The sequence below is a fragment of the Halomonas litopenaei genome (assembly GCF_017303055.1).
GTDB lineage: Bacteria > Pseudomonadota > Gammaproteobacteria > Pseudomonadales > Halomonadaceae > Halomonas > Halomonas litopenaei_A.
Map to the genome: position 1 here is coordinate 1 of NZ_JAEKJT010000009.1, position 57,671 is coordinate 57,671.

Below are 57,671 nucleotides of genomic sequence, written 5' to 3' on the forward strand. Positions count from 1 at the left end.
GTCTCGTTTGACGAGTCGCTTGCCTTGATATTTCAGTGACATTGTCACTGACTCATCGGCAAGCGCCCACATGAATTACCTGATCAATTTTTAAAGAGCGTGCTCTTGACTCTAGTGAGCTCAAAGAGCGTCTCGCTTTGCTGCACCGCAGCTCGAATCATCAACCCGAGCGCTTTGCTCAGCGCCCTGCGAGGAAGGCGTATTCTACAGAATCGAAGCGTTTCGTCAAGCGCTTTCTTTTGCGTCCCGCAAGCGATGCTCACAGACTTCAAAAGAGAGCGAAGCGTGCCTCAGCGCATCTTTCGATGCCCTGTCGGCGACCCCGATCAAGTGGCGAGCATTTTACCGATTTCTCGTTGCTCGTCAAGCAGTGATTTTTCCGAGAAGCTTCAGAAAGCCTTTTCAAATCAACTACTTTTACCACTCTTCACCGCCTGTGACGTTTGCTCGTCGCCGGCAGCGGATGCGTACTTTACGGATCTCGAGGCAGCTTGGCAATAGCCTGACGTAAAAAAAGTGCGCACCGGCACATCGCCCTTATCCACACCCCTCTCCTCATGACACCTCAGTGGATAACCGTGCGCCCGAGCGGGGAGCACGATGGGCAAGCTGCAGGGCGTTCAAGTCCAGGAACCAAGCGCCGAAGGATAGGGAGAACAGCAGAGAGGGGGAAAAGCAGAGAGGGAGAGCCGAAGGCGAAGGAAGGGAGCGGAAGAAGAAGAAAAGAGCGAGAACCGCTGATCGCGAGCAGAAAGCGGCTACGCCAGCCAGGCCGCGAGCTGGCAGAAATCCGCCAGCTCGCTTAATCGACGGGAACTCAGGATTTCAGCTTGCGCATCAACGCCAATGCAGGACCGGATGCGACATAGGTTCCAAACAGCAACAACAGCATGACCGAAGGCTCGATGGAGATCACCACAAAGCCAAGCACGATGGCCAGCAGCACCACAAAGGGTACGGGCCCTTTCAAGTCCACGTCCTTGAAGCTGTAATAGCGAATATTGCTGACCATCAAGATGCCGGCAGCACCCACCACCAGCAGCATCAGCAGCTTGAACCCGAGTGCAGTGGCATCGAAGCTGTGGAAGGTCCAGACGCTGGCAGCCACCAGTGCCGCCGCCGAGGGGCTGGGCAACCCGATAAACCATTTCTTGTCGACACTGCCGATCTGGACATTGAATCGCGCCAGCCTCAAGGCCGCGCAAGCGACATAAAGAAAGGCCACCACCCAACCCGTCTTGCCGATGTCCTGAAGAATCCAGGTGAAGGCGACAAGCCCGGGCGCCATGCCGAAGGAAATCATGTCCGCCAGACTGTCATACTCCGCACCGAACTCACTTTGGGTATTGGTCAAACGCGCCACGCGCCCATCCAGCCCATCGAGCACCATGGCAATGAAGATCGCTACCGACGCTGCAGTAAAGTCACCATTGAGAGCCGCCACCACAGCAAAGAAGCCGGAAAACAGCGCTGAGGTCGTAAACAGGTTGGGCAACAGGTAGATCCCCCGCCGGCGCACCTTCTTGCCGTCCTCCACTGCCTCCTCCACAACTTCGGACTCCCGCATGAAGGCGCTTGCCAGATCTTCTTCCTGCGACTCCCGCGGGGTCGGCTCACGCTTGCCTGCGTCTTCGCTCATCTCTGTCATCCATTGGCTTCGGGTATGAAAGGCATTCTACACCACTCAACCTTCACCGCCCTGCCGACGTCAAGGCAACTCTTGTCTTACCCCAGACTCGTGATAGGACTCCCCACCTCAGGCGCGCTAACAGCGCGATGCCAGCAAACGCAAAAGGGAGAAGCCTCGGCTTCTCCCTTTTGCTATACGCCGGCAGTCTGGACGACCTGACGGTCGCCCAGACAGGGCTGCATCAGTTCTTGGTCTTGTCGACCAGCTGATTGGCGGCGATCCACGGCATCATGCCACGCAGCTTCTCGCCAACCTGCTCAATCTCGTGCTCCGCATTCAGGCGACGACGCGCCGTCATGGACGGATAGTTGGTGTTGCCTTCGTTGATGAACATCTTGGCATATTCACCCGTCTGGATACGCTTGAGCGCATTGCGCATCGCCGCGCGAGACTCGTCGTTGATGACCTCAGGGCCGGTCACGTACTCGCCATACTCCGCGTTGTTGGAGATGGAGTAGTTCATGTTGGCGATACCGCCTTCGTACATCAGATCGACGATCAGCTTCAGCTCGTGCAGACACTCGAAGTAGGCCATCTCAGGCGCGTAGCCTGCTTCCGTCAGCGTCTCGAAGCCGGCCTTGACCAGTTCTACTGCACCACCACACAGCACCGCCTGCTCACCAAAGAGGTCAGTCTCGGTCTCATCCTTGAAGGTGGTCTCGATAATCCCGCTACGGCCGCCACCAATGGCTGCCGCATAGGACAGACACAGCTCCTTGGCTTGGCCAGTCGCGTCCTGATGGATAGCGATCAGGTCCGGGATGCCGCCGCCGCGAGTGAACTCGGAGCGCACGGTGTGACCAGGTGCCTTCGGAGCAATCATCACCACGTCCAGATCCTTGCGCGGCTCGATCTGGTTGTAGTGGATGTTGAAACCATGAGCGAATGCCAGCGTCGCACCTTCCTTGAGGTTCGGCTCGATATCCTGCTCATAGATGGCCTTCTGATTCTCGTCAGGTGCCAGCACCATGACGACGTCAGCAGACTGGCATGCCTCAGCGACGGAGGCCACCTTGAGACCTGCCGCTTCGGCCTTGGCCGCCGAGGAAGACCCAGGACGCAGGGCAACGGTCACGGAAACGCCAGACTCTTTCAGGTTGTTGGCATGGGCATGGCCCTGAGAACCGTAACCCACGATGGTGACCTGCTTGCTCTGGATCAGCTGAAGGTCACAGTCCTTGTCGTAATAAACGCGCATCTGGTGCTCCTGGATTCGTTTGCCTGCTCGGCGTTAATAGGTCTTGTGGTGTTCAGCGTTGATGGCCACCCGCGCCGTCTTGTGCGGCGCTGGGCGAGTGTCGACCGGCCATGACCAGGTCGCCCATCCATGCAGCCACCTTACCCGCGCACCTGTATTGCGTAAAACGCTATATTTGCAATACTACATCCCAATATGTGAAACGCAGACATTCCCTCTCTTTCTTGCTCGGTGCGATATGGACCTACGCCTGCTGAAACACTTTCTCGCCCTGGCGGACACCCTGCACTTTGGCCGCGCCAGCGAATCGTGCCATGTCAGCCCATCAACGCTTAGTCGCTCGATTCAACAGCTGGAGGACCAGCTCGGAGTGAGTCTGTTCCAACGCGACAACCGCCACGTCGTCATGACCCCTCAGGGGCATCACTTCCAGCGCTACGCCAAGGAAGCGCTGGAACAGTGGGAGCAGGTACGGCTGTCGCTCCAGTCGACGGCGATGCGCTTGAGCGGTGAAATCAGCATCTATTGCTCCGTGACGGCCAGCTACAGCTTCCTCTACAGCCTGCTGGCGGAGTTCCGTCAGCGCTATCCTGATATCGAGCTGAAGCTGCATACCGGCGATCCGGCTCGGGCCATCCAGCGAGTCCTTAACGGCGAAGAGGACATGGCGATCACCTCGCGTCCCAGGCGAATGCCGGAAGGGCTCGCCTTCAAGTCACTGACCCGCTCGGCCCTCGTGTTCATTGCTCCCCAGGAGTCGCAGCCGTGGATTCCGCAGCAGCCGATGAGCCCCAGCCAACCACAGTGGCAGGGTGTTCCCATGATTCTGTCGGAGGGTGGGCTGTCGCGAGAGCTGGCTGACACCTGGTTCAAGGCGCTGGGGGTAAATCCGACGATCTACGCTCAGGTTGCCGGGCACGAGGCCATCGTCAGCATGGTCGGACTGGGCTTCGGGATCGGAGTCGTACCCCGTATCGTGCTGGAGGCAAGCCCTCTGGCTGAACGGGTCAGGATGCTGCCGGTGAAGCCGGAACTGCCCTACTACGATGTGGGTCTATGCGTACTGGAGCGTCGCCTGAAGAGCCCGTTGATCGATGCCCTGTGGCAGGAAGTCGTGGAACGCTGACACCACCCATGAAAACGCCGCCCCGAAGGGCGGCGCAAGGCGTGTGCAGTGAGCGCGAAAGCCAAGTGCTGGCCACACGATCACGACCGCCGCTACAGGCTAAGCACCTTGTCACCACGGGCAATACCGGACACCCCGGTACGCGCCACTTCAAGGACGCCGACCGGCCCCATGGCCTGCAGAAAGGCATCGAGCTTTTCTGCATCTCCGGTGATCTGCACGGTATACAGACTCGGAGTCACATCGACAATCTGAGCCCGGAAGATATCCACCGTGCGCTTGACCTCGTCGCGGGCGGCACCCAGCGCTTTCACCTTCACCAGCATCAACTCTCGCTCGATGTGGTTGCCTTCGGTGAGATCCACCAGTTTGACCACATCAATCAACTTGTTGAGATGCTTGGTGATCTGCTCGATCACCCGGTCATCGCCAACGGTGGTCACCGTCAGACGCGACAGTGTCGGGTCGTCTGTCGGCGCCACATTGAGGGTTTCAATGTTGAAGTTGCGCTGAGAAAACAGTCCCACGACCCGCGACAGCGCACCCGGTTCGTTTTCCATCAGAATCGAGATGATATGTCGCATCAGGTCCGCTCCGTCTTGGAAAGCAGCATGTCACGCATGGAGCCCAGGGGCACCTGCATCGGATAGACGTGCTCGTGCGGGTCCACCGCGACATCGAGGAACACCAGCTCATGGGTGTCTGCAAAGGTTCTTGCCAAGGCTTCCTCGAGATCTTCCTTCTTCTCGACCCTCAACGCCGTGAAGCCGTAGGACTGGATCAGCATCTGGAAGTCCGGCAGCGACTCCATGTAAGAGTGCGCGTGACGCGACTTGTAGTTGAGGTCCTGCCACTGCCTCACCATCCCCAGGGAACCGTTGTTCAGATTGATGATCTTGACCCCACCACCAAACTGCTTACAGGTGGAAAGCTCCTGCATCATCATCTGGAAGCTGCCTTCGCCGGTGACGCAGACGACTTCTTCCTCGGGGAAGTTCTGCTTGACGCCCATGGCCGCCGGAAACCCGAACCCCATCGTGCCCAGGCCACCAGACGTGATCAGGCGGTTGGGCTTGTCAAACTTGTAGTACTGAGCCGCAAACATCTGGTGCTGACCAACATCGGTGGTAACGAAGGCTTCACCCCGCGTTACCCGGCAGATGGCCTCGATGACTTCCTGGGGCTTGAGCACTTCTCCCGGCTTGGAGGGCTCGTAGAGCTTGCCCTTGCGGTCCTCGCGCCAACCATCGATTGTCTTCCACCAGTCCTTGAGTGCCTCCGGATTGGCAATCTCATGACCTTGCACCAGGCTGATCATCTCGTTGATCACACTGGCGGCCGGGCCCACGATCGGCACGTCTGCACGCACCGTCTTTGACACCGAGCTTGGGTCGATGTCGACGTGGATGATCTTCGCCGTAGGGCAAAACTTGGACGTGTTGTTGGTAACGCGATCGTCGAAGCGCGCACCGATGGCGATCACCAGATCCGCATGGTGCATGGCCATGTTGGATTCGTAGCTACCGTGCATCCCCAGCCAGCCAAGGCACTGACTGTCACTCTGGGGATAAGCACCGATGCCCATCAACGTGGTGGTGATAGGAAAGCCAAGCTGCTTGACCAGATCGGTGAGCCCTTCGCTGGCACGCCCCTGTACGACACCGCCACCCGTATAGAAGACCGGACGGCGCGCCTTCAGCATCAACTCCACCGCCTTCTTGATCTGACCGGTGTGGCCGCGGCTCACCGGGTTGTACGAGCGAATCTTTACCTTTTTCGGGTAGACGTACTCGTAACGCTCGGTGGGGGCCGTCATATCTTTCGGGATATCGACCAGAACAGGACCAGGACGGCCCGTCGCTGCCAGGTAAAATGCCTTCTTCAGCACCTCGGGAATTTCGCTGGGGTGCTTGATCGAGAAGCTATGTTTCACGATCGGGCGGGTCACACCGACGATATCGGTTTCCTGGAAGGCATCGTCACCAATCAGGTGACTCATGACCTGACCGCAAAGCACGACCATCGGAATCGAGTCCATGTAAGCGGTCGCGATGCCGGTCACCGCGTTGGTGGCACCTGGACCAGACGTCACCAGCACGACGCCAGGATTGCCCGAAGCACGCGCATAGCCGTCGGCGGCATGGGTGGCAGCCTGTTCGTGGCGCACGAGGATGTGCTTGACCTTGTCCTGACGGAACAAGGCGTCGTAGATGTGTAGCGCGGCGCCGCCTGGATAGCCGTAGATGTATTCCACGCCCTCATCCTGGAGGAAGCGGGCGATCATGTCCGCGCCTGAAAGCAATTCCACAGATGTATCTCCCCTGGAGGTCTCGAGTGCGATTCGTACCGGTTATCGGCACGAAGTCGAGTGCAGCGATATGCTGCTGCCGGCGCACCGGCACCTGATGCCAAACCCTGGCGTCCGTCGGCCCGGTTGGGGCCTGCACTCTCATCACGGCGGGTCACCGCGTCGGGGCGTTGGCCAGGCGGGGCGGTTAACCCTCACCTGGAAGTCCTTCGGCGGGTAGAGGCACGCAGGCCTACCCTTCACGCGGCGTTGGGGGGTCTCCCATGGTGCCGCGCCCGCAGTCAGGAACCCACAAGATTCCAATAGCGCCCAGTGACTGTCAACCGCCGTTCTTGACCCGCACGCTCCCTGCACCGTGCAGGCCATCCCGTTATCGCTGTGATGGATCACCTGCAGTGGCCATGCCCACGACCAATGTCTAAGCCCTGGAGCTCGAAGTATTCCTGCTTGGCTGCTGTAATGAGATGGACAGGTGACACGATTCACTCTTTCACATCCAGCTCATCGTCACCACACGAACCAAGCCTGTAACGCGCGAGTGCGCTCTTGGGCAACACCTTCGCGGGCACTTGGCCGAGAGCACAAGACGCCGCATTAGTGAATCGATTCATCTTTTCATCATGCTCTCTTTGACGACAATCACAACAGCTCAACGAGGACTCGCCATGTCCAGAATCGTCCAATGGTCCATCACCGTCGCCCTTGCGGGCTTTCTCTTCGGCTTCGACACGGCGGTCATTTCCGGCGCCGACAAGCCGATTCAATCCCTGTGGGGGCTAAGCGACCTGCAGCATGGCCTGCTGATCATGTCGATGGCGCTGTGGGGCACAGTCATCGGTGCCATTTTCGGCAACTGGCCCACCGATACGCTCGGCCGGCGCGCCACCCTATTGATGATCGGCGTCTTGTATCTGGTCTCTGCGGTGGGGTCGGCCATCGTGTCCGATCCTTGGCTATTTGCCTTCTTCCGTCTGATCGGAGGGATTGGCGTGGGGATTTCTTCCGTCGCCGCGCCAACCTACATTTCGGAAATCGCCCCACCGCGCCAGCGTGGCTTTCTCGTTGCCCTTTATCAGTTCAACATCGTGTTTGGCATCCTGATGGCGTTCGTGTCGAACTATGTGATCGGCAGCGTGATCGGTGATGACGCCTGGCGCTGGATGCTCGGCATTGAGGCCGTTCCTGCGCTGATCTACACCCTGATGATCACCCGTGTGCCACGCAGTCCACGCTGGCTGATCCTGAACAAGAACGCTATCGAGGAAGCGGCAAGCGTGCTGCGCTTGATCAATCCCGCAGCAGACGTGGATGCCGACATCGCCGCCATCCGTGACGCAGAAGCGCAAGAGCAGTCTGCCAAAGCCCCCTTCTTTTCACGACGCTATCGCCTACCGCTTCTTCTGGCCTTTCTGATTGCCTTCTTCAACCAACTCTCAGGCATCAACTTCATCATCTACTATGCTCCGCGAGTGCTCGAGGCAGCCGAGCTGGGCAGCCAAGCTGCCTTGCTGTCCACCGCTGGCATCGGATTGGTCAATCTCATCTTTACCATGATCGGCATGTCGCTGATTGATCGCTTCGGGCGACGCACGCTGCTGTTTATAGGATCGGCGGGATACCTGGTCTCTCTGGTCATGATCTCACGAGCCTTCTTTGCAGAGGCGCTAGGCGGCATCGAGGTTCCCATGCTGCTGGCACTGTTTATCGCGGCCCACGCCATCAGCCAGGGTGCCGTTATCTGGGTCTTTATCTCGGAGGTGTTTCCCAACCACGTGCGCGCCCGAGGACAATCGTTTGGCGCCTCCATTCACTGGGTATTTGCGGCGCTGATTACCTTGGTCATGCCCTGGATTCTCAGCACCTTCAATGGTGGCCCGGTGTTTGCTTTCTTCGCCCTCATGATGCTGCTGCAACTGCTTTTCGTGATGTTCCTGATGCCTGAAACCAAGAACGTCAGTCTGGAAGAGCTGCAACGACATCTGGTAGGCGACAACGTCAGGCTGCGTCGCGTCCGCCTTTCCGGGGCACGTGTCCTGCGCTGAACGATGGGCCAGCGAGAGACCTGGCACCGCTATCAACATTGCCCGGCCCTGCTGTCACAATAGCCCGGCCCAGCTATCACAATAGCCCGGCCCAGCTGTCACAATAGCCCGCCCCTGCTATCAAAAAGCCCGCCGGGTGGGGAACCGGGCGGGCAAGGGGGTCACAGGACGCAACCTGAACTTCAGTATAGCGAGAGGCATGAAATCTGCCTGATAACGCTTACCGATACTTCATAACAGCAAAGACTGTAAGTGAACTCATCCCCTTCATGAGGAAGGGGATGACACCCAAGGGCTTAAACAGACGGACGACCGGGCACACGTCAGTGGGCAAAACGTAGCTGACCGTCATCCGCCACCACGCGAATCACCTCTCCGGGGGTGAACTTGCCCGCCAGCAAGTCCTGGGCCAGCGGATTCTCGATACGGCTTTGCACCGCTCGCTTCAAGGGACGCGCGCCATAGACGGGGTCGAAGCCGACCACCGCCAACAAAGCCAGCGCTTCGTCACTGACCTCCAACCCCAGTTCGTGTTCAGCCAGACGCGAACGCAAGCGCTCAAGCTGGATGCCGGCGATCTCTTGAATCTGCTCTTGCCCAAGCGCGTGGAAGACCACCACCTCGTCGATTCGGTTGATCAACTCTGGGCGGAAGTGGGTGCCCACTACCTCCATCACTGCCTGGCGCATGCTGTCATAGTCCGCGTCATCCCCACCAAAATGCTGAATGATGTCGGAGCCCAGATTCGACGTCATGACGATGACCGTATTACGGAAATCCACGGTGCGCCCCTGCCCATCGGTCAGGCGCCCGTCCTCCAGCACCTGCAGCAGAATGTTGAAGACGTCTGGGTGGGCTTTTTCCACCTCATCCAGCAACAACACCGAATACGGCTTGCGACGTACCGCCTCGGTCAGGTACCCACCTTCTTCATAGCCGACGTATCCGGGGGGAGCGCCGATCAAGCGTGCAACGGAATGCTTCTCCATGAATTCAGACATGTCGATGCGAACCATGGCTTCCTCGGTATCGAACAGGAAGTTGGCCAACGACTTGCACAATTCGGTCTTGCCCACGCCGGTGGGGCCAAGGAACAGGAAAGAGCCATTGGGACGCTGAGGATCTGCCAATCCCGCGCGTGAACGGCGCACCGCATTGGACACCGCTGTGACCGCCTCTTCCTGGCCGATGACGCGCTCGTGCAGCGCCTCTTCCATACGCAATAACTTGTCGCGCTCGCCCTCCAGCATCTTGGCCACCGGAATGCCGGTCCACCGGGATACGACCTCGGCAATTTCCTCCTCGGTGACGTTGGAGCGCAGCAGGGTGTGATGGCGCGTATCGGTTTCCGCGTCCCCGCTCTCGGCAATCTTCTTCTCAAGCTCCGGAATCACCCCGTACTGAAGCTCCGACATGCGCCCGAGGTCACCCTGGCGTCGTGCCTGCTCCAGATCTACCCGCGCGCGATCAAGCTCATCCTTGAATTGGGCAGCTCCCTGAATGCTGGCTTTCTCGGCCTTCCAGATCTCGTCGAGATCAGCGTATTCACGCTCCAGCTCCTCGATCTGCTCAACGAGGGTTTCCAGTCGCTTGCGCGAGGCTTCATCAGTTTCCTTCTTGAGGTGCTCCCGCTCCATCTTGAGCTGAATCAGGCGACGATCCAGACGGTCCATCTCCTCAGGCTTGGAATCCAGCTCCATGCGAATACGTGACGACGCCTCGTCGATCAGGTCGATGGCCTTGTCCGGCAACTGCCGATCGGTAATGTAGCGGGTCGACAGCTTGGCGGCAGCGATGATCGCCCCGTCTGTGATATCCACACCGTGATGAACTTCGTAGCGCTCCTTGAGCCCGCGCAGAATCGCAACGGTATCCTCTTCGCTCGGCTCATCCACCAACACCTTCTGGAAGCGACGTTCGAGCGCGGCATCTTTCTCGATGTACTGACGATACTCGTCAAGGGTGGTGGCACCGACACAGTGCAACTCACCGCGAGCCAGCGCCGGCTTTAGCATATTGCCGGCGTCCATCGCCCCCTCGGCCTTGCCTGCGCCCACCATGGTGTGCAATTCGTCAATAAACAGGATGACCCGGCCCTCTTCCTGAGCCAGCTCATTCAACACCGACTTCAGGCGCTCCTCGAACTCACCACGAAACTTGGCGCCAGCCAACAGGGCTCCCATATCCAGCGACAGCACGCGCTTGTCCTTCAGCCCTTCTGGCACTTCACCATTGATGATGCGGCTCGCCAGGCCCTCGACGATAGCCGTCTTGCCGACCCCTGGCTCGCCGATCAATACCGGGTTGTTCTTGGTGCGCCGCTGCAGTACTTGAATGGTGCGACGGATTTCATCATCGCGACCAATGACCGGATCCAGCTTGCCATCCGCAGCCCGCTGGGTCAGATCCAGGGTGTACTTCTCCAGCGCCTCCCGACTGTCCTCGGCGTTGGCATCATCCACCTTCTGGCCACCTCGAACGCTATCAATCGCCGTCTGCAGAGACGCCTGGGTGACCCCTGCCTGGGTAAGGACCTTTGACACCGCGTGCTTCATGGCCAGCGCGGCCAGTAGCACCAACTCGCTGGCGATATACTGATCGCCGCGTTTCTGGGCCTCTGCATCGGTTAAGTTGAACAGCTTTATCAAATCGCGAGAGGGCTGCACCTCGCCATCAAAGTGGGCAACCTTTGGCATATCGTCGAGCAGACCTGCGAGTCCATCTCGCATCCTTGCGGCATCGCCGCCGGCCTTCTGTACCAGAGCCTTGATGCCGGTATCGCGATTGTCGAGCAGTGCCAGCAGCAGGTGTGCGGGCTCCATCTGATTGTGTCCACGGCCCACGGCCAACGACTGGGCATCGGCAATGGCTTGCTGAAGCTTTGCAGTAAACTTGTCGAAACGCATCGATATCTCCTTGGGGATGGCGATGCGATCGGACGCACCGCGTGACCCTGTCAATGTGACTTGACAGAGATATGGCGGTGCTTTAGCAAGGTTTCAAGTCGGGTTAGCGCTGCTGCAGCGGGCGTGCTGCAACGCCAGGGGCTTAGACTCCAGGCGCAGGCTGGCAGGTGACATATCGACACTAGGTCCTGTCGCAGAGCTGCGAATCACGGTCTCGCTGACGACTCGACACCCCCTGCCCCAGCCCTTCGGCAATCCGTCCAAGCTGCATGACGACCTTGGCCCCCACATCCTCGTCTCCCCCCGCCTGCTGACGCCGACGGTACTCTGCACACACCGAGGCCCAGCGCGCTGCATCGTCGGGGTCCAGCGTGCCCCTCAAGGCACGCAGCTTGAGCAGGTTTTCTTCCGCACCGCTGGTCAGCAGTTGCGCCTCACCCAGGTAGTGATCGTCGATCAGTGCATCGATATCGCCGTCGGTCATCGCAGGAGACAGCTTCTCCACCAACTTGGCCATGTTGCGATAGCTGCCTTGAAGCAGAAATGGGGGCTCTTCCCGGTAGCTATCGGCTTGGGCACTGGACGCGATATAAGCGCCATTGACCTTGAGAATGACGTCGCGTATCCGGTGCATTCTGGTCAGCAGGGCGACGATCTCATCTCTTTCTGCCCCACTGTAGTCATGTTCCAGCTCACTGACCGGCACCTCCCTGCCAGCGGCCATGTCGATGAACCGGTAAACGTCCTCCATACCCCGGGTCAACAGGGGGGCCAGCACCGGGTGAGCGCTCAAGCTATTCTCGATGTACGACTGGGCAAAGATGGTCGCTGTGCCGGAGAGAATATCGCCGAGATTGTAGATATCAGCACGGTTGGCAAGCATGTCAGGCACACGAAACGCCTTGCCCTCCTCGGTATAGGGATTGCCGGCCATCACAATGCAGAAGCGTTTTCCCCGCAACTGATAGGTACGCGAGGTGCCGCGCCAGACACCATCGATGGTGCGTGTGGCGTCGCTCAGCGAGATGAACTTCTGCAGGAACTCTGGATCCGTGTGCTGGATGTCATCAAGATAGAGCATGACGTTGTTGCCCATTTCCAGCGCCAGGTTGACCTTCTCCAGTTCGGCTCGTGCCGTGGCATGAGGCGCCTTCTGTGGATCGAGCGATGTCACCTCTCGCCCCAGACTCGGGCAGTTGATCTTCATGAAGATAAGGCCCAGACGATGGGCGACATACTCCATCAGCGTGGTCTTGCCATAGCCGGGGGGTGAAATCAGCATCAACAGCCCCATCAGGTCGCTGCGTCGCTTCGCTCCCACGGTACCCAGTTGTTTGGCCATGTTGTCGCCAATCAACGGCAAATAGCTCTCGCTGATCAATCGGTTGCGTACAAAGGACGTCAGCGGGCGAGGCCTGAACGCAGTGACATCAAGACGCCTGCCTTGTTCTTCCAGCACGCTCTTGCGCAGGTCCTGCAGCTGCTCCCACGCAGGCTCCACCCGTGCCAGATGGTGTTCGAGACGATGCTCGAAGTCATCAAGGCGAAGCATCAACCTGCGTGATTCGATCAGGCCATGATCGCCGAGCAATCCCTCGACGGGAACGCTCAACTCAGCCTCCCGCGGCGTCCAGGACAGCTGGTCGCCAGCGTCGATCATCGCCACTACCTCGTCCAGATAGTAGCGCTCCAACTCATCGATACCCGCCGCGTGACTCCAGGCACTCAGCCAGCGTCGGGTCGCCATCCAGCGGTCTTCCGCACGCCGGGTCAGGGCCTGTCGCATGGCCTCGAAGGCAGCTCTCTGCTGGCCACGATCTAGCGCCTCGCGAAAGGCGTTGGCCAACCGGTCCGCATGCTGAGACACCTCGATGCCCTGCTGATCGGCTGCCAGCCATTCGACCAGATACGTCGCGGCTTCGTGACAGCGCTCCTCCGCCCCCAGCGCCACCACCAACTCATAGGTGGAAAGCAGCGGTGCGAGTTCTGCCACCAGGTCGCGTTTCAGCTCGTCGCTTCCGTATTCCCGCAGTATCTGTCCTGCGCCCACACAGTGGGCAATCAATTCCTGGGCCTCGGCGGTCGGCAACCCCAGCCAGTAGTGAAGACCCACTGCGCGTGCCAAGGGCGAGAAGCGCAACAGCCCCGCCTGACGTCTGGCCGGCTCGAGCACCGCGATAATGCGAGCCGCATCATGGTCATGCACCCCTTGCTCGTATCCTTCACGGAAGCGGGGAGCCGCAAACTGCCGAACGGACGCCTCGAGGGCATCCATGTCCGCCGTGTCCACGACAGCATCGACATGCTGCAGGTAACGATACGCCAGATATTCACCACGATAGACCTGTGGCGACTCGGAGGGCAGGTGCTGCGTCCATAGCGGTGACAGGGCCTGGAGCTCAGCACAGGTCAGCGCCTCGTAAAACTGGGTACCGGTGATATGGAGAGTGAGCTGGTCGTCTCTGGGTACCAGCGTCAGCGAGACCTCCTGGCGATTGACGGAGAAGCGATGACGCGGCCCCAGCCGGATAACCTGCCCCCCGTCTTCAAATAGGTCGGCACGATCCCTGACGCTGCGCAACGCCGCATCACGGACAGCCACCAGCCGCGCCTCCAGATCATCCGCCTCCATGGTGGCGCCCAGCTCACGCAGGCTCGCGACCGAGTCGGTGACCTTCTCGATCATCGGGTCGGCGGCGAGAAAGGCCTGCAGAGCCGCCTCTTCCTCGAAGCGCTCCGCCCGACGAGGCACACCGTCGAGGATCCGCTCAGCCGCCTGAGACATCGCCATCACCCGCCCACGGCGCTGCTGAGCCAGCTGTTCACGCTTGGTCTCGATGGCCTCCTGGCAATGCTCTCGCTGCTGAACAATCGAGGTGAGAAACGCCGCCTGCTCGCCAAATTCGGCCTCCAGTTCCTGCAGCAGGTCCAACATGCGGGTCAACAGCTCAGTGGCGTCATCCGGCGCGGAAATGGCCGCGATACCCGATGCCAGGCTCTGTTCGAACAGTCGCAAGCGCGCTCCAAAGCGAGCCTTCTGTTCGACAACCGTGAGCTCCTCGAGGCGCCGTTCCGCTGACGTGCGCTCGCGATTGAGCGAGGCAAACACGGTCGCCAGCATCTGATTGACGTTGACCTCAAGCTCTGGATTCTTGCCACCCAGGGTAGCCAGCATGGCCTGAACCAGGTCCAACCCTTCGGCGATCTCGCGATAGTCCGCCACGCAATCCGCCAGCGCCTGACGAGCCGTGGCCTGCTGACTTCTGTCCACCAGCGCCGCAAGGCTATCGCGGTAGCCCTGCAAGGCGTCTGGGGTGGCGAGAAAGGCAAGGGTCCTGTCAATCAGGCGCTGCTCGATCTCCGCCACGGTCTGGTCCATGCTGTCGACCGCTTCAACATCCACATAACGACGCTGCGCCAGGGTACGCACGTCACCGCGAAACTGCCGAACGGCCTTCAGCTGTCGCAGAAATGGCTCTGGATGGTGCCAGCTATCCGGTGTGATACCTCGCTTCAGTGTGCTCAGCTGTGCCGACGCTCGGGTGACCGCCTCGGCGGATTGGCGACGGATCTCTTCGACTTTTTCAAACTCGTCGCCGATCGTCTCTGCCGTTTCCCGAATACACTGAATCTGTTCAGGCAGGTGCTGGACATCCGTCTCGCCGTCTTCTCCCGGCAGGGGGATTTCATCGATCCAGTAGTACTGCTCGAGCAAGCGATCGCAGCCCTTGATCAACTGCGCCAGGTACGCATCGTAGGGTTGCAGTCCTCGCACCAGCCCTGCCAGGTCGTTGAGCTCGGCCAGTCCCCGAACCAGCTCCGCGTTACCGATACGGCCTAGCTGGCTGTCATTGTCAGCGGCGTGGCGAGCATGCTGGATATCAGACAGAAAGGGGGTAATCCATATCTGCAAGGGGTGCACCAACGAGGGTTCACGCTCCGCATTGAACAGCACCAGATGGCCGTTATCGAACAGCGCTGCACCGTGTCCCAGCAATGGCGCATCGGCCTGCTTGGTGACCAGGTTGTAGCGATAGAACACCACCCTCCCGCTGCTGCCGGCATAGAAGTGGTACAGCACATCTTCGCCGTTGGGCGAGCGAACGGATCGCAACAGACGCATGGGCTCGGCCGGTACGTCAAAGGTCTTGAGCTGACCATTGCTGAGCAGATACCCAGACGCAAACATCAGCCCGTGGTTGTCTGGCAGCAGCACAATGCCGCTATCCATCGCATCACAGCGCTGAATACCTCGCGTCGGCCGGTGGAAGGCGTAGTAGCGCATCACCTTTTCGGCGAAAGGGCGAATCCTGACGAGCAGCAGCTCGCCCAGGTCGGCGTACTCGACACTGGCGTCATCCAACGACTGCGAGTCAGACTCCACCCTGTCGGTATAGATCCCCTCGCCGCTGTCGGTATTGTTCTCGACCTTGAAGGTCACCGAGCCGCCGAGGTTATCGACGAACAGCGTATCGGCAATATTGATGTGCGGAGAACGCCCCTGAACATGGTCGTCTCTGCTGACTCGCCGCCAGGCAAAGTCAAAGCGGTCAGGCAGACTCAGGTCACGGTCGCCGCGGTTGTCGATGTAGCGACTGACGTTGCCAAGGGCGTCCAGCTCCCAACGGAAGACTCGACGATCCTCGAGCTTCTCGCCAATCTGGAAGTCCATCAGCAGCATGCCCTTGAGGATCACCAACTGGGACAGCGTGGCATGACTGTAGTACTGCTGGAGTTCCTGGAAATCGGTATTGAAGCGCTCGTCGTTCAGAAAGCTCTCCGACACCCCCAACTCAGCAACACTAAACGCATGCTCCTGGTCATCGACCCGATAGAGACGAAAAACATCCTCCACGCGCAGCGCCCGCTTGAGGCCTAGCTGAACGTGAAAGCCAAACAGCATTTGGTCGCCAATACGGACGGCATCACGGGCAATCGACTTCAACTCGGTGCGCACTCGACCTCGCCCCAGCAACACCATCGAGGTAGCGCCAAAGGTCTGTTCACGCAGGGTGTTGAGGGAAGCGCTCAGTCGTTCGAGTTGCTGCCCTTGTGTGGCCAGGCGGCGAGCAAGCAGTGCATAGGAAGAACCATCTTCGTGAAGCTTGACGTGTTGGGGATTGGAGTCAGCCATGGTGCCGGAATGCCTATTGCAGAAGTGGAAGCAGCATCGTTGCGATAGCCCGGACACGGCCGAGCTATCGCTGGATGTGTGAGCGTCTTACTGCTGATGATCCTTGGCAGAAGCACGGCTCATTGCATTGCCGGCCAGACCAGCCATGAGGGTTTGCAGCGCGGGTGCCTTGTCCATGACGCCCTGCACCCCCTTGCCGATCCCTAACCCCTTGGAGAAGGTATCGAAGATGCCTCCGTCACCGCCGATCAGCTCAAACTTGGCGCCTTTCAGTGCTTCCGCCATCACTCGTCCATTTTCCTGCACCGCTACACGCTGCATATCGATGCTGGCCAGCGTCTCCTTCTCAAGCAGCTCAAGGTTCATGCGGAACTGCTCGAACTCACGAGCATCGGCGGACATGGCGTCGTACGCCTTCAACTTCTCGACCAGACCATTGGCTTCGGCCCGGGCCAGGGCCTCTCGAGCAGACGCCTTCGCCAGCCCCATTTTTTCCTCACCAGACGCTTCTGCCTCGAGGCGCTGTTCAAGCACTCGAACATCCGCAAGACCCGCATCTTCGTCGGCCTTGGCCTTGACCGAAATGACCTCTGCCTCAACCAAGCCTTCCGCACGCAGGGCCTTGGCGCGAGTTTCCTGTACCTGCGCCTGCGCCAATCCCTCGGCAGCCGCCAATGCCTGCTGGCCGCGAGCCTGCTTTTCATCTGCGACCGCACGCTTCTCCGCCGCCTCTGCCTCGGCCTGGGCACGCACCAGCACTTCGTCGGCCTCCAGCTTGGCACGTTCGAAGGCAGCCTCGGCCAGGCGCAGTTCCTTGATCTTGGTCTCTTCTGCCTCAGCCTCGGCGGCCACCACGCTGGTGACCTTGCGGCGATCGGCCTCGGCACGGTTTCGCACATCCCGAATATGCTCTTCTTCCTCTGCCACGTTGCGCTCCACCGAGATGCGCTCGCTGGTGATCACCGCGATCTCCTTGCGCTCGACTTCCAGGGTCTTCTCCATGCCGATACGCTCGACCTCGACGCTGCGCTGACGGTTGACGTCCTCGAGTTCACGCGCCTGCTGGATACGCACTTCCTCGATCTGTACCGCGCGCTCCCGCGCCTTTTCGGCCATCTCGACCTGACGGCGCATGTTCTCGCTGGCGACGGCGAGCTCTTCGTCGGTCTTGATACGCGCCGCTTCAGCCTTGGCCCGCTCCTGCTCCTTCACCTGCTCTGTTTCGGCTTCCTCACGGGCTCGAATCGTCTCGATTTCCCGAGTCTGGCGGGCCTCGGCGTCAGCCTGCGACTTGTCCAGCTCAAGCGAGGCCTCACGGGCCGCGACGTTCTTGCGCTTGATTTCCAGCTCCTGGTCGCGCTCGAGCCGGTTGGTATCCACGTTGTGGGCCGCCGTGATTTCGGTAATGCGGCGAATGCCTTCAGAGTCGAGGATGTTATTGGGATCCAGGGCGGACTTGGGCGTCTGCTCCAGATAATCGATGGCGACATCTTCCAGCACATAGCCGTTGAGATCTTCGCCGATGGTCTGGATGATCATGTCGCGAAAACGCTGCCGCTCCTCGAACAGCTGCATGAACTCGAGTTTCTTGCCGACGGTTTTGAGTGCCTCACTGAACTTGGCATTGAACAGTTCATTCACCGCGTTTCTATCGGAAGCACGGTCGACGCCAACGGACTTGGCAACCCTCAGGACATCCTGCGCGGTCTCGTTGACACGCAGATAGAACGCGACTGAGATATCTGCTCGCAGGTTATCCTTGCAGATCAGACCTTCTTTCCCTTGGCGGTTCAATTCCAGGGTAATCACCGAGATCTTCATCGTTTCATCACGATGAATAACGGGCAGCACCATGGCCCCGGTAAAGTAGACCTTGGGGGTCTTGGACATATCATTGACGATCAACGCCTGCCCTTGATCAATCTTCTTGTAGAACGCCTTGATCAACAACATGATTGATACAATGACCAGCACGATGACGCCTACCACTACCAAGGCGGGCATCACCCACGAAAAGTCCATTTCAAACGGCATAATATCTTCCATTGATTGCACCCCATTCCCTGTCGTATATCGTTATGTTTCGGCGCCTACGTTGCATATCTACGTTGGCTTGCGAAGCACTATTGAGACCCTCGCGAAGCATGATCTACATCGACCCAGCAAGACCTACCCCGGCGTGACATCTTCCACCCAGTAATAAAGCCCCCGTTCTTCCCGAACCAGCAGTACTCTCATCCCATGCTTGAGTGGCGCTACGGCCCTGACATTCACGGTCAAATCGACACCTTCCCGGCTGACCCTGGCCCGCCCTCGACAGCTATCCCTGGCCAGTCCTGTCACCACAGCGCTCAAGCCTTCCATGCAGTGTTCTTGATGGTGCTGATACAAGGTCGCAAATACGGGGCGCAGCCATCGCGCCAGCATGACGGCAAGCAGATAACCGGCCACGACGGAAATGACCAGGATTCCCAGCGAGATCATCATCCACCCGCCTGAGGACCACTGATAGGAGATAGCTGACAGCTGAAGCACGTAGCTACTTAGCCAGGAAAACAGGGACAGCAGTGTCACCGTCATGGGCAACGGGACGCCATGCAGACCTAACGTCGCCAACAGGCCGGACAGATCAAACGCCCCTTCCGCATCGATGTCGACCAGGTCCGTCATGTCCCCATCCATAAAACCCAATAGAGTAATCAGCCAATACAGCACTGACACCATCAGAAGTATCGTGAACAGCAATGTAGGGAAATTAAATGCAACAATAAAAAAACGAAACACTCCGGACATTACGGATACCCAGCTGCGGTGTACGTCGATCCCACTTTCACAAGAAGATGACGCTAACACCTCCCTCTTAGGGACGGCATAGCCATAGTCCTACAAGCTTCTCGATTTCAAAAATTCATAAAAAAGGCACGGAGATACACCCGCGCCCGAGTGACACATCACGGGAACAACCTAAACAAATGAACTCTGAAACATCAGGCAGCCTGTCGTTGCCTTCTCTCGTTACAGGGCAACGCCCGTGCCAGGCCTTCCAAGCACACACCTTGGCGTCGAGATACCCGGGCCACATAGCGCCTGTACCAGGCCATGAACAAGAGAAGCAGCGGAGAGCACACGAAAAGAAGGGAAAGACGTACAACAGGCAGAGCAGCGCACGGCGGCCAACAGCACTATCTGGGTCACACCTTGGCAGGCAGCGTCGCCTTCATCGGGCCGCAGCGCATCGTCCACAGGACTACAGAGCCACAGGGAGATCCTACGCCACCGCCCGTCGCCGATGGCGTGGGACAAGACCATAGCGCTGTGGCTATCGCAGCCAGATGACGCTGGCCATGCGCCCCGTCACGCCGTCATCGCGGCGGTGAGAGTAGAAACGGGATTCACAGGCAGTGCAGAAGTGCCCTCCACTGACGTGAGCGACACCCAGGCGCTCCAGTCGCAACCTCGCCAGCCGGTAAAGATCCGCCATGTAGTGACCCAGTCGATACGGGCTGGGCTCAAACGCACTGGAGGCTTCGGGATGCACACCACAGAACGCCTCCCGTACTTCAGGACCCACCTCGAACTGGGCGTTCGAGATGGCGGGTCCCAGCCATGCCAGCAGTTCGCCGGCGGGGCTCCCCAGCGAGGCGACAGTAGCTTCCAGCACGCCGCCTGCCAGGCTGCGCCATCCAGCGTGGGCGACCGCGACGCGCTCGCCACTCCGGTCGCAGAAGAAGACGGGCAGGCAGTCGGCCGTCATTACCACACAGGCATAGTCCCGAGTCGTCGCCACCGCCGCATCGGCCTTGGGCGTCTCATCGCACCAACCGTGCTGCACACTGGCGCCATGAACCTGGTCCAGCCACAGCAGGGGCCGCTCATCGCCAATTTCCTTGCCCAGCTGGCGTCGGCAGAGACTGACGTGCTCCGGTTTGTCGCCTACATGACTGGCGGTGTTGAAAGCGGCATAGGGACCCTGGCTGGGCCCGCTCTCGCGAGTAGTGACAAAGGCGCCCACATTCGCCGGTGCCGGCCAGTCTGGCAGGATAACGCTGGGGCGAAGATCAAGGGCATCCGTCATTGCATGGTCTCCGCATCAACGCGCAGATAATCCAGCAGCATCAGCAAGTCATCCGGCAGCGCGGCGTGGAAACTGACCTCCTCGCCATGACGGGGATGCACAAAGGCCAAGCGGCGAGCGTGCAATGCCTGGCGAGGAAACTCACGCAGAATTTCCTTCAATGTCTGGCCCGCCCCCGGTGGCAGCTTGAGTCGACCACCGTAAACCGGATCACCGATCAGCGGAAAGCGCCGGTGGGCCATATGCACCCGAATCTGGTGGGTACGGCCGGTCTCCAGCTTGCAGCGCACATGACTGTGGGCGCGGAAGCGCTCGACGACCCGATAGTGGGTCACCGCCGGTTTGCCCGATGCGGTGACCGCCTGGCGCTTACGATCCTTGGGATGACGTCCGATCGGGGCATCAACCGTTCCTCCGGAGGTCATCTTGCCCACCACGATGGCGTCGTACTCCCGCGATACCGTGCGGGCCTGCAGCTGCGCCACCAGGTCCGCGTGGGCGGCCAGGGTCTTGGCCACCACCATCAATCCGCTGGTGTCCTTGTCGAGGCGATGCACGATACCCGCCCGGGGCAATGTCGCGGCATCAGGAAAGTGATGCAGCAGTGCGTTCAGCAGGGTGCCGTCAGGGTTCCCCGCAGCCGGATGAACCACCAGTCCCGGCGGCTTGTTGACCACCAGTACATCATCGTCCTCGAAGACCACATCCAGCGGGATGTCTTCGGCCTCAAAGCGCGTATCGTCGGCGATATGCGCCGTCAACGACAGTCTTTCGCCGCCGTGCACCTTATCCTTTGGCCTGGCAGTCGCGCCATCCAGGGTCAAGGAGCCATCCTTGATCCAGCCCTTGAGGCGCTCCCGGGAAAAGTCGGAGAACAGCTCAGCCGCGGCCTGGTCGAGGCGAAAGCCTGCCATCTCAAGGGGAATGCGGTGGTGAACATCGAGGGTCTGGGACATAGGTGCGGACGACGTCTCTTGGCATGAAAGTCAATGGAACCAGTGGTTCGCCTGCGCCCAAAGCGTGTTCCGAAGTGCAGGAGGACTGCGTTTCAGGACAAGGTGCTTTATAGTGGGCGGATCGCGGCCGATTCTACCACGGCCGACCCGGGTTGTTTGACACGAGGACCAAGATGCGCGTTTTCACTATTTCCGCTACTCGCCTGGGCGCCCTGGTGTTGATGGGCGCGGTGCTCGGCGGCTGCGCCAGCAACGACGTCGAAGAAGAGCGCTACGACGGCGCTACCGAGCGCCAGCTCTATCAGGAGGGCCGCGAGGCGTTGGAAAATGGCAGTTTCACCACCGCCATGAACCGCCTGGAGGCGATCGATACCCGCTTCCCCTTCGGCGACTATGCCGAGCAGGCCCAGCTTGAGCTGATCTACACGTACTACGAAACGGACGATTGGGAGGGCACTCGTGCCGCCGCCAGTCGCTTCATTCGTCTGCACCCCAATCACCCCCAGGTCGACTATGCCTACTACATGCGAGGCCTGGCCGCCTGGCAGGCAGGTCGTTTCAGTCTTGAGTCGCTGAAAGTCATCGACATCTCCGAGCGTGACCTTGGGGCTACCCGAGATGCCTATACCGATTTCACTGACCTGACCAACCGCTACCCCGACAGCCAGTACGCACCCGATGCTCGTCAACGCATCATCTATTTGCGTAACCTGCTGGCCCAGCACGAGCTCCACGTGGCCGACTTCTATCTGCGCAAGAAGGCTTACATGGCGGCAGTCCAGCGCGGCCGCTGGGTCATCGAGAACTACCCCCAGGCAGAAGCGACCCGTGACGCCCTGGCGGTCATGGTCGAAGGCTACCTGGGCATGGGTATGCGCGATCGCGCCAGCGAGACCCTGCAGGTGCTGCTCGAGAACGACCCCGACAACGAGCGCCTCGATGGTCGCCGCTTCGAACCCAAGTACGTGGACGAAGCACCGCTCAGCGCCTGATCACGATACAAGCGCGGATTACGATGGAAAAAGGGGCTGCTGACGCAGCCCCTTTTCTTGATGGTGACGTCTTGCGGTCACAGCGCAGCCTCTGGCCAGCGCCCTCTTCTGGCCAGAGCACCCTCTACGGAACAGCGCCGCTATCGTGACCGACCGCTACCCGGCGGCCTCTGGTGTGTGGGCCGCGACGCCACCACGCTTGAACCGCTTGCGCCGTTGAAGGCCCCAGTAGGCGAACGTGAAGTACACCAGCGTGCACCAGATGGTCACGTCGTAGAACAGCTCGCGATTCACGTAGTATTCGTAGAGATCCGGGCTATCGAACATGACTCGCCAGGCCAAGACGGCGGGCACGATCAAACCTACCCCGCACCAGATGACGACAATGCCCTTGGACAGCCAGGTCTTGTCCTCGATCCTCTGGCGATGCTTCTCCGCCGCCTTGCGTTCATGGCGTTCAGCCACCCGCTGATGGAAGTCTTCCAGCGCGCGCTGCTGCTCTGGATAGGCCTCACAGGCCCCTGCCCGCCGCGCGAGAACGACATAGATCAGGATGGAGACACACCAGGTAGGGAGAAACAGATAGTAGAACGGCATGATATCCAGCACGTTCAGTCCCACACCAAAGGCCAGCGAAAGAAGCCAACTGGCAATGGCTGGACGATTGTCTGCCAGCCCCTTGAAGCTGGCCCAGTATGACGTCATGCCAAGCCGCGGGAACAGCTGGTACTCGGCAAAGGCAATCCCGCCTACGGGCACCAGTATCAGGCCCGCATAGGTCAGCAAGGGCAGCATGCTGCGGTAGACGAACGGGAAACAGCTCGCCCCCATGACGCCTAAGCCTACCAGCATGGTCACTTTCCAGCGCTTGACCTCAGGCATCAAGGCTTGAGCTGCCAGGCCTGCTCGGTACAAGTTCGAATTGGCGGTCGTCCATCCTGCCACGACCACGATGACGAAACCGGAAAGTCCGAGCGCATAGAAAGCCACATCGCCGGGGTCCACCACCATGATGCTGAGCTTCATGGTAGCCGCGGTCGCCGCCCCCATGAGCCCGGCCGAGATCCAGGCAACGTAGTGACCAAACATCATGCCTGTACAGGTGGCCAGACCGTAGCGCACCTTGCGTGCATAACGCAGAAGCGCCATATCGATCAGTCCGAAGTGCGCAAAGGTATTGGCCGCCCATGCAAAACCGATGACCTCCCAGAGACCGATACCTGGCTCGCCTTCAGCGTTGACGCCGGTGAACACGCTGGCACTGGCAATGGCAATGAAATCAGAGACACTGGTGAGTGTCGTGAAGCCCGTCACCGACTCCGCCAGCGCTGGAATCAGTACCATGCCCCCGGCGGTAAACATGACCATCAACCAGGGGGCACAGATACTGGCAAACTCGCTTAGCGCGTTGAAGCCAAACGCTGCCACCAGCACCACGATCGCCCCTACGGCAAAGGCAATCAGCACAAAAGCCACGTCCGTAGGGTAGGGAGCCACTTGCGGAGGCACATCGAACAGCACGCGTACTGCGGTCGCTGACACCGTGATCATGGCCGCCGAGATGGCCGAGAAGATCACCACATTGGCGCCATTGTAGAGCTTGGCCATGACATTACCGGCGATCCGCTCCAGATAGGCAAACAGGCTCAATCGCGTGCCTACCGCGATCGGGGCCGTAATCAGCGTGAAGCTCAACACCGCCAACGTATTGCCGATGATCAAGCCGATCAGGATGTCCCATATTCCCGCCCCCAGGCCGACAAAGGTGGCGCCTATCACGAACTCCGTCGCGGCGACGTGTTCCGCCGCATAGAGCCCGAGAAAGTGTCTGGCACCATGCTGCTTGTGAGGCGACACCGGCAGCTGCTCATCGTCGATGCGCTCCAGCGGCTGATGGGGGTTGAATCCGGATGAAGCCATGGCAATCTCCTTGTCCCGGCGCAGGACACTACGCCTGGTATCACGAGGCAGTGGGCGGCCTGGCGCTAGCTTCACGTCGGCAAATGACGCCCACAGCCGATGCATCATTGATCGGCAAAGCGGGCCTGCTCGGCCACCTTCTGGGTCACCCACTGCGCGTTTTCCAGCGCCTCATCGACCGTTATCTCGCCAGCCAGCGCCTTCGCGAAGCGATTGCCTACCGCCGTGGCGATACCAGGAAAGGCAGCAATCGCCACGTACTGGATGCCACGATACGGCACTGGATCCACCGTCGGGTTCCCAGGATCTGCGGCTGTCAGCGATTCCAGCACCATGTCACTGTATGGCGCTGCGGCCTGATAGTGGGGATTGTCATAGAGGGAGCGGCGAGTACCGGGAGGGACCTGAGCCCACCCTTCATCCTCGGCGACCTGACGTTGGAAGTCTGCCGAGGTGGCCCAGGCGATGAAACGCTTTGCCGCGTCGCTACTAGTGGAGCTCGACGGTATCGCTAGCGCCCATGCCCACAGCCAGTTGGCTCGCTTGCCCAACCCCTGCTGTGGCGCCAGTGCAAACCCCACCCGATCGGCCACCATTGACTCTCGTGGGTTGGTGACGGCGGACGCCGCGACCGTAGCATCCACCCAGATCGCGCACTTGCCCTGCTGAAACAGCGCCAGGTTGTCATTGAAGCCCAGTTGCTCCGGGTTCGGTGGGCCATACTTCCACAGCAACGATAGGTATTGGTCCAGGGCGTCACGCCAGGCGGCCGTCGCCAACTGCGGGACCCACTGCATGTCGAACCAGCGGCCACCATAGGCGTTCGCCATCGCCGTCAACAGCGCCATGTTTTCGCCCCAGCCCGGCTTGCCCCTGAGGCATATGCCGTAGTGCTCATCAGGGTCATGCAACGCAGCGGCAGCCCGGGCGATGAACTCCCAGCTCGGTGACTCGACCATGCTCAACCCGGCTTCGGCGAAAAGATCCTCGCGATACAGGGTAAATGCCGACTCCGCATAGAATGGAGCAGCATAAAGCTGCCCCTGGAACGACAGCGCTTCACGCACTGTGGGCAGTAGATCATCCACCTGGTAGCTGGCTGGCAGGTCGTCAAGGGGAAGCAGCCACCCTCGCTCGGCCCAGATCGCTGCCTCGTAGGTACCAATGGTCACGATGTCAAAGCGCCCCCCCGCAGTGGCGATATCCGTCGTCACATGCTGACGCAGAGTGTTTTCATCCAGCGCCACCCACTGCAACTCGATATCTGGATTCGCGGCGGTAAAGCCCTCACTGAGCTGTTGCATGCGGACCATGTCACGGTTGCCCACCGTGGCGATGGTCAAGGCACTGATCGGCGACGATTCAGCGAGCGCCGCCCCCGTGCTTAACACGCATGTCAGGCTGCCTGTTACCAACACGGTTCTGAGCAACATGGCACCTCCTAAAGTTGCCTTTAACAAACACCTATTAAGCAAACTTAGCAGGCTCCGCCGGATACACACTCCGTAACTGTGCAGCTATGCACACAACCAACAACGCCCTGCAATGGTCCGAAGCGACCGTCGCAGGGCGTGCGGGTAACGACTAGAGGGGAGAAGGATCAGCTGCCAGGTTGCCAGCCGTTGACAATGGGATAGCGGCGGTCGCGGCCAAATCCGCGCTGGGTCACGCGTACTCCGACCGGTGCCTGTCGGCGCTTGTACTCACAGCGGTCCACCAGCTTGACCACCTTGTACACATCCTCGGCACTGTACCCTGCCGCGATGATGGCTTCGGCACTCATGTCACCCTCGATATAGCGCACCAGAATGGCATCCAGGGTGTCGTAGTCAGGCAGCGAGTCACTGTCCTGCTGGTCCGGCGCCAGCTCCGCGGAGGGCGGACGATCGATCACGCGCTCGGGGATGACCAGGTTTTCGGTGTTGCGCCAGCGTGCCAGGCGATACACCCACGTCTTGTAGACGTCCTTGATCGCGTTGTAGCCCCCCACCATGTCGCCGTAGAGAGTGGCGTAACCCACCGCCATTTCACTCTTGTTGCCGGTCGTCAGGACCATCAGTCCCTTCTTGTTCGACAGTGCCATCAACAGCACGCCGCGACAGCGTGACTGCAGGTTTTCCTCGGTGGTATCCCGCTCGGTCCCTTCGAAGCTCTCGGCCAGAGTGTCCATGAAGGCTTCAACCATGGGCGCGATGGGCATGACCTCGTAGCTGACACCGAGAAGTCGGGCCTGTTCGGCGGCATCTTCCTTGGAGATATCGGCGGTGTAGTGATACGGCATCATCACCGCGTGCACCCGCTGAGGCCCCAGTGCATCAACCGCGATGGCCAACGACAGCGCCGAATCGATACCACCGGAGAGGCCCAGTACCACCCCCTGGAAACCGCTCTTGTTGACGTAGTCTCTCAGCCCGGTGACCAGCGCACTGTAAAGGTCTTCTTCTGGCGCCACGTCGAGGTCTACCTCCCCCTGGCGCGGTGTCCAGCGACCCTTTTCGTGCGAAAAATGAACAGGGCTCAGCCAGATGTCCCAGTGGGGAGCCTGGACGGCGAGGCTGCCATCGGCGTCGACGCAGCAAGAGCCACCGTCAAACACCAGCTCATCCTGGCCGCCGATCTGGTTGACGTACACCAGCGGCAGTCCCGCATCACGTGCGCGCTGCTCGAGCAGTGCCAGGCGCTCCGCAGGCTTGTTCTGGTGATAGGGTGAAGCATTCAACGTCACCAGGATGTCAGCACCGGCAGCACGAGTCGCCTGGATCGGCGCTTCCTGCCAGATGTCCTCACAGATCAGGACCCCCAGCTTCGCCCCTTTATGCTCGATCACCAAGGGGCTCGTACCGGCAGTAAAGTAGCGCTGCTCGTCGAAGACCTGGTAGTTGGGCAGCGCCTGCTTGGCGTATTCATCCAGCCACTGTCCGTTGTAGAGGACGCCCGCCATATTGTAGAGCGCGCCTTCGCGACGTCCGGGATAGCCAACGATGACCATCACGTCGCGCACCATCTTGGCGGCCATGCGTGCGCGAGCTTCACGCAATCGCGTCTCCATGGAGGGGCGCAGCAAGAGGTCTTCGGGGGGATAGCCGGTCAGAAAAAGTTCCGGCAGAACAACCACGTCAGCGCCGTGCTCGAGGTAGGCCTCCCGCACGGTCTCGATCGCCCGGTCGGCATTGCCGGGGATGTCGCCCACCAGGGGATCGAGCTGCGCCATCACCAGAGTCAGGTCTTGCATGAGCGAAGAAATCTCTCGAAAATCGATAGGGTCAACCCATTGTCCCGCAAGGGCCGCCAAGTGGCAAAGGCCGCCGCTCATCGAGGGCCGCCTCCCCACCGGGAGTAAGGATGAACCTATTGATTATCCGTCTGCTGATCTTTGCCGTGGTGTTTTTCGCCGGGCTCAAGCTGTATCGCATGTACCGCGAATGGAAGCTCGAGCAACAAGACCACGGCCCGAGCACACAGCAGGGCGGAAAAATGGTCCGCTGCAGCTGGTGCAACGTGCATCTGCCGGAACAGGACGCCCTGCGTGCGCAGGGAAAGTGGTTCTGCTGTGGCGACCATCGTGACAAGTCCCTGGCAGAGCACGAGGACAAGGACAGCGACAACTAGGCCTCGGGGGCCGAGCCTGTCATTACTCCAGCCGGCCCTCCAGGGCATAGGCGGAGGGCTCGATAATGGGCCGGCGTCCCAGCATCTGGTCGACCAGCAGCCGCGTAGACGCCGGAGCCAGCACCAGGCCATTACGATAATGCCCGGCATTGACGTGCAGGTTGTCCCAGCCGGGGGCTCTGCCGATGAAGGGCACCCCATCGGGCGACCCCGGGCGCAGCCCCGCCCACTGGTGTTCTACCTCGCAGCTTGCCAGCGCAGGGATGATCCCGGTGGCAGACTGCCACAATGATTGCCGGGCCTGCTCATCGACTCCCTTGTCGAACCCGGCTTCCTCCAGCGTCGAGCCTGCCAGCACGCGACCATCACCCCGGGGAATCACGTAGCGCCCGTCCATCAACACCACCCGCTCCACCATGCCAGGCGGCGCCTTGAACAGCAGCATCTGGCCCTTGACCGGCCGCACCGGCAGGCTGAGATCCGCCAGCTTGGCCAGCTGGGCGGACCATGCACCCGCACAGATCACTACCTGGTCAGCGCCGACGTCTCCCTGGTCCGTGGCTACCGAGATGACGCGCTGGCCCTGCCGGTTGAGCCCTGTGACCGACGTCTGCTCGGCAAAGGTCACGCCAGGCATGCTTGAAAGCCTCGTCTTGAGCGAACGCATCAAGCGCGGGTTGCGAATACTGCCCAGCGTTGGCATCCACAGGGCGTCCTCGACATCCTGACGCACCTGAGGCTCCTTGGCGCGAATCACCTCCGCCCCTACCCGAGACAGCGGCTTGCCGACTCCCCTGGCCCACGCCAAGGCGCGTGTTTCATCTTCGACACGCAGGTAGAGAAGCCCCTTCTGACGGTATTCTGGATCTATCCCTGTCTCTTCGAGCAGGCGCAGCGACAGCTCGGGATAGGCGCCCTCGGACCAGCTCGCCAACTGGGAAACAGGGTCGCTATAGCGCCATGGGTAAAGCGGCGAGACGATCCCTCCTCCCGCCCAGGAGGCTTCTCTTCCACATTGCCCGCGGTCGATCACCGTGATGCTGTGGCCAGCATCTGCCAACTGCAGGGCCGTCATCAGCCCAATCACGCCACCGCCGATCACCACAAACTCGCTCAAAACACGCCTCCCACCTGTCTACCCCACTATCGAGAACTACACTCGGAACAACACCAGCACGACCAGCACCGCTTCAACGCCATCATCACCTTTGTCGTCAGCCCCAGGGGCATGACGCCGGGCGCGACGGAGGTCTGCCCGTTCATTTCGCCAGCATTGGCGGCAGCGAAGGGAGATTGCCATGGACGACGACCGATCTGCTGCGCACCGTCCTTGCCCCCAAAGGCCTCAGTCGGGTGCGACCCTGCTGGAATTGCTGCTGGTCATCGCCATTATCGGCATGCTGAGCGCGGTGGCCGTGCCGGGCTATCGCGCGATGATCGCTCGCCAGCATATCGCCAGCGACGTTGCGCGGCTACAGGACGCCCTGGCGCTGACCCGCAGTACCGCGATTGTGCGTGCCTCCGAGGTCACCCTGTGTCCTAGTGCTGATGGCGTACACTGCGGTACTGACTGGACAGGAAAGCTGTTGATCAAGGCAGGAGCTCCGAACTGGGGTGGCGCCACACTGCGAGTGTTCCCTCCAAGCCTGCTGCCGCGCATTCGCTTTCGCGAGGACCACAAGCCCGTCAGGTTCTTGGCCAATGGACGGGCCAGCGGGCACAACGGGACCTTCGAGCTGTGCACAAACGACCGGCGTCATGTGCGCCTGGTACTCAGCAATTTCGGCCGCCTGCGCAGCGAGACTCGCTCAACAACGACGCCCTGCCTCGAAGGCTGGGCTTTGTCCGAAAAGTCGACGAGTGAAGGTTAGACAAGGCAAAAATCGGTGAGAAAGCGCAGTTTACGAGGTGTAAATGAGCATTTTGACCGGGCTGGCGTACCAGACGATTTTTAACGCCGTATCACCAAGCGCAGGCACTTTTCGTACAAGCCCTAGGCGGATCGATCCAGCCACAGGGCACCATCGGCACTATCACCACCACCGAGCTCCGGCTCTACCCTCACGTTGTGATCGACAATCACAGTCCCCGCCGACACCAACGCCCCTTGCACCTCGAACGTCGCATTGTCCACATCACCGTGAATGGAAATACCGTTCGCCCAGACGCTGCCGTCCAGGATAACGCCACCCTGACCATTCAGCGTGACCTGCCCCGTCGCCACCACATCACAGCCATAGCTGCCGGAAGGCAGCGTCATGGTCACCGCCCCATCCACGATCACCGCATCCAGGTCAGCGTGGGCGGACAGGTCCATGGTGCCGTCAAAGCCCCTGTCGCTATCGCACAGCACGGTGTGATTCTGATACGCACAGCCACTCGCATCAAACGGCACCCCCTCAAAGGCCGCGAACACTTCATCCATGTAGGGTCTCGGGTCGAGCGACGGAGCGGACTGCCCTGGCGACGGCGCAGTGTTCCAGCACATCTGCACATCGTTCGGACCATAGTTGACGAAGGGGCCCGCCGACACGGTGTCACAGCCATCCGGGAGCGCGGGAACGGGACTTGCGCCACCGTCCCCTTTCGATGCGGCAATAATGACACCGTGCAATGCCAGATGATGAGACCCATCCTCGACGTAGCCCACGACAAGACGAGCCGCACTTCCCTCATGATCGCAAGGGGACCACCGGTAGCCAACGCCAGGCTGATTCGGCAGGGTACCCGCCTCTCGCCAGGAGGGCCCCCACCCTCCTGCCATCACCTGCTGCTCCAACACCTGGCAGGTTTCCTCGGTGGCCGACAGGGTCATATCGAGATCTTGCATCACCTCGGCAGCGCCCCAGTCGGCGGCCATCTGTGCTTGAGCCATGGCTCGCATATTGCCGGCAAGACGTTCGTCGACCACGGAGGACTGGACCGCTGCCATGGCAATCACCGAGGCGATGGCCACCAGCGACAGCACCACCAGAAGCACCGCCCCACGCTGTCTGTCGCACCTCGAACATCTGTTCATGGCGAGCCCTCCAGCGACGCCATGGCGGTCTGGCGATTTACCACGTGCAACGACAAGGGCACGGGACTGTGAGGCAGGCTCAGCGTGATGCGATAGAGCCCCTCACCAAGCGACTCCAGCACGGGATCCTGGTCACAGTGACCGCTATCGGCCAGGCCATCGACCAAGGGCTCACCACTCAGCGCATCGTGCAGGGTGCAGCCTTCGCCATCGAGCGAAGGCCGGAGCACGTAGCTGTCTACGTCAGCCGCCCCGCGCCGCACCGCGGCGGTCACGGTATCCAACGCATAGCTGATCACTGCCTGACGATCGGCGAGTCGCAAGACCGTATTGGCGCTGACATTGGCCTCATGAAACAGGTTCCCCGCGGCAAGGATGACCAGGCTCCCCACCAGCATGGCCACCATCAGCTCGACCAGTGACACGCCACGCTGCGCGCCCAGGCGGATAGCGACGTGCCCGCGCCCCAGCCCGCTCATATGTGATCCCTGACCGGCAACTTGACCCAGTACTCGAACACGCTGGGATCGGAGAAGCGTTCGTCCTGCCAGCGAATCGATATCTTGAAGGCGCAGTCTTCGGCAGGCTCGATCGACTGATCGGCGTCGGCAAGACCCGGTAGAAAGGGCGCCCAATGCAGGTGCCACTGATGTGAGCGAAGGCTTTGCGCAGCATCGGGAGGACACTCGCCGTCTAGCGCCGTCATGCTCGCCCACAGCAGCTCCCTGGCATCCTGGGCGGCCAGGTCGGCGAGAGACCGCTGAATGCTGGAGTGCGCCCCCTGGAGGCTGCGCAGCTGCAGCCCTGCAATACCCAGCAAGCCAACTGACAGCAGCAGCAGGGCCACCAGTGCCTCAAGCAGGGAAAAGCCACGCTGCCTCGCTGGCGTGCTCATACGGCCCCCTCTCCCGCCCCCGAGCGTACGATGCCGCTGGGCTCCACGCGGATCCAGCGGCGCTCGCCTGCAGGCGAGCTCAGCCACAGCCGGCATGGTGGCTCGAAATGACACTGGTCAAGCCGCCCCATGAGGTCAAAGGTGACGTCACCGGCGGTCAGGGTCGTACCATCGGTACGTGAGCTTTGCTCGATCATCAGCGCTGGTTCGCCGTGACTGGCGGACACGGGACAACCCTCAGCAGCGCTGTTGCCTGCCAGCACCTCCAGTCGCCAGTGACCGCTGCATTCCTGCACTCGTACTGTCACATTCTGACGGCGAGTCAGGGCCGTCGTCCGTGCCAGGGTCAAGGCGCCCACCAGCTGGTTGGCATCGGCGACCAGACGCTCATGCCGCAACCACTGGTGCAGATTGGGCACCGCCACCGTCGCCATCAGCGCGACCACCGCCAAGCCCAGGACCAGCTCCATCAAGGTCATCCCTCGCTGGCGGCGACTACCAGCACTCATTCGGTGCACGCTCCCCGGTCTGGTCCATGGTCAGGCTGTCGCATCCGCCCTTGACCGAGTGGGCATCCACCGCCCGGGCCTCAAGAAAGAAGCGACCCGGATAACGCTCCACGGTCAGCAGATAGAAACCTGACGCCGAGGGCGTGGCCAGGCCATCGCAGGCGGGCGCATCATACGCCTGGTCACGGGTGTAGCAGCGCTCCAATGAAGAGGCCGCGGTCAACAGCAGCGCGCGGCCATCGGCGACCCGGCTCTCCCGCAGGTGTTCGGTGTACATCGGGTATGCCACCGATGCCAACAGGCCCAGGATGGCGACACACAGCAGCAATTCCAGCAGCGTAAAGCCCGCCTGGCCTCGCCGCCCCCCTGCTGCCGTCTGCCGTCCTGACGAAGGCCGGGAGCCAGCGCAACGGCGGCTACCTGCTGTGCGCCTTTGGCGATCCCCCACGCATGCACCACGCCTGGCTGGCGGCTGCAGTCTTACCATCATCAGGCATCTCCGGCTCGTTTTCGCCCCAAGTATGTCCCAGAGGGACGGCCAAAGGCAGGCGCTGGATCAAGGATCTGTCACAGAGCAACGAATAGGCACAGAAATCTGGTCACCCTGAGCCTTGAATGCAAAAACGCCGCCCTGTGACAGGCGGCGCTTTCGTATCGGTGCTTTCTTATCGACGCATTCTTGTCGGCGTGAAGCTCAACGCTCGCAAGGGGTCTTGCTCGAAGACTAGTCGCTGACGATAACCCGGTCACGCAGCTCTCGGGGCATCGAGAAGGTAATCGTTTCTTCACGTCCTGCCAGTTCCTCGGGCGCTTCGGCTCCCAGTTCGATCAGCCGGTCGATCACACCCTTGACCAGCACTTCGGGGGCACTGGCCCCGGCCGTAACGCCGACGGAAGTCACGCCGTCGACCCACGCCGGATCAATTTGCTCGGCATTGTCGATAAGGTAGGCGGCGGTGCCCACACGTTCGGAAAGCTCCCGCAGTCGATTGGAATTGGAGCTGTTCGGGCTACCCACCACCAACACCAGATCTGTTGCCGCGGCCAGTTCCCTCACCGCATCCTGACGATTCTGGGTGGCGTAGCAGATATCGTCCTTGCGCGGGCCTTGTATCTCGGGGAAGGTCGCACGCAAGGCGTCAATCACGCGAGCGGTGTCATCCATGGAGAGGGTCGTCTGGGTGACGAAGGCGAGCCGACTGGGATCCTTGACCTCCAGCCGAGCGACGTCATCCTCATCCTCCACCAGGTAGATCTGGCCACCATAGGAAACATCATAACGTCCCATGGTCCCTTCCACTTCAGGGTGGCCCTCGTGGCCGATCAAGATGCACTCTTGCCCACGGCGGGCATAGCGAAGCACCTCCATATGCACCTTGGTCACCAATGGGCAGGTGGCATCAAACACCTTCAACCCGCGCTGCTCGGCTTCCTCTTGCACCGCTCGCGATACACCGTGGGCGGAAAAGATCACGATGACATCATCGGGCACTTCATGCAGCTCTTCGACGAAGACCGCGCCGCGCTCACGCAGGCTATCGACCACAAAGCGGTTGTGGACCACTTCATGACGCACATAGATCGGCGGTCCGAACACATCCAGCGCGCTGTTGACGATATCGATGGCCCGGTCGACGCCGGCACAGAAGCCGCGGGGATTGGCCAACTTGATTTGCATGGTCTGCCTTGCCTTGGCGCCTTCTAGGCGTCTGATTGAGCGGTGGTTTAGCAAATGAATACACTGCTGGTGGATCAGGCTCTCACCCGCTGGGCCTCGCCTGACACACCCAGAGACGCAGGCCTGTCAGTGCGTCGTGGCGGGTTTGACGCCCAGTACCTCGACCTCAAAGGTCAGGGTGCGTCCTGCCAGCGGATGGTTGAAGTCCACTTCCACCATGTCTCCATCCAGCTCGGTGATGACACCGGGAAGCTCGTCACCGTTGACGTCGGCAAACGACATCACGGTGCCCACTTCGGGCTCATCGCCGTTGAACACATCGCGCTTCATGCGCTGAATATTCTGCGGATTGTGCTGGCCAAAGGCATGCTCGGGGCTGACCTCGAAGCTGCCGCTGTCGCCATCTGTCATGCCCTTCAGCGGTTGCTCGAAACCGGGTGGCAGGTTGCCGTCGCCCAGCTGAAAGGTAGCTGGACTCTTGTCGCGGGTGCTGTCCACCACGGTGCCATCTTCCAGCTTGAGGGTGAAGTGCAGAGTGACTTCCATGCCCTCGTCGATACGGTAGTCGCTCATGGGATCTCCAAAAGAGTGACAGACCGGCGGGGGTCGGTAACGCCCCCGCCGGCAAAGGAGGGGGTTAGCCGCGCCGGGCGCGTCGACGTTCGCCGAAGATGGACTCCCAGATCAGGCCGATGGCCCCCAGGGTAATACCGATATCGGCCACGTTGAAGGCCGGGTAGTACCAGCCCGCCACATGGAACGACAGAAAGTCGACCACGTAGCCATGCACCAGCCGATCGTAAAGGTTGCCCAGGGCGCCCCCGATGATCAGCGCCAGGCAAGCTCCCAGCAGCTTTTCATCCTGGCGCAGCCGCTTCATCCAGATGGTCAGGCCGACGGTGGCCGCCACCGCAATGGCGGCAAACAGCCAGCGCTGCCAGCCTGGGTGGTCAGCCAGGAAGCTGAAGGCGGCACCAGTGTTGTGCAGCAACGTCAGGTTGAAGAACGGCAGCACTTCAACCGGCGTAGCGTAGCTCAGGGACTGGCTCATCAGCGCCTTGGTTCCAAGGTCGAGCACGATCCAGACCAACGCCAGCCACCACCAGCGCAGCGGCTGCTTCATCGGTTGCACCTGAGAACTCATCGCGTCCTTTGCCTCCTTGGCAGTCGACTCGGCCGAATCAGGCATAGTAACGCACCTCGCCCGAGCCATCGGGCAGGTTGCTGACACAGCGCGAGCACAGGTCGGGGTGCTCGGGCAGCGAGCCTACCTCAGGACGATGATGCCAGCAGCGCTCACACTTGGCGTGGTCACTGGCACTCACTGCCACCTTGAGACCTTCGACATCGGTATCCGCGGCATCGCTGGCCTCGGCCAGCGGCGCCAGGCGCACGTCGCTGGTGAGCATGACAAAGCGCAGCTCATCGCCCAGCCGCGACAGTAGCTCGCTGAGTTCATCGCTGACGTACAGCGTCACCTCGGCGGCCAGGCTGCCCTTGATGGTCTTGGCGTTACGGGCGTCTTCCAGGCACTTGTTGACCGCTTGCTTGACGGTCAGCACCTGCTCCCAGAAGTCACGGCCCATGCTGGCGTCGCCACTGAGGGTGGACAGACCGGTGTAGTAGGTCTCCAGCAGTACGCTGCGGCCCTGCTCCAGACCTTGCTCACCAGGAATATTCTCGAAGATTTCCTCGGCGGTGAACGACAGGATCGGCGCGACCCAGCGCACCAGCGCCTGAACCACGTGATACAGCGCGGTCTGGGCGCTGCGGCGGGCCTGGGAGTCCGCCTGGGTGGTGTACTGGCGATCCTTGATCACATCCAGGTAGAAGCCACCCAGCTCCCGCGCACAGAAACCATGCACCTGCTGATAGACGTCGAGGAAGCGATACTCGGCATAGGCCGTCTCGATGCGCTCCTGCAGCTGGGCCGCGCGGTCCACCACCCACTGGTCCAATGCCAGCATGTCATCGAAGGCCAGCGCATCGCGCTCGGGGTTGAAGCCGTTGAGGTTGGCCAGCAGGAAGCGTGCGGTATTACGAATGCGCCGGTAGACGTCAGCGGTGCGCTTCAAGATCTCGTCCGACACCGCCATCTCGCCTGAGTAGTCGGTAGACGCCACCCACAGGCGGAGGATGTCGGCCCCCAACTTGTCCATCACCTCCTGCGGAGCCACCACATTGCCCATGGACTTGGACATCTTGCGGCCTTGCGCGTCAACGGTGAAGCCGTGGGTCAGGAGACCGCGATAAGGTGGATGACCATCGATGGCGCAGCCGGTCAACAGCGATGAGTGGAACCAGCCACGATGCTGGTCGGAGCCCTCCAGGTAGAGGTCCGCTCGCGGCCCGCTCTGGTGCCCATGGGGGTGCGAGCCACGCAGCACATGGCGATGGGTAGTACCAGAGTCGAACCACACATCCAGCGTGTCGGTGACCTTGTCATACTGACCGGCCTCGTCGCCAAGCAGCTCTGCCGGATCAAGGCTGAACCAGGCGTCGATGCCGGCCTGGTCGACCAGGTCTGCCACTTGCTCGGTCAACTCTACCGTGCGCGGGTGCAGCTCGCCGGTCTCCTTGTGCAGGAAGAACGGGATCGGAACCCCCCAGTTACGCTGGCGGGAGATACACCAGTCCGGGCGGTTGGCGATCATGCTATGCAGGCGAGCCTTGCCCCAGGCCGGCACGAACTGGGTCGCTTCGATGCCCTCAAGTGCACTCTCGCGCAGGGTGCGGCCATCGTGCCCCGGAATGTCCATACCGACGAACCACTGGGCGGTAGCACGGTAGATGACCGGCGTCTTGTGGCGCCAGCAGTGCATGTAGCTGTGAGTGATGGTCTTGTGGGCCATCAGCGCACCTGTCTCGGACAGGGCCTCGACGATCTTCGGATTGGCCTTCCAGATCAGCATGCCACCGAACAGGGGCAGATCATCGACATAGCAACCGTCGCCCTTGACCACGCTGATGAAGTCGCTGAAGTCCATGCCGTAGCGACGGCAGGAGTCGAAGTCATCGACCCCGTGCACCGGTGCCGAGTGAACGATGCCGGTGCTGCCTTCATCGCAGGTCACGTAGTCGGCCAGATACATCGGCGCGGTGCGCTCATACAGCGGGTGCTGGAACTCGATCAGCTCCAGGCGCTCACCGCGAGCGGTAGCGACCACGTCACCGCTGAGACCGAAGCGTTCCAGGCAGCTCTCTACCAGGTCCTCGGCCAACAGCAGCAGGCGCTCGCCCGTGTCGACCAGCGCATAGTTGAATTCGGGATGGACGTTGAGCGCCTGGTTGGCCGGAATGGTCCAGGGCGTCGTGGTCCAGATCACCACGGCGGCAGGCTTCGTCAGGCTGTCCAGGCCGAACGCGGCGGCGAGCTTGTCCGCATCGGCACAGGTGAAGGCCACATCGATGGCATCGGACTTCTTGTCGGCGTACTCGACCTCGGCCTCGGCCAGGGCAGAACCGCAATCGAAGCACCAGTTGACCGGCTTGAGTCCCTTGAACACGTAGCCGCCCTTGACCATATCGGCCAGCGCGCGAATCTCACCGCCCTCATTGGCGTAATCCATGGAGCGATACGGGTTGTCCCAGTCGCCCACCACGCCCAGACGCACAAAGTCCTGAAGCTGGCCCTGGACCTGCTCGGCGGCGTAGTCACGACACAGGGCCCGCGCCTTTTCGGGCTCCAGGTGCTTGCCGTGGGTTGTCTCGACCTTGTGCTCGATGGGCAGGCCGTGACAATCCCAGCCCGGCACGTAGGGTGCATCGAAGCCCGCCAGGTTCTTCGACTTGACGATAATGTCCTTGAGAATCTTGTTGACGGCATGACCGATGTGAATGCTGCCATTGGCGTAGGGAGGGCCGTCGTGCAGCACGAACACCTCCTGGCCCTGGCGTGCTTCACGCAAGCGCTGGTAAATGTCCAGCTTCTGCCACTGTTCAATCCGGGCCGGCTCGCGCTTGGGCAGCATGCCGCGCATCGGGAATTCGGTTTCTGGCAGATTCAGAGTGTGCTTGTAGTCGCTCATAGTCCTGGGGTCAGCCGTCATCATGATCGGCGGGGCCCTGCCCCGCCGGGGAATCCTGGGTTACGGCCTCGCGCGCACGGGGCGCCGACGCCAGAGGATACTCTTCAAAAAAGGGTCGTCTACCGCTGTCGTACCGGGCAAACACCTCGCGGGCCCGGTCGATATCGGCATAGATCTGTGTCTTCAGCGCGGCAAAGTCGGCAAAGGTCTCCTCCCCCCGCAGCTTGGCACAGGGCACTACTGTCAGCCGTCGACCGTAGAGATCACGCTCAACGTCCAGCAGGTGTGCCTCGAGCACAGGGCGTACCGACCCCACCGTGGGGCGCCAGCCAATGTTCACCACGGCCGGATAGCGCGTGCCGCTATCGCCTTCCACCTCCACCATGGCCGCATAGACACCTCGCAGCACCAGCGGTCCTGGCAGCAACGGAAGGTTAGCCGTCGGGACACCGATGGTGCGGCCACGCTGCTGGTCAGGCACCACCCGCCCGCGAAAGCAGTAAGGGCGCCCAAGCAGTTGAGCCGCTGCCTTGAAATTGCCGCAGGCCAGCAGGGTTCGCACCCGCGTGCTCGACACCCTGTCATCATCGACACGGAAGGTCAGGGTATGTTCTACCGTGAACCCCTGACATTTCCCTGCTTCGGTCAACAGGGCGAAATCCCCACGGCGGTCGCAGCCAAAGCGGAAGTCGTCTCCCACCACCAGATGCTGAACATCCAGGCCCTCGACCAGTACCCGGTCGATGAACTGCGCTGCCGTCAGCTGGCGCAGCGATTCGTTGAACGGCAGACACAGCACCCGATCAACGCCGCACTCGCCCAGCAACTTTACCTTGTCACGCAAGCGCGTCAGCCGCGGTGGCGCCTGGTCACCGGCAAAATACTCCCTGGGCTGGGGTTCGAACACCACCGCAGTGACCGCGAGGTCGCGCCTGGCCGCCTCAGCGTGACACTGGTCGAGAATGGCACGATGACCCAGGTGGACCCCATCGAAGTTGCCGATGGTGGCGACCGTGCCTCTGTGCCTCTCGCGCAGATTGTGCAAGCCTCGGATTACTTCCATGAGCCGGATCACACCGAACCTAAAGGGTGACGAGTATAACGAAGTGCAGGGGGCCACGTCTTCCCGCTGACCCATTGCACGTCCATGGGCTAGCCCTTGAGCCGGAAGTGCCTGACGCGCACACCGGTGATCCCAAGCCAGGCAAAATAGGTCGCCCCGCCAGCGGCCACCAGCCCAAGCATCCACAGCGCCCGCGCGACAAGCGACCAGGTCAGCCACTGGTGCCAGTCAGGCGCCAGCAGTATCAGCACGCCCGCCATGGCGACGCAGCCGCCCCCCAGCTGCACCCCAAAACGCCCCCAGCCAGGCTGAAAGTTCAGCACTCCTTGACGACGCAGCAGCCACGCCAGCATGCCGGCGTTCAGGAAAGCCGACAGCGCGGTCGCCAAGGCCAGGCCAGCGTGGGCCAGTGGCCAGATCAGGATCAGGTTGAAGACCATGTTGGCCACCATGGCGACGATCCCTACCTTGACCGGCGTCTTGGTGTCATGGCGGGCAAAGAAGCCTGGCGCCAGCACCTTGATCAGCATGAACGCCACCAGCCCAAGGGCATAGGCACGCAGGCTCATCGCCGCCATCACGATGTCATTGTCGGTCATGGCGCCATAGTGGAAGAGCGTGATCAGCAGCGGCTCGGCCAGCAGTGCTAGCGCCAGCGCCGCCGGCAGCCCGAGCAGCAGGACAGCACGCAGCGCCCAGTCCAGCATCTGACTGAAATGCTCGGTGGAGGCTTCCGCATGACGGCGTGACAGGGCAGGCAGGATGACCGTCCCGATGGCGACACCAAAGACGCCCAGCGGCAGCTCCACCAAGCGGTCCGAGTAGTACAGCCAGGATACACTGCCGGCCGCCAGCAACGACGCCAGGATGGTATCCAGCAGCAGGTTGATCTGGGATACCGATACGCCGAACAGCGCGGGTGCCATCAGCTTGAGGATGCGGCGCACGCCTTCATGAGCGAAGTTTGGCCAGGGCCGTGGCATAAGCCCCAGGCGGACCAGAAAAGGCACCTGAAACAATAGCTGCGCCGCCCCCGCAATCAGCACGCCCCAGGCCAGCGCCATGGACGGCTCGCTCATCAAGGGAGTCAGCAGCAGGGCAGCTCCGATCAGCGACAGGTTGAGCAGCACCGGGGTGAAGGCGGGCACGGCAAACCGATTCCAGGTGTTGAGCACACTGCCCGCGAATGCGGTCAGCGAAATCAACAGCAGATAGGGAAAGGTCAGCCTGAGCATATCAGCCGTCAGCGCCAGCTTTTCGGGGTCGCGAGCAAAGCCGGGGGCAAACAGCCAGGTCAGCCAGGGCGCCGCCACGATCGCCAGCGCGGTGATCAGTGCCAGCACCGCAGCCAGGCTGCCACACACGGCGTTGAGCAGCTCACGCACCTCATCGCGGGTGCGGGTGGTCGAATACTCAGACAGCACAGGCACGAAGGCCTGATTGAAGGCGCCCTCGGCAAACAGCCGGCGCATGAAGTTGGGGATCTTGAACGCCACGAAGAAGGCGTCAGCACCTTGCCCAGCCCCCAGCAACGTGGCAATCACCACGTCGCGCACCAACCCCAGCACTCTCGACACCATGGTCATGCTGCTGACCACCAGGCCAGAGCGCATCAAGCCACGCCGCGCGGGGGGACGCGCAGCGCCATCCTCCGCCGCGCCAGCAGGAGTTCCACTGCCTTGTTCCAGCGAGCGGCTCAGATCGCTCGCCTCGTGCTCAGGGCGATCATTGCTCGCCTGTGGCTGTCGACGCTCGTCACTCACGTCATCTCACCCTTTATCGCAGGACCCTTTGTGTCGGGACCATCGTTGCAGGACCATCGTCATGGAAGCCAACCTGGCGGTGGTGGCCAGAGCCAATCAGCAGACACAAAAAAACCGGCCGAAGCCGGTTTTTCGTCAGCATGACTCGGGCTCGCCGCGTCACACCGAGAGCGCAGTACCGGCTTACGCAGCCAGTGCCTTAATGCGCTTGTTCAGACGGCTCTTGATACGAGCGGCCTTCTTCTTGGACAGCGTGTCCTTGTCGGCAATGCGGTCGATGACCGGCTGGGCTGCCTTGAAGGCGTCCATTGCCTGGGCGTGATCGCCAGAGTTGATTGCCTTGATCACGCGCTTGACGTAAGTGCGGACCATGCTGCGCTGGCCTGCCTTCAGGACACGACGAGTTTCTGCCTGACGGGCGCGCTTACGGGCTTGCTTGCTGTTAGCCACTGACTGTCTCCTTGGAGAAAGTTGTCGTCACCGTCATACGATGACTTGATAACATTTTGATCCAACAGGGGAAAATAAAAAATCCCCGTCGGCCTGGCCATCTGGCCGACCGCCAACGCAACCTATGTTGCAAGGCAATCGTTACGGGCCGTGTCTGAGAGGATGGCGCATCCTATCATGTCAAGCCCCGGGGTGCCAGCTTTTCGGCACGTGTTGCCAGACGCCCCTGACAAGGCGGGTACAGGATGTGGCCTTGTCAAAACACCACCAGGTTGTCGCGGTGAATCAACTCGGGCGCCTCCATGTAGCCCAGTAGCTCGCAGATGCGTCCGCTGGGCTGCCCAAGGATCTTGCTCGCGTCATCCACGTGGTAATTGATCAACCCCTTGGCAACACGCTCTCCCTGCTCATCTACACAAAGCACCATGTCACCGCGGGCAAACCTGCCTTGAACGCCTTTTACGCCCACAGGCAGCAACGACGACCCCTTGTCACGCAGGACGCGCACTGCCCCGCTGTCCAGCGTCAAGGTGCCACGCACCTGCAGCTGACCGGCGAGCCAGCGCTTGCGAGCGGCCATGGGAGCACGATCGGGAGTCAGCAGAGTACCCAGACGCTCGCCATCCGCGAGACGCTCCAGCACCCGCGGCTGGCGACCGCTGGCGATGACCGTGACCGCGCCCGAGCGGGCAGCCAGCCTGGCGGCGCGCACCTTGGTCGTCATGCCCCCGCGCCCAAGCGCACCGCCGCCGCCGGCCACCGCTGAAAGCCGCGGATCATCGGCACGGCCTTCCTGAATCAGGTTGGCATCCGGGTCATGGCGGGGGTCCGCATCGAACAGGCCTTCCTGGTCGGTCAGGATCACCAGCGCGTCCGCTTCCAGCAAGTTCGCCACCAACGCGCCCAGGGTGTCATTGTCACCGAAGCGAATTTCGTCGGTCACCACCGTGTCGTTCTCGTTGATCACGGGAACAACCTTGAGGTCGACCAACGTCCTGAGGGCGGATCGCGCATTCAGGTAGCGCTTGCGATTGGACAGGTCATCGTGGGTCAGCAGGATCTGCGCGGTAAGCAGCTCATGACGGCCAAAATGGCTTTCATAGGTTTCCGTCAGCACATTCTGCCCTACGGCCGCCGCCGCCTGGAGCTGATGAACTGACGACGGGCGAGATGCCCACCCCAGGCGCACCATGCCGGCAGCCACCGCCCCCGACGACACCAGGACCACTTCGACCCCGCGGGACGCCAGGGCGGCAATCTGGTCCACCCAGCCGCCAATGGCGTCGTCATCGAGGCCACGGCCATCGTTGGTCAACAGGGCGCTGCCGATCTTGACCACCACCCGCCGCGCGCTGCTCAGGGCGTCTCGCCCCGGAACCTGCTCTACGCTGTGCATCCTTTCCTCGACCTGTTCACGCTACCGACCGCGCCTGCTGCTGACAGCCCGGCAGCCCTATTGAACGTATTCGACCTCGACGTCGTGATCATCGTCGTCCAGATCATCATCGTCGTCGTCATCAACATGCTTGCGACGCCGCCCGAGACGAGCCTCGGTGCGCGCCACGGCCTCATCTTCCATCCGCTGGCGCATGTCCTGCTCGCGCTCCATGGCCTCTTCATCTTCGTTCTCGAGGGTGCGCTGTTCGGTCAACCAGCGATGAGCCGCCTGCACCAGCGCATCGGTGCCATCATTGGAGATGGCCGAGATACGGAAGACCGGCCCCTGCCAGTCAAGCCGACGCACGATCTCTGCCGCCACCGACTCACGCTCGTCTTCCGGCAGCAGATCCAGCTTGTTGAGCACCAGCCAGCGCGGACGCTCCGCCAGCGTCGGTGAAAACTGCCCAAGCTCATGCATGATGGCGGCCGCAGCATCCACCGGATCAGACTCATCGAAGGGTGCCACATCCACCACATGGAAGAGCAGCCGGGTACGGGTCAGGTGCTTGAGAAAGCGCAGTCCCAGGCCGGCGCCGTCGGAGGCACCTTCAATCAGCCCGGGCACGTCCGCCATGACAAAGTGCTCGTGCATCCCCAGCTTGACCACGCCAAGGTTGGGCACAAGGGTGGTAAACGGGTAGTTGGCCACCTTGGGCTTGGCCGCTGAGACGGAGCGAATCAGCGTCGACTTGCCGGCATTGGGCAGCCCCAACAGCCCGACATCGGCCATCACCTTCATTTCCAGGCGCAAGTTGCGGCGCTCACCCTCTGTACCAGGCGTGGTCCGACGCGGCGCGCGATTGGTAGACGACTTGAAGTGGATATTACCAAGCCCGCGACGACCACCCTGGGCCACCTGCACGACCTGGCCGACCTCCGTCACGTCAGCGATCACCTCAAGGGTATCTTCATCAATGACGGTGGTTCCCACCGGGACCTTCACGTGGAGGTCCTCGCCAGCCTTGCCACTCATCTGACGGCCCTGCCCGGGCTGCCCGTTCTGCGCCTTGTAGAAGCGCTGGTACTTGAAGTCGATCAGCGTATTGAGGGCGTCGTCACCAATCAGGTAAACACACCCACCATGACCGCCATCTCCACCATCCGGGCCGCCCTTGGGCACGTACTTCTCACGACGGAAGCTGAGACAACCGTTACCCCCGTTGCCCGCCTCCACGATGATCGAGGCTTCATCGACGAACTGCATCTGTCACTCTCCTGGCGGAAGCTTTCCACCATGATACAAGAAGGCCCCGCGCTTGGCGGGGCCTTCCGGGGCCTGACAGCAGACGAACTTCACGGCCGCTGCCTACCCATGGCGCTCGGGGCGGTCTCAGGCAGAGACAACGCTCACGAACTTACGGTTCTTCGGACCCTTGGTCTCGAACTTGACCACACCTTCGTCCAGTGCGAAGAGAGTGTGATCCTTGCCGATGCCAACACCGGTGCCGGCGTGGAACTTGGTGCCACGCTGACGCACGATGATGTTGCCCGGGGTCACTGCCTGGCCGCCGAACAGCTTGACGCCAAGGCGTTTGCTTTCACTGTCGCGACCGTTACGTGTGGAGCCGGCTGCCTTCTTATGAGCCATTGCAAAGTCCTCGCTCGTTGAGGGAATAGTCCGCTACGCATTCGCCGTGAGGCGAGGCGTTCTTAGGCAGAAATTCCGGTGATTTTAACTTCAGTGAACCACTGACGGTGGCCCTGACGCTTCATGTGGTGCTTACGACGACGGAACTTGATGATGGTGACCTTTTCGCCACGGCCGTGGGAAACGATCTCAGCGCTCACCTTGGCGCCGGCTACCAGCGGGGCACCGACGGTGACGTCGTCGTCATTACCAACCAGCAGGACTTCGTCGAATTCGACGGTATCGCCAGTCGGAATTTCCAGCTTCTCGAGCTTGAGAGTCTGGCCTTCCTGAACGCGGTACTGCTTGCCACCGCTTTTGATCACTGCGTACATGCTGTTTCTCCAGATACTCATCGGGGTTGGCTCTTGATCGACCTGCTTCGAGTGGCGCCCCTTTTGGCAGCCATCTGACAGGGAGCATGGATGAGTGGGCCGCGAATTATAACGATGCCCGCGCGACAACACAACCCGACGACTGCCGTCAAGCCACATTGCCGGCAAAAACCTCTTCACGGGCCCTGCCAGGGTGCTTATCGTCTTGACGGCCCCATAGGGGGCCCATAGCATGACCGGCAACCTGGCCCCTGGCCTCCCATCTCTATAAGCCGAAGCCGCCTTCATGCCTGTCAACGCCACCACGCCTTCATCTGCAGCTCCTTCGCCGATTCATGCGGTGGTCGCCGACGACTTCGCCGCCGTCAACCAGACCATCCTGGACCAGCTTGCCTCCCGCATCCCGCTGGTCGAAACCATTGGGCAATACATCATCGAAAGCGGTGGCAAACGTCTGCGCCCGCTGCTGGTGCTGCTGGCGGCAAGGGCGTTGAACTACCAAGGCGAGCGTCACATTACCCTGGCCACGCTGATCGAGTTCATGCATACCTCGACGCTGCTCCATGATGACGTCGTCGATGAGTCACACATGCGCCGCGGCAAGGCCACCGCCAACGACGCCTGGGGCAATGCGCCATCGGTGCTGGTGGGTGACTTTCTCTACTCGCGTTCGTTCCAGATGATGGTCGACGTCGGCTCGATGCGGATCATGGAAGTGCTGTCCGCCGCCACCTGCACCATCGCCGAGGGCGAGGTCCAGCAGCTCACCAACGTGGGCAATCCGGACACCGACGAAGCGGCCTACTTCGACACCATTCTTGGCAAGACAGCCATGCTGTTCGAGGCGGCGTCCCATAGCGGCGCCATTCTCGCCGGCGCCGATGAGCAGCAGGAACAGGCGCTGGCGAACTACGGGCGCTATCTCGGCCTGGCGTTCCAGCTTATTGACGACCTGCTCGACTACGAAGGCGACGCCAAGGCCATGGGCAAGAATGTCGGTGACGACCTGGCGGAAGGCAAGCCGACCCTGCCGCTGATTCAGGCCATGGCCGCCGGCACGCCGGAACAGACCCGCATCATACGTCGCGCCATCCGCAAGGGCGGACTCGACCATCTCGATGAGGTGCTGTCCATCGTTACCGCTACAGGGGCCCTGGATTACACTCGCCAGAAAGCGGAAGAGATGGTCTCGAAGGCGCTGACAGAACTCGATCAGCTGCCGCCCTCTCCCTACCGTGACAGCATGGCCGAGCTGGCCCGCCTGGCGGTGGAGCGCAAGACCTGACAATCGCCAGGCCTGAAAGGCAGCAGGAAAGTGCCCTCAAGTGTCGGGCAAGCTGGAAAAAAGTACCGAATCGGGCTCGCAAGAGTTGCATCAATCACAAGGATCCGTATACTACGCATCCGTTGAGGGGCACACCTCACGCGTCGGAGTATAGCTCAGCTTGGTAGAGCGCTGCCTTCGGGAGGCAGAGGTCGTAGGTTCGAATCCTGCTACTCCGACCAAAGAATTTCACAGAAAAAGGCTCCTACGAACATTTCGCAGGAGCCTTTTTCGTTTCTGATACCCCATGTCGAGCTGGCGCTTAAGCAGCATCATTAGACCGCGGACCTTTTCGACCCCACCTGCACGTCGCTCCTGCCAACGCTACCGTCCAAAAGACCCCGCGGCGTCACTCAGGTCGCCCTGCCTTGCGCCGGACGATACTGTGCGTCACATCCTCTGTTCTGTCTAAGCTCAACTCCCTGAGCTCATCTTCCTATGCTGAACCCAACTCAGCTCAACAGTGATATAAGCATCAATGACAGCGCTGGTACGTAGGCAATCACCAGCAGCGTCAGGACCATAGCCGTCACGAAAGGCACGATCCCCTTGATGACCGTACCCAAGGGCGCGTTACCAATCCGAGCTGCGACGAACAGGTTGATCCCCAGCGGCGGGGTAATAAAGCCAATCGCCAGGCTGACCACCATCACGATGCCAAAGTGCACGGCATCAATCCCCATGGAGGTGGCCACCGGATAGAGAATCGGTGACAGCACCAGAATGGCGGGGGTGGTATCCATCACGCAGCCAACCACCAGCAAAAGCACCAGAATCACCAGCAACATCACCGCCGGACTCGACGAGAACTGCAGCATGAAGTCGGCGATGGCCACCGGGATCTGCTCAATCGTGAGAATACGGGCAAAGGTGGAGGCACAGCCAAGGATCACCATGACCGTGCCAGTGGTAGCACAGGAGCCCGCGATCACCTTGAAGATGTCTCTGGGCGAGAGCTCCCGGTGGATAAAGACACCGCAGACAAATGCATAGACGGCTGCGACAGCCGCCGCCTCGGTCGGCGTGAAGATCCCCGCATAGATGCCACCAAGAATGATCACGGGGTTGAGCAGCGCCCACTTGGCTTCCCATACCAGGCACAGCGTCCTGCGCCCTTCAAAGGGCTCCTCAGTGCCTTTCCAACCCATTTTTCTGGAGTAGAAGTAGGCGTAAAGGATCAGCACCATACCGATCAACAATCCGGGCAATACGCCACCCAGAAACATGTTGGAGATGGAGGTGCCGGTAGAGACACCGTAGAGCACCATCGGAATGGATGGAGGAATGATGACGCCGATGCTCCCCGCCGCCGCCACCAGTGCAAGCACGAAGGACCTGGAATAGCCCGCATCAAGCATGGTCGGTATGACCATGGAGCCGACGGCCGCAACGGTCGCCGGACCAGAACCCGATACCGCAGCAAAGAACATGCACACCACCACTGTGACGATGGCCAGCCCTCCCGTCACACGCCCAAAGAAGGCAGACGCCACCGCCAGAATACGCCGGGAAACCCCACCGGCCCCCATCAGGTCACCCGCCAGGATAAACAGCGGAATCGCCATGATCGGAAAGCTGTCGGTAGCGGATACCAGGGTCTGCGCCACATACAGATCGGACAGCGTGCCAAAGGTGAGAATTGTCACCACACAGGAGAGACCGATGGCGATGCCCACTGGCACATTGAGGATCAACAGCGCGACCAGGCTCAGAAACAACACGGCTGCAGTCATCTCACACCTCCGATTCGTGAGCAGCATCGGGATGCTTGATCCGCCAGCAGATGCTCTGCACCTGGCGCACCGTGGTCAGCGCAAAGCCCACACAGGGGGCTGCATAAACGATCCACATGGGCACGCCGATAGCCGGAGAGGTTTGGCCGAGCATCATCTGGCGCTCGATGACCGTCCAACTGGTCCAGACAACGTACAGAGCGAAGACCAGAAACAGCATGTCCCCAAGAATCACGACCCAAGGGCGCGCCGGTCGCGGAAATAGCTTGAGCGCTGCATCGATCTTGATATGCCGCATTTCTCGCGCACCGTAGCTGATCCCTAGATAGATCAGCCAGATGAAAAAGTAGCGGGCGAGCTCCTCGGACCAGGAAAGGGACTCCCCCATGACATAACGCATAAATACCTGGACCGCGAGCAGCAACGTCATTGCCGACATCAGCACCACACAGATGGATATCTCGGCATACTCATCAAACCACGCAAGCACTTTCATCCACACTCTCCTGCGGCCACTGAAAAACAGTGCCGAGCCATAGCGTCACGAGATGTACAGACACCGTGAGGCTTGCCTGTAAAGGAAGGGTCGATCCTGAAGCCACCTGAAGGGCGCCATGACGCGGCGCCCTGGCACAGGCCTATTGGGCCAACACCTGATCGAGATATTGGGGATGGTCCATCTTCTGCTTGACCAGTCCATAGATGTCGGCCTGCATAGCGGCATCTCGCCACTGGGCCTTCTGCTCGCTCGTAATCTCTGTCACCGTCACGCCTTGCTCATCGAACCTTGCCAGAATCTCGCCCTCCAGCTCCTCGGAGCGCTGACGCTGATAGGTGGTCATCTCATCGATGGCGGCCTCCAGCACGTCACGCTGGTCCTGGCTCAGAGCGTTATAGGCATTAAGGTTCATGAACACGAGATACGGGGTATAGACATGCTGTGTCAGCGACACATGATCTTGCACTTCCTGCAAACGGTTACCGTCGATGATTCCCAGCGGATTTTCCTGAGCGTCGACCGTGCCCTGCTGTAACGCGGTAAACAGTTCCGTGAACGCCATCGGTGTCGGGTTGGCACCATAGGCGCGCCATGCGGCCAGATGGACCTCATTCTCCATGGTACGTACCTTCATGCCTTCCACATCGGCGGGTACCGCCACCACCTTTCCACTGTCGGTGAAGTTACGAAACCCGTTTTCCCAGAACGCCAGCCCCTTCAGGCCCTTGCTCTCAAGAGAGGCCAACAGCTGATCCCCCACCTCTCCGTCGAGCTCGGCATAGGTCCCCTCCTTGGACAGGAACAGGAAGGGCGCATCAAAGAGATAAAGGTCGGGAAACAGAGTGGCCATGGGACTGGTCGACGACAAACCAATATCGATGTCACCAAAGATGGTGCTCTCCACCACCACCCGGTCATCCCCCAGCTGGTTATCAGGAAAGATCGTGACCTCTAGATCACCACCGCTTCGCTCTTCTACCAGGCGCTTCAACTCATAGCTGGCGTCCTTGGCCGACACTGAAGTGACCGTGGACATACGTAGCGTCTCGGCCTGGGAGATAGCCGGCGTCATGGCCAACAGCGAACCGAGCATCGCGACCGACCTCACCCACCGGGGCTTGCAAGCTTTAGACATCGCCACTTCCTTCTTTCGCGTTAGAGTACGAGCCCGTCAGGCCCGAGAATGCCGCCAGGCGGCTTGTTACGACTCAGCGTGATGACACCCGCTATGTCGTCAGACGATTGACGGGCCACAGCACTGGCTCGCCTCGAGCAAACCGCACGGCCTCTTCCGCCACCTTGCGCTTGAGCTCAGCGGCCGCATCTTCCGAGTACCAGGCCATATGGGGGGTAATCAGACAGTGAGGGCTCGACCACAACCGGCTTGAGGGCTGCAGGGGTTCATGCTCTGTGGTGTCGATGCCCGCCCCCGCCACCTGCCCTGATGCCAGCGCATCGGCAAGGGCGTCTTCATCAATGATCCCGCCACGGGAGGTGTTGATGAGATAGACCCCTTCCTTCATTGAAGAAAGGGCGCTGGCATTGATCAGGTGATGAGTATCTGCTGTCAATGGGCAGAAAACGGCAATGACATCGGCGTCACTGTAAAGCTCTGGAAGCTCGGCACGCTGGATCAGCTCCGTTCCATCTTCTGCACATGGACGGCAGTAGGCGTCATAGCCCAGCACGTGGCACCCAAGAGCCTGCATCTTGCGCGCATATAGTCGCCCGATCCGTCCAAGACCGATCACACCGATGGTCAGCAAGGACAGTCGTCTCAGCGGGACCGCTTCGACATAATCCCAGCGCCCCTGGTGGCAAGCATGGTGCATTGGCACCAGCTTTCTCAGCAGGGCTAGCGTCAGCGCCAAGGCATGATCGGACACCTCGTGCATGCCATAGTCGGGCACATGACAGACTTGCACTCCGGCCTGCGTGGCAGCTGCTATATCGATATTGTTGACACCCACTCCATAACGGACGACTTGCTTCAGACGTGGCAATGCCTCGAACACCCGACGCGTAAAAGGGGCGTACTGGTTAAGTACGATATCGACGTCGCTAAGCTGCTCAATGACCTCCATCTCGCTACGGCAGCGAAACATCATCGCCGAGAGGCCAGCAGCAGAAAAGATACCGCTCTCGACCAGGTGATCGGCATGATCAAGGTCCGAGAAGGCGATCTGCACACTCCTCGTTCTAGCGTCCAAGGTAGCCACCATCGACCGGCAAGATGGCGCCATTGACGTAGTCGGAAGCGGAGGATGCCAGAAATAAAAGAGGCCCTTTCATGTCATCGCCAACGCCCCATCTTCCCGCGGGAATACGCTCTGTGATCCCGGTATTGCGAGCATGATCTGCCAGCAGGGCCGCATTCATCTCGGTCGCCATGTAACCTGGTGCAATGGCGTTGACGTTGACGCCTCGCCCAGCCCACTCGTTGGCCAGTGCCTTGGTCAACTGCATGACACCGCCCTTGCTGGCCGCATATGCAGGGACGGTATAGCCGCCGAAAAATGACAGCAGTGAGGCAATGTTGATGATTTTTCCACGCCGCTGATCAAGCATATGCCGCCCCGCAAGCTGACATAGCTCGAACACCGCCGTGAGGTTGACGTCGATTACCTCTTCAAAGGCTTCCAAGGGAAATTCTTCAGCGGGATAACGGCTCTGAATGCCCGCAGCATTCACCAGAATATCGAGCCGCCCGTCCAGTGCCTCTATGGCTGCTGCGAAGCCCTGGCGACGCTCATCGGTGCTCCTCAGGTCGGCCACGACACCGTGACAGGTGCTTGCCCCCCTCGCCAGATCTCGCGCTGAAGACAGCACGCCGTCATGACTGCCGATAATCACCACCTCGGCGCCCGCATCGAGCAGGGCATCTGCCATGCTGTAGCCAAGCCCTCGAGAGCCCCCGGTTACCAAGGCTCTATGACCTGCAAGATCAAATAGCGTCATGATTGACAGTCCACCAGCAGTTTGACGGTATGGATGGCGGGATCAGCGATCATGTCAAAGATGCTCGCCGAGCCTGATAGAGGAACGACCTGGGTGATCACCGGCGCCAGGGTGTCGGCCAACGCCTCAGCCAGCTCCACGGCACTGGCGAATTCCGCCAGGGTGTAGACTCGAGAACCGACCAATGTCAGCTCCTTGAAGTTGACGTCGATCAGCGATACCGGTGGCGGCGTCTTATGGGTAGCGGTGAGACAGAGCGTTCCTCCGACCCGGGCCAGAGCGGTCATCTCCAGGGCAGAGCTGGCCACCCCGGAACATTCGAAGACCACGTCCACGCCATCCCCTCCACTGACCTGCAGGACACGCTGCTGCAGACTCTCGATGCTGGCATCGACCGCGTCGAAGCCCATGCGTCGACACAGCTCGAGGCGAGATGAGTCAATGTCCGAGACAAGGATGCGCGACGCCCCAGCGTGACGCAGCACCACAGCAGTCAGTAAACCGATGGGGCCAGCCCCCATCACCACCGCTGTCTGCCCCAGAGTGAAGCGTGCTTGGTGAAGGGTGCGCACGACCACCGCCAATGGTTCGACCAGCGCCGCAATCTGATCCGGGAGCGTCTCGGGCACCCTGAACAGCACCTCATCATCGAGCCATAGATGGTCAGTCAGCCCTCCATCACGGTCGATGCCGATCAGCCTGAGATTGGCGCAGACATGTGGCGTGCCGTGACGACAGGGGTGACAGTCACCACACGACAGCAAGGGGTAGGCCACGACACGATCGCCGGGAACAAAGCGCGAGTGTTCGGGACATTCTTCGACCTGGCCTACGAACTCATGCCCCAGTATCAACGGCGCCTTGGCGCGTGGGTGCTTGCCAGAATAGATCCCGATGTCGGTGCCACAGATACCACATAGCAGCATTCGCACCTTTACCTTGGTGTCGCAGGGAACAGGCAAGGCGACCTGTTGAACTTCCACCTTCTCGGGCCCGGTATAAACCAATGCCTCCATACCCCCTCCTGTTCACTGTTCCTGTCGCACCCTTGTCCTAAAACTCCATGGGGCTGTGCTCAGCAGACCATGCTCAGCAGACCAAGCCCACAAGACCAGGCCTTACGGATCACGCTCGACAGGACAACGCTCGAGCAATGGCATCTGCTGTCCTTTTCACCTGACCGCCTAGTGCACGCATTCGCTGCTCGGGCATGAAGCTGATGACGCTGGTCACGCTCACCGCGGCGATGGACAGGCCGGCATGGTTCATCACCGCCGCCGACACGCAGCGGATGCCGTACTCGTTCTCCTCCCAGTCGTAGCTCCAGCCACGTTCATCGCTCTCGATCAGGTCTCGGTGGAGTTCGGCAAAGGTCTTTACCGGAGGAGCATCGTCTGCCGGAGAATGATGGCGCTGCCGTGAGGCGTGGTAGGACGGCCAGGAAGCAGGGTCGCGGGACGCCAGCATGGCCTTGCCCATTGCCGTGGCAAGAGCGGGCATGCGACATCCGCTGCGCGAACGCATCTCCAGGCTACGCTTGCCTGCCAGCTTGCACAGATAGAGCACGTCACTACCGTCAAGGACACCGAAGTGAACGGTGTCACGGGTATCATTGGCCAAGGCCTCCAGGAAGGGCCTGGCGATATCCACCAGAGGCTGCTGCTCAGCTGCCCGCTCTCCCAGCTCGATCAGCCTCGCTCCCAGGAAGTACCCCCTGTAAGGCACCTTATGCAAATAGCCTTCCCTGACCAGACTGGCCAAGGTCCGGGCGATCGTGCTGCGTGGAAGCTGCATCGTCTGCGCCAGCGCCTTGGGGGTCGATATGCCACGCGCGACGTACTGGAGGATCTCAAGCCCTCGACTAAGCGTCTGAGTCCCAGACCGCACGACCGGCCTGTCTCGCTGGTAGGTCAACTCGTCCATGGCACCTCCCTGAATTCACTCCATTCAAGGCAAGCCGTCATGCACGGTCAAATAGTCATCACCAAGACCACATAGTGGGACAAAGAGGGATTCAAAGGCGGGAAAAAGCTGCAAAAAACGCCAACGTCGAAAAAATCACCACCACCGGAGACGTCGGGCGTCACTGCTGCGTGCGAGATTACCTTGGACTCGTGCAGGCGATCGTCCCGCATGGAGACAAAAGTCGACATCAGCAGGTTCGCTGACGCTCATTTAAGCCAAATTATTTAGCCCTGCCGACCTGTCTGGCATGGTGCAGATCGTGCCGCCAGCGCCTCCGGCTCCGCTGGCCCCACGCTGATCAAGCCACCTCCACTACCCAGCCCCCCAAGCAAGGCTTGGGGGGCTAGAACTGGCTACGACAGGTTACTGGCCGCAGGGCCCAGCACCGCGATGGAGCGGTCCGCTACGCTGGCATATCGTTCGCCTTGGCATCGCGGGCCCACACCCGGTGGCCACGCATCGCTTCACGAAAATCGGCAAAGCACTGGTCGACACGATCCGCCGAGAACACGCCCTCTTCCGGTACCTCGATACCGGCACCCTGCAGCACCTTGGCACCGTCACCGAGAGCGGCGATAGGCTTGAGGTGCTTGTAGGCCTCCTGCACGTAGTAGAGGCCCAGGCCAGAGCCCGCCAGCGTCTTGGCGCTATCTTCACCCGGTGCCACCACGACAGCGTCCAGGGTCACCGAGGGCAGCCCATTGAGCATGGCATCCGGGGTCAGGGTGCCTCCTTGCAGGGTCTTTACCGCAGCCATCGACGGCGCAATGACCAACCCTTGAGCGCCTTCAGCCTCCAGACGCTGCTGTAAGGCTTCTACCTGCTCGCCATCGACACCATCGGCGGCCAGAATCGCCACCTTGCGATAGCGGATGTCGGGCTGTTCACGATGCAGCAGGCTCAGCGAAGGCGAACTATCCAACGATATCGTGCCAAGCTCTTCCTTGGCGGCGGGGGGATGATCCGGTGGTGTCACACCGTGCACCTCGCCGACCCGACGAGCCAGCGTCATATCGATATTGGGCAGAATCTCCCGAATCACCCGTTCCCGGATCCACGGTCGCTCCACCTTGGAAAGCTCAAAGGCGTAGGCCGCAATAATGTGCTCTTGCTCAACCGGCGTCTGGCTATGCCAGAACAGGCGAGCCTGGGAGTAGTGATCGCCGAAGGACTCGCTGCGTCCCCTGATCTTGTGGGCGTCGATGCGCTCGTGATAGCTCTCGTACCCGCCGTGTTCATCTGCAGGGGGCGTTTCACGGGGCCAACCATCGTCGATCGAGTTGGGCTCGTAGGACACCTGCCCCTTGTTGATGGTCTGACGGTGCGGCGCGTCACGCTGATGATTATGGAAGGGGCACACCGGCTGGTTGATCGGAATCTCGTGGAAGTTGGGGCCGCCCAGGCGCAGCATCTGGGTATCCAGGTAGGAGAACAGACGTCCCTGCAGCAGCGGGTCGTTGCTGAAGTCGATCCCTGGCACCACGTTGCCGGGGTTGAACGCCACCTGTTCGGTCTCGGCAAAATAGTTGTCTGGATTTCGATCCAGCACCATCTTGCCAATGGGAGTCACCGGCACCACTTCCTCGGGAATCAGTTTGGTCGGATCAAGAATGTCGAAGTCGAAGGCATGCTCATCCTCTTCCTCGACGACCTGTATGCCCAGCTCCCACTCCAGCACATCGCCGTTCTCGATATCGCCCCACATCTCGCGGCGATTGAAATCCGGGTCACGCCCCCAGAGCTTCTGCGCCTCGTCCCAGATCAACGAATGGGTACCGGCCAGCGGCTTCCAGTGAAACTTGACGAAGCGGGCCTTGCCACTGCGATCAATGAGCCGGAACGTATGAACGCCAAAGCCTTCCATATACCGATAGTGTCGAGGAAACGCCCGGTCTGACATGGTCCACAGCACCATGTGGGCGCTTTCAGGCATCAGCGAGACAAAGTCCCAGAAAGTGTCATGGGCGGACTGGCCCTGGGGAATCTCGTTGTGAGGCTCAGGCTTTACCGCATGCACCAGATCGGGGAACTTCATCGCGTCCTGAATAAAGAACACCGGCATGTTGTTGCCCACCAGATCCCAGTTGCCCTCGTCGGTGTAGAACTTGGTGGCAAAACCGCGCACATCACGCACGGTGTCATTGGAGCCCCGCGCCCCCTGCACGGTAGAAAAGCGCACGAACACCGGGGTCTTCTTGCCGGGATCCTTGAATAGCCCCGCCTTGGAATAGCGGGCTGCCGCCTCATAGGGCTGAAAGTAGCCGTGTGCCGCGGCGCCGCGAGCGTGGACGATACGCTCGGGGATGCGCTCGTGATCAAAGTGGTTCATCTTCTCGCGAAAGATGAAGTCTTCCATCAGGGTCGGCCCACGCTCGCCGGCCTTCAGCGAATTGTGGTTGTCCGCGATCCTTGTGCCCTGGTTAGTCCGTAGATCGTGGCCAGTGGCATCACTGCGGTAGGTCTCAAGGTTCTCTGACTTGCTGGTGGCAGTGGTACCACGCTCGGTGTCGTGAGCCTGGTCGCGATTCGAGGTGGTATGAGGGTTCTTCGCCATGACAAACACTCCATTGTTTGCTCGGGAAATATGCCTGCCGTCGCCGCTCATGCGACAACGTCTCGGCCGCTTGGCTGGGGGTCTCCCACCCCACAGCCAGGTCCGTTCCCTTATAGGCAAGCAGCGCGCATCGCTCAACAGATGGAAAAGCAACCTGCCGATCCGAGAGAGCACTCAGGGCAATAAATCCATAAAATTCATGAAGATAAAACCAATACAAAACATTAACATAAATTAGACAATTACAAACCCACACCTGCATTACGTTGCCTTACATCAGCTACGGGGACGGCTATCACACTTCAAATAAGTCATTACTGATATTCTGTTGCCGGCAAGTACCTCGCTACCGCCAGAAGCCAACTCCATAACGTAAGATAAGCAGGGACGACAGCATGAAAAGAATCCTACTGATCGCTACCGCGATGGCCGTTTTACTCTTGCAGGGGTGCGCAACAAGCCGCAGCACCGTGAATATTCCCGCGCCAGACCCTGCCACAGTCACCGCCACCCACGCGATGTCCGGTCCAAGCCTGTATATCCGCAACGTCACCGACCAGCGTCACTTCGAGGAAGCTCCGCGCAGCGCAGACATTCCCTCTCTGGGCTTCGAGGGCGCCACGGCAGCGACAGCGGAACGCAAGGCACGAGCCATTGGACGCAAGCGAAATGGCTTCGGAAAGGCCCTCGGCGACGTCCAGTTACCAGAAGGCACATCCGTCACCGACTTGATTCGCGCCTACGCCAGTGAGGGCTTCGAGGATGCCGGCTGGCACGTTGTCGCCCAGCCCGACGATGATGTCACGACGGTAGATATTGCGGTGACCCGTTTCTGGTCCTGGTTCCAACCGGGCTTCTGGGCCATTGCGCTGAATACCGATATCGAAACGGAGTTTGCTTTTTCCGATAAGCATGAGTTGTCGCCCATCCATGTGCATGTAAAAGACCACATGCAGGTGGCGGTCGATAGCGACTGGGTCGCCAACAATCAGCTGACTCTGGAGCGCTATCGCGAGGCTGTCGCTCAGCAGGCGGTCCCCTGAGACACACCCAAGCCCCCTGTCGAGCCTATTGGTGCCGGCCCGAGCCGCGCGGACGTTACCCTCTGTCTGTCTCTTCCGCCGAGCCCGGGCCATCCATTTAGGACATAAAACATGTGCTGATTATCGACATTCGAGTGGCGGTAATATTCTAAATAGACGCGCTTATTCGTCTATTTTCGACGAAATACTTGACTTAAGCTTACTTGGAGAGCCGCCCTTTTAACGATAAACTTCACTTTTTCGCTCAGGCGGATGTCAGGTATGAAACAACTACGCCTTAGTGAATGGTTAGGCTGGGCCCCGAGCCGTGATAGCCAGGCAAGGAATGCCTGCCTCCTGCCGCCCGAGAAACCAGGTTCCTCAGTGCCCAGCATGTTGCGACGCCGACTCGACACCCCCGGGCGCGCAACCTGCGACATCTTGAGCAAGCTTGACCCCGATGCGCGCTTTCCTCTCGTTCATGCGTCTCGCCATGGTGATGCCAACTTCACGCTAGCCATGTTGAAGTCCTTGGCCGATAGCGCCCCCCTTTCCCCCACCCGGTTTTCCATGTCGGTGCACAACGCCAACTTGGGCGTTCACGCTATCGCCAATCATCATCGCCGCCCCCTTCAGGCGTTGGGTGCCAGCGGTAACGAATTCAATGCCCTGCTATGGGAAGCGCAGGGCTATCTGGCGGAAGGCTACGAGGCCGTCGTCATCGTCTTCAGCGAGGGGGAACTGCCTGAGGACTACTCAGGCCTTGCCCCACATCCAGGCAGTGCCTGCGCCGTTGGACTCAGGTTATCTCATGACGATGGCAGAGCACTGGTACCTGTCACCAGTAGACGCT

Annotated in this window: 46 protein-coding genes and 1 tRNA gene (1 of these 47 running past the window's edge); 9 read left to right on the plus strand and 38 right to left on the minus strand. The window is 60.6% G+C overall.

Features of this window, described 5'->3' with window-relative positions; genetic code table 11:
* Positions 1 to 817 precede the first annotated feature (817 nt).
* Positions 818 to 1,639, minus strand: a complete 822-nt coding sequence (gene pssA, locus JF545_RS16675) for a CDP-diacylglycerol--serine O-phosphatidyltransferase (RefSeq protein ID WP_206943964.1) — start codon at positions 1,637 to 1,639, stop codon at positions 818 to 820.
* Positions 1,640 to 1,871: 232 nt separating this feature from the next.
* Positions 1,872 to 2,903 (minus strand): ketol-acid reductoisomerase, encoded by a 1,032-nt coding sequence (gene ilvC, locus JF545_RS16680; protein ID WP_224852159.1) that lies wholly within the window; start codon positions 2,901 to 2,903, stop codon positions 1,872 to 1,874.
* A 223-nt stretch (positions 2,904 to 3,126) separates the two neighbouring features.
* Here ilvC and ilvY point away from each other — a divergent pair, with 223 nt between their 5' ends.
* Positions 3,127 to 4,014: an HTH-type transcriptional activator IlvY gene (ilvY, locus tag JF545_RS16685; protein WP_206943966.1), complete on the plus strand. Its 888-nt coding sequence runs from the start codon at positions 3,127 to 3,129 to the stop codon at positions 4,012 to 4,014.
* 92 nt (positions 4,015 to 4,106) lie between these two features.
* On the opposite strand, the gene ilvN is transcribed toward ilvY, so the two are convergent.
* Together ilvN and JF545_RS16695 are read right to left on the minus strand one after the other, a co-directional pair.
* Positions 4,107 to 4,598 carry an acetolactate synthase small subunit gene (gene ilvN / locus JF545_RS16690; protein WP_206943968.1) on the minus strand — a complete coding sequence of 164 codons (492 nt, stop codon included), beginning with the start codon at positions 4,596 to 4,598 and terminating at the stop codon, positions 4,107 to 4,109.
* Positions 4,598 to 6,322 (minus strand): acetolactate synthase 3 large subunit, encoded by a 1,725-nt coding sequence (locus JF545_RS16695; RefSeq protein ID WP_206943969.1) that lies wholly within the window; start codon positions 6,320 to 6,322, stop codon positions 4,598 to 4,600. Before JF545_RS16695 ends, ilvN begins: the two co-directional genes overlap by 1 nt.
* A gap of 569 nt (positions 6,323 to 6,891) precedes the next feature.
* Between JF545_RS16695 and JF545_RS16700 the strand changes: the two genes are divergently transcribed.
* Positions 6,892 to 8,364 carry a sugar porter family MFS transporter gene (locus JF545_RS16700; protein ID WP_261397652.1) on the plus strand — a complete coding sequence of 491 codons (1,473 nt, stop codon included), beginning with the start codon at positions 6,892 to 6,894 and terminating at the stop codon, positions 8,362 to 8,364.
* A gap of 323 nt (positions 8,365 to 8,687) precedes the next feature.
* Here the strand turns inward: JF545_RS16700 and clpB are convergent, their stop codons facing one another.
* The 6 genes from clpB to rluD all read right to left on the minus strand — a co-directional run bounded on the left by clpB (position 8,688) and on the right by rluD (position 21,435).
* Complete coding sequence (gene clpB, locus JF545_RS16705) at positions 8,688 to 11,270, minus strand: ATP-dependent chaperone ClpB (RefSeq protein ID WP_206943971.1); 2,583 nt, start codon at positions 11,268 to 11,270, stop codon at positions 8,688 to 8,690.
* Between the two features lie 181 nt (positions 11,271 to 11,451).
* Entirely contained in the window at positions 11,452 to 16,404 is a 4,953-nt protein-coding gene (locus JF545_RS16710) for a DNA repair ATPase (protein WP_206943972.1), read from the minus strand.
* A gap of 87 nt (positions 16,405 to 16,491) precedes the next feature.
* Entirely contained in the window at positions 16,492 to 18,438 is a 1,947-nt protein-coding gene (locus JF545_RS16715; protein WP_224908844.1) for a hypothetical protein, read from the minus strand.
* 135 nt (positions 18,439 to 18,573) lie between these two features.
* Positions 18,574 to 19,074, minus strand: a complete 501-nt coding sequence (locus JF545_RS16720) for a hypothetical protein (protein ID WP_206943973.1) — start codon at positions 19,072 to 19,074, stop codon at positions 18,574 to 18,576.
* Between the two features lie 649 nt (positions 19,075 to 19,723).
* Positions 19,724 to 20,479: a peptidoglycan editing factor PgeF gene (gene pgeF / locus JF545_RS16725; protein WP_206943974.1), complete on the minus strand. Its 756-nt coding sequence runs from the start codon at positions 20,477 to 20,479 to the stop codon at positions 19,724 to 19,726.
* The gene (gene rluD, locus JF545_RS16730; protein WP_206943975.1) at positions 20,476 to 21,435 is read right to left on the minus strand and encodes a 23S rRNA pseudouridine(1911/1915/1917) synthase RluD; all 960 of its coding nucleotides are present in this window, start codon (positions 21,433 to 21,435) and stop codon (positions 20,476 to 20,478) included. Before rluD ends, pgeF begins: the two co-directional genes overlap by 4 nt.
* A 173-nt stretch (positions 21,436 to 21,608) precedes the next feature.
* Between rluD and JF545_RS16735 the strand changes: the two genes are divergently transcribed.
* The gene (locus JF545_RS16735; RefSeq protein ID WP_206943977.1) at positions 21,609 to 22,427 is read left to right on the plus strand and encodes an outer membrane protein assembly factor BamD; all 819 of its coding nucleotides are present in this window, start codon (positions 21,609 to 21,611) and stop codon (positions 22,425 to 22,427) included.
* 156 nt (positions 22,428 to 22,583) lie between these two features.
* Here the strand turns inward: JF545_RS16735 and JF545_RS16740 are convergent, their stop codons facing one another.
* The 3 genes from JF545_RS16740 to JF545_RS16750 form a co-directional block, all read right to left on the minus strand.
* Entirely contained in the window at positions 22,584 to 24,347 is a 1,764-nt protein-coding gene (locus JF545_RS16740) for a purine-cytosine permease family protein (RefSeq protein ID WP_206943979.1), read from the minus strand.
* A 104-nt stretch (positions 24,348 to 24,451) separates the two neighbouring features.
* Complete coding sequence (locus JF545_RS16745; protein ID WP_206943981.1) at positions 24,452 to 25,780, minus strand: ABC transporter substrate-binding protein; 1,329 nt, start codon at positions 25,778 to 25,780, stop codon at positions 24,452 to 24,454.
* A 167-nt stretch (positions 25,781 to 25,947) separates the two neighbouring features.
* Positions 25,948 to 27,579 (minus strand): NAD+ synthase, encoded by a 1,632-nt coding sequence (locus JF545_RS16750; RefSeq protein WP_206943983.1) that lies wholly within the window; start codon positions 27,577 to 27,579, stop codon positions 25,948 to 25,950.
* Positions 27,580 to 27,689: 110 nt separating this feature from the next.
* Here JF545_RS16750 and JF545_RS16755 point away from each other — a divergent pair, with 110 nt between their 5' ends.
* Entirely contained in the window at positions 27,690 to 27,956 is a 267-nt protein-coding gene (locus JF545_RS16755) for a PP0621 family protein (protein WP_206943985.1), read from the plus strand.
* A gap of 22 nt (positions 27,957 to 27,978) precedes the next feature.
* On the opposite strand, the gene thiO is transcribed toward JF545_RS16755, so the two are convergent.
* Entirely contained in the window at positions 27,979 to 29,073 is a 1,095-nt protein-coding gene (thiO, locus tag JF545_RS16760) for a glycine oxidase ThiO (RefSeq protein ID WP_206943987.1), read from the minus strand.
* A gap of 181 nt (positions 29,074 to 29,254) precedes the next feature.
* On the opposite strand from thiO, the gene JF545_RS16765 reads away from it, so the two are divergent.
* Positions 29,255 to 29,827: a GspH/FimT family pseudopilin gene (locus JF545_RS16765; RefSeq protein WP_206943988.1), complete on the plus strand. Its 573-nt coding sequence runs from the start codon at positions 29,255 to 29,257 to the stop codon at positions 29,825 to 29,827.
* Positions 29,828 to 29,949: 122 nt separating this feature from the next.
* Here JF545_RS16765 and JF545_RS16770 read toward each other — a convergent pair whose 3' ends face one another.
* From JF545_RS16770 to rplU, 16 genes are all read right to left on the minus strand, one after another.
* Positions 29,950 to 30,975, minus strand: coding sequence for a PilX N-terminal domain-containing pilus assembly protein (locus tag JF545_RS16770; protein WP_206943989.1), 1,026 nt, complete (start codon positions 30,973 to 30,975; stop codon positions 29,950 to 29,952).
* A complete protein-coding gene (locus JF545_RS16775) occupies positions 30,972 to 31,454 on the minus strand; it encodes a PilW family protein (RefSeq protein ID WP_206943990.1) in 483 nt (160 codons plus the stop codon). The genes JF545_RS16770 and JF545_RS16775 overlap by 4 nt, the downstream gene beginning before the upstream one ends.
* Complete coding sequence (gene pilV / locus JF545_RS16780; RefSeq protein WP_206943991.1) at positions 31,451 to 31,870, minus strand: type IV pilus modification protein PilV; 420 nt, start codon at positions 31,868 to 31,870, stop codon at positions 31,451 to 31,453. Before pilV ends, JF545_RS16775 begins: the two co-directional genes overlap by 4 nt.
* A complete protein-coding gene (locus JF545_RS16785; protein ID WP_206944235.1) occupies positions 31,867 to 32,379 on the minus strand; it encodes a GspH/FimT family pseudopilin in 513 nt (170 codons plus the stop codon). The genes pilV and JF545_RS16785 overlap by 4 nt, the downstream gene beginning before the upstream one ends.
* Positions 32,366 to 32,869, minus strand: coding sequence for a type IV pilin protein (locus JF545_RS16790; protein ID WP_206943992.1), 504 nt, complete (start codon positions 32,867 to 32,869; stop codon positions 32,366 to 32,368). The genes JF545_RS16785 and JF545_RS16790 overlap by 14 nt, the downstream gene beginning before the upstream one ends.
* A 234-nt stretch (positions 32,870 to 33,103) precedes the next feature.
* Positions 33,104 to 34,057: a 4-hydroxy-3-methylbut-2-enyl diphosphate reductase gene (ispH, locus tag JF545_RS16795; RefSeq protein WP_206943993.1), complete on the minus strand. Its 954-nt coding sequence runs from the start codon at positions 34,055 to 34,057 to the stop codon at positions 33,104 to 33,106.
* A 126-nt stretch (positions 34,058 to 34,183) separates the two neighbouring features.
* Positions 34,184 to 34,630: an FKBP-type peptidyl-prolyl cis-trans isomerase gene (fkpB, locus tag JF545_RS16800; protein ID WP_206943994.1), complete on the minus strand. Its 447-nt coding sequence runs from the start codon at positions 34,628 to 34,630 to the stop codon at positions 34,184 to 34,186.
* Between the two features lie 64 nt (positions 34,631 to 34,694).
* Complete coding sequence (gene lspA / locus JF545_RS16805) at positions 34,695 to 35,201, minus strand: signal peptidase II (RefSeq protein WP_224852145.1); 507 nt, start codon at positions 35,199 to 35,201, stop codon at positions 34,695 to 34,697.
* A 37-nt stretch (positions 35,202 to 35,238) separates the two neighbouring features.
* A complete protein-coding gene (gene ileS, locus JF545_RS16810) occupies positions 35,239 to 38,085 on the minus strand; it encodes an isoleucine--tRNA ligase (protein WP_206943998.1) in 2,847 nt (948 codons plus the stop codon).
* A gap of 10 nt (positions 38,086 to 38,095) precedes the next feature.
* Complete coding sequence (gene ribF / locus JF545_RS16815) at positions 38,096 to 39,148, minus strand: bifunctional riboflavin kinase/FAD synthetase (protein ID WP_206944000.1); 1,053 nt, start codon at positions 39,146 to 39,148, stop codon at positions 38,096 to 38,098.
* A gap of 89 nt (positions 39,149 to 39,237) precedes the next feature.
* Positions 39,238 to 40,761 carry a murein biosynthesis integral membrane protein MurJ gene (gene murJ, locus JF545_RS16820; protein WP_206944236.1) on the minus strand — a complete coding sequence of 508 codons (1,524 nt, stop codon included), beginning with the start codon at positions 40,759 to 40,761 and terminating at the stop codon, positions 39,238 to 39,240.
* A gap of 333 nt (positions 40,762 to 41,094) precedes the next feature.
* Complete coding sequence (gene rpsT, locus JF545_RS16825; protein WP_206944002.1) at positions 41,095 to 41,361, minus strand: 30S ribosomal protein S20; 267 nt, start codon at positions 41,359 to 41,361, stop codon at positions 41,095 to 41,097.
* 256 nt (positions 41,362 to 41,617) lie between these two features.
* Positions 41,618 to 42,757 (minus strand): glutamate 5-kinase, encoded by a 1,140-nt coding sequence (proB, locus tag JF545_RS16830; protein WP_206944003.1) that lies wholly within the window; start codon positions 42,755 to 42,757, stop codon positions 41,618 to 41,620.
* A gap of 57 nt (positions 42,758 to 42,814) precedes the next feature.
* Positions 42,815 to 44,005 (minus strand): Obg family GTPase CgtA, encoded by a 1,191-nt coding sequence (cgtA, locus tag JF545_RS16835; RefSeq protein ID WP_206944004.1) that lies wholly within the window; start codon positions 44,003 to 44,005, stop codon positions 42,815 to 42,817.
* 126 nt (positions 44,006 to 44,131) lie between these two features.
* Positions 44,132 to 44,389 (minus strand): 50S ribosomal protein L27, encoded by a 258-nt coding sequence (gene rpmA / locus JF545_RS16840; protein WP_097790539.1) that lies wholly within the window; start codon positions 44,387 to 44,389, stop codon positions 44,132 to 44,134.
* 62 nt (positions 44,390 to 44,451) lie between these two features.
* Positions 44,452 to 44,763, minus strand: a complete 312-nt coding sequence (rplU, locus tag JF545_RS16845) for a 50S ribosomal protein L21 (RefSeq protein ID WP_206944005.1) — start codon at positions 44,761 to 44,763, stop codon at positions 44,452 to 44,454.
* 286 nt (positions 44,764 to 45,049) lie between these two features.
* Here rplU and ispB point away from each other — a divergent pair, with 286 nt between their 5' ends.
* Together ispB and JF545_RS16855 are read left to right on the plus strand one after the other, a co-directional pair.
* Entirely contained in the window at positions 45,050 to 46,048 is a 999-nt protein-coding gene (ispB, locus tag JF545_RS16850) for an octaprenyl diphosphate synthase (RefSeq protein WP_206944006.1), read from the plus strand.
* Positions 46,049 to 46,192: 144 nt separating this feature from the next.
* Positions 46,193 to 46,269: transfer RNA gene (locus tag JF545_RS16855), tRNA-Pro, on the plus strand.
* A 270-nt stretch (positions 46,270 to 46,539) separates the two neighbouring features.
* On the opposite strand, the gene JF545_RS16860 is transcribed toward JF545_RS16855, so the two are convergent.
* The 8 genes from JF545_RS16860 to katE all read right to left on the minus strand — a co-directional run bounded on the left by JF545_RS16860 (position 46,540) and on the right by katE (position 55,796).
* Positions 46,540 to 47,820 (minus strand): TRAP transporter large permease, encoded by a 1,281-nt coding sequence (locus tag JF545_RS16860; RefSeq protein WP_206944007.1) that lies wholly within the window; start codon positions 47,818 to 47,820, stop codon positions 46,540 to 46,542.
* A gap of 1 nt (position 47,821) precedes the next feature.
* Entirely contained in the window at positions 47,822 to 48,316 is a 495-nt protein-coding gene (locus JF545_RS16865; RefSeq protein ID WP_206944008.1) for a TRAP transporter small permease, read from the minus strand.
* Between the two features lie 142 nt (positions 48,317 to 48,458).
* Positions 48,459 to 49,454, minus strand: a complete 996-nt coding sequence (locus JF545_RS16870; protein ID WP_206944009.1) for a DctP family TRAP transporter solute-binding subunit — start codon at positions 49,452 to 49,454, stop codon at positions 48,459 to 48,461.
* A gap of 91 nt (positions 49,455 to 49,545) precedes the next feature.
* Positions 49,546 to 50,508, minus strand: coding sequence for an NAD(P)-dependent oxidoreductase (locus JF545_RS16875; RefSeq protein WP_206944011.1), 963 nt, complete (start codon positions 50,506 to 50,508; stop codon positions 49,546 to 49,548).
* Between the two features lie 10 nt (positions 50,509 to 50,518).
* Positions 50,519 to 51,277: an SDR family NAD(P)-dependent oxidoreductase gene (locus tag JF545_RS16880; RefSeq protein WP_206944013.1), complete on the minus strand. Its 759-nt coding sequence runs from the start codon at positions 51,275 to 51,277 to the stop codon at positions 50,519 to 50,521.
* Entirely contained in the window at positions 51,274 to 52,293 is a 1,020-nt protein-coding gene (locus JF545_RS16885; protein ID WP_206944015.1) for a zinc-dependent alcohol dehydrogenase, read from the minus strand. The genes JF545_RS16880 and JF545_RS16885 overlap by 4 nt, the downstream gene beginning before the upstream one ends.
* 109 nt (positions 52,294 to 52,402) lie before the next feature.
* The gene (locus tag JF545_RS16890) at positions 52,403 to 53,200 is read right to left on the minus strand and encodes an IclR family transcriptional regulator (protein ID WP_206944017.1); all 798 of its coding nucleotides are present in this window, start codon (positions 53,198 to 53,200) and stop codon (positions 52,403 to 52,405) included.
* A gap of 445 nt (positions 53,201 to 53,645) precedes the next feature.
* Positions 53,646 to 55,796 carry a catalase HPII gene (gene katE / locus JF545_RS16895; RefSeq protein WP_206944018.1) on the minus strand — a complete coding sequence of 717 codons (2,151 nt, stop codon included), beginning with the start codon at positions 55,794 to 55,796 and terminating at the stop codon, positions 53,646 to 53,648.
* Between the two features lie 395 nt (positions 55,797 to 56,191).
* Between katE and JF545_RS16900 the strand changes: the two genes are divergently transcribed.
* Both JF545_RS16900 and JF545_RS16905 read left to right on the plus strand, forming a co-directional pair.
* Positions 56,192 to 56,839 (plus strand): hypothetical protein, encoded by a 648-nt coding sequence (locus JF545_RS16900; RefSeq protein ID WP_206944019.1) that lies wholly within the window; start codon positions 56,192 to 56,194, stop codon positions 56,837 to 56,839.
* A gap of 261 nt (positions 56,840 to 57,100) precedes the next feature.
* A protein-coding gene (locus tag JF545_RS16905; protein ID WP_206944020.1) for a beta-ketoacyl synthase chain length factor crosses the window boundary here: on the plus strand, positions 57,101 to 57,671 show its 5' portion. Its footprint extends 95 nt past the window's final position; the window shows 571 of its 666 coding nt (coding positions 1-571); it begins with the start codon at positions 57,101 to 57,103; the stop codon falls past the right edge of the window.

Excerpts from the sequence above, each read along its gene's own strand:
- pssA (WP_206943964.1), bottom strand. The coding sequence starts at position 1,639 with ATGAGCGAAGACGCAGGCAAGCGTGAGCCGACCCCGCGGGAGTCGCAG.
- ilvY (WP_206943966.1), top strand. The coding sequence starts at position 3,127 with ATGGACCTACGCCTGCTGAAACACTTTCTCGCCCTGGCGGACACCCTG.
- ilvN (WP_206943968.1), bottom strand. The coding sequence starts at position 4,598 with ATGCGACATATCATCTCGATTCTGATGGAAAACGAACCGGGTGCGCTG.
- clpB (WP_206943971.1), bottom strand. The coding sequence starts at position 11,270 with ATGCGTTTCGACAAGTTTACTGCAAAGCTTCAGCAAGCCATTGCCGAT.
- JF545_RS16710 (WP_206943972.1), bottom strand. The coding sequence starts at position 16,404 with ATGGCTGACTCCAATCCCCAACACGTCAAGCTTCACGAAGATGGTTCT.
- JF545_RS16715 (WP_224908844.1), bottom strand. The coding sequence starts at position 18,438 with ATGCCGTTTGAAATGGACTTTTCGTGGGTGATGCCCGCCTTGGTAGTG.
- JF545_RS16720 (WP_206943973.1), bottom strand. The coding sequence starts at position 19,074 with ATGACGGACCTGGTCGACATCGATGCGGAAGGGGCGTTTGATCTGTCC.
- pgeF (WP_206943974.1), bottom strand. The coding sequence starts at position 20,479 with ATGACGGATGCCCTTGATCTTCGCCCCAGCGTTATCCTGCCAGACTGG.
- rluD (WP_206943975.1), bottom strand. The coding sequence starts at position 21,435 with ATGTCCCAGACCCTCGATGTTCACCACCGCATTCCCCTTGAGATGGCA.
- JF545_RS16735 (WP_206943977.1), top strand. The coding sequence starts at position 21,609 with ATGCGCGTTTTCACTATTTCCGCTACTCGCCTGGGCGCCCTGGTGTTG.
- JF545_RS16740 (WP_206943979.1), bottom strand. The coding sequence starts at position 24,347 with ATGGCTTCATCCGGATTCAACCCCCATCAGCCGCTGGAGCGCATCGAC.
- JF545_RS16745 (WP_206943981.1), bottom strand. The coding sequence starts at position 25,780 with ATGTTGCTCAGAACCGTGTTGGTAACAGGCAGCCTGACATGCGTGTTA.
- JF545_RS16750 (WP_206943983.1), bottom strand. The coding sequence starts at position 27,579 with ATGCAAGACCTGACTCTGGTGATGGCGCAGCTCGATCCCCTGGTGGGC.
- JF545_RS16755 (WP_206943985.1), top strand. The coding sequence starts at position 27,690 with ATGAACCTATTGATTATCCGTCTGCTGATCTTTGCCGTGGTGTTTTTC.
- JF545_RS16765 (WP_206943988.1), top strand. The coding sequence starts at position 29,255 with ATGGACGACGACCGATCTGCTGCGCACCGTCCTTGCCCCCAAAGGCCT.
- JF545_RS16770 (WP_206943989.1), bottom strand. The coding sequence starts at position 30,975 with ATGAACAGATGTTCGAGGTGCGACAGACAGCGTGGGGCGGTGCTTCTG.
- JF545_RS16775 (WP_206943990.1), bottom strand. The coding sequence starts at position 31,454 with ATGAGCGGGCTGGGGCGCGGGCACGTCGCTATCCGCCTGGGCGCGCAG.
- pilV (WP_206943991.1), bottom strand. The coding sequence starts at position 31,870 with ATGAGCACGCCAGCGAGGCAGCGTGGCTTTTCCCTGCTTGAGGCACTG.
- JF545_RS16785 (WP_206944235.1), bottom strand. The coding sequence starts at position 32,379 with ATGAGTGCTGGTAGTCGCCGCCAGCGAGGGATGACCTTGATGGAGCTG.
- JF545_RS16790 (WP_206943992.1), bottom strand. The coding sequence starts at position 32,869 with ATGATGGTAAGACTGCAGCCGCCAGCCAGGCGTGGTGCATGCGTGGGG.
- ispH (WP_206943993.1), bottom strand. The coding sequence starts at position 34,057 with ATGCAAATCAAGTTGGCCAATCCCCGCGGCTTCTGTGCCGGCGTCGAC.
- fkpB (WP_206943994.1), bottom strand. The coding sequence starts at position 34,630 with ATGAGCGACTACCGTATCGACGAGGGCATGGAAGTCACTCTGCACTTC.
- lspA (WP_224852145.1), bottom strand. The coding sequence starts at position 35,201 with ATGAGTTCTCAGGTGCAACCGATGAAGCAGCCGCTGCGCTGGTGGTGG.
- ileS (WP_206943998.1), bottom strand. The coding sequence starts at position 38,085 with ATGAGCGACTACAAGCACACTCTGAATCTGCCAGAAACCGAATTCCCG.
- ribF (WP_206944000.1), bottom strand. The coding sequence starts at position 39,148 with ATGGAAGTAATCCGAGGCTTGCACAATCTGCGCGAGAGGCACAGAGGC.
- murJ (WP_206944236.1), bottom strand. The coding sequence starts at position 40,761 with ATGCGCTCTGGCCTGGTGGTCAGCAGCATGACCATGGTGTCGAGAGTG.
- proB (WP_206944003.1), bottom strand. The coding sequence starts at position 42,757 with ATGCACAGCGTAGAGCAGGTTCCGGGGCGAGACGCCCTGAGCAGCGCG.
- cgtA (WP_206944004.1), bottom strand. The coding sequence starts at position 44,005 with ATGCAGTTCGTCGATGAAGCCTCGATCATCGTGGAGGCGGGCAACGGG.
- rpmA (WP_097790539.1), bottom strand. The coding sequence starts at position 44,389 with ATGGCTCATAAGAAGGCAGCCGGCTCCACACGTAACGGTCGCGACAGT.
- rplU (WP_206944005.1), bottom strand. The coding sequence starts at position 44,763 with ATGTACGCAGTGATCAAAAGCGGTGGCAAGCAGTACCGCGTTCAGGAA.
- ispB (WP_206944006.1), top strand. The coding sequence starts at position 45,050 with ATGCCTGTCAACGCCACCACGCCTTCATCTGCAGCTCCTTCGCCGATT.
- JF545_RS16860 (WP_206944007.1), bottom strand. The coding sequence starts at position 47,820 with ATGACTGCAGCCGTGTTGTTTCTGAGCCTGGTCGCGCTGTTGATCCTC.
- JF545_RS16865 (WP_206944008.1), bottom strand. The coding sequence starts at position 48,316 with ATGAAAGTGCTTGCGTGGTTTGATGAGTATGCCGAGATATCCATCTGT.
- JF545_RS16870 (WP_206944009.1), bottom strand. The coding sequence starts at position 49,454 with ATGTCTAAAGCTTGCAAGCCCCGGTGGGTGAGGTCGGTCGCGATGCTC.
- JF545_RS16880 (WP_206944013.1), bottom strand. The coding sequence starts at position 51,277 with ATGACGCTATTTGATCTTGCAGGTCATAGAGCCTTGGTAACCGGGGGC.
- JF545_RS16885 (WP_206944015.1), bottom strand. The coding sequence starts at position 52,293 with ATGGAGGCATTGGTTTATACCGGGCCCGAGAAGGTGGAAGTTCAACAG.
- JF545_RS16890 (WP_206944017.1), bottom strand. The coding sequence starts at position 53,200 with ATGGACGAGTTGACCTACCAGCGAGACAGGCCGGTCGTGCGGTCTGGG.
- katE (WP_206944018.1), bottom strand. The coding sequence starts at position 55,796 with ATGGCGAAGAACCCTCATACCACCTCGAATCGCGACCAGGCTCACGAC.
- JF545_RS16900 (WP_206944019.1), top strand. The coding sequence starts at position 56,192 with ATGAAAAGAATCCTACTGATCGCTACCGCGATGGCCGTTTTACTCTTG.